Annotated in this window: 51 protein-coding genes, 2 tRNA genes and 1 rRNA gene (1 of these 54 running past the window's edge); 29 read left to right on the forward strand and 25 right to left on the reverse strand. The window is 70.3% G+C overall.

The window, feature by feature from the left end:
- The 7 genes from rrf to HNQ07_RS21735 form a co-directional block, all read left to right on the forward strand.
- Positions 1-88, forward strand: a 5S ribosomal RNA gene (rrf, locus tag HNQ07_RS24570); the annotation flags it as partial.
- Positions 89-99: 11 nt separating this feature from the next.
- Positions 100-175 (forward strand) — tRNA-Gly (locus HNQ07_RS21710).
- A gap of 102 nt (positions 176-277) precedes the next feature.
- The gene (gene tgt, locus HNQ07_RS21715; protein WP_184115745.1) at positions 278-1432 is read left to right on the forward strand and encodes a tRNA guanosine(34) transglycosylase Tgt; all 1155 of its coding nucleotides are present in this window, start codon (positions 278-280) and stop codon (positions 1430-1432) included.
- A 332-nt stretch (positions 1433-1764) separates the two neighbouring features.
- Positions 1765-4947, forward strand: coding sequence for an S-layer homology domain-containing protein (locus HNQ07_RS21720; protein WP_184115747.1), 3183 nt, complete (start codon positions 1765-1767; stop codon positions 4945-4947).
- 111 nt (positions 4948-5058) lie between these two features.
- Entirely contained in the window at positions 5059-5997 is a 939-nt protein-coding gene (locus HNQ07_RS21725) for a manganese-dependent inorganic pyrophosphatase (RefSeq protein WP_184115749.1), read from the forward strand.
- A gap of 59 nt (positions 5998-6056) precedes the next feature.
- Positions 6057-7316, forward strand: a complete 1260-nt coding sequence (locus HNQ07_RS21730) for a bifunctional folylpolyglutamate synthase/dihydrofolate synthase (RefSeq protein ID WP_184115751.1) — start codon at positions 6057-6059, stop codon at positions 7314-7316.
- Between the two features lie 49 nt (positions 7317-7365).
- Positions 7366-8856 carry a carboxypeptidase M32 gene (locus HNQ07_RS21735; RefSeq protein ID WP_184115753.1) on the forward strand — a complete coding sequence of 497 codons (1491 nt, stop codon included), beginning with the start codon at positions 7366-7368 and terminating at the stop codon, positions 8854-8856.
- A gap of 264 nt (positions 8857-9120) precedes the next feature.
- Here HNQ07_RS21735 and HNQ07_RS21740 read toward each other — a convergent pair whose 3' ends face one another.
- Positions 9121-9372 (reverse strand): hypothetical protein, encoded by a 252-nt coding sequence (locus HNQ07_RS21740; protein WP_184115755.1) that lies wholly within the window; start codon positions 9370-9372, stop codon positions 9121-9123.
- Positions 9373-9667: 295 nt separating this feature from the next.
- On the opposite strand from HNQ07_RS21740, the gene relB reads away from it, so the two are divergent.
- Positions 9668-10057: a type II toxin-antitoxin system RelB family anti-toxin gene (gene relB / locus HNQ07_RS21745; RefSeq protein ID WP_184115757.1), complete on the forward strand. Its 390-nt coding sequence runs from the start codon at positions 9668-9670 to the stop codon at positions 10055-10057.
- Positions 10058-10313: 256 nt separating this feature from the next.
- The gene (gene tig / locus HNQ07_RS21750) at positions 10314-11645 is read left to right on the forward strand and encodes a trigger factor (protein ID WP_184115758.1); all 1332 of its coding nucleotides are present in this window, start codon (positions 10314-10316) and stop codon (positions 11643-11645) included.
- A gap of 165 nt (positions 11646-11810) precedes the next feature.
- Here the strand turns inward: tig and HNQ07_RS21755 are convergent, their stop codons facing one another.
- Entirely contained in the window at positions 11811-12191 is a 381-nt protein-coding gene (locus HNQ07_RS21755) for a RidA family protein (RefSeq protein WP_184115759.1), read from the reverse strand.
- Positions 12192-12411: 220 nt separating this feature from the next.
- Here HNQ07_RS21755 and HNQ07_RS21760 point away from each other — a divergent pair, with 220 nt between their 5' ends.
- From HNQ07_RS21760 to HNQ07_RS21800, 9 genes are all read left to right on the forward strand, one after another.
- Positions 12412-13422: a beta-ketoacyl-ACP synthase III gene (locus HNQ07_RS21760; RefSeq protein ID WP_184115760.1), complete on the forward strand. Its 1011-nt coding sequence runs from the start codon at positions 12412-12414 to the stop codon at positions 13420-13422.
- Positions 13423-13473: 51 nt separating this feature from the next.
- Positions 13474-14523, forward strand: a complete 1050-nt coding sequence (locus tag HNQ07_RS21765; RefSeq protein WP_184115761.1) for a beta-ketoacyl-ACP synthase III — start codon at positions 13474-13476, stop codon at positions 14521-14523.
- On the forward strand, positions 14520-15440 hold the full coding sequence (gene fabD / locus HNQ07_RS21770; protein ID WP_184115762.1) for an ACP S-malonyltransferase: 921 nt from the start codon (positions 14520-14522) through the stop codon (positions 15438-15440). The genes HNQ07_RS21765 and fabD overlap by 4 nt, the downstream gene beginning before the upstream one ends.
- On the forward strand, positions 15437-15907 hold the full coding sequence (locus HNQ07_RS21775) for a hypothetical protein (protein ID WP_184115764.1): 471 nt from the start codon (positions 15437-15439) through the stop codon (positions 15905-15907). The genes fabD and HNQ07_RS21775 overlap by 4 nt, the downstream gene beginning before the upstream one ends.
- Entirely contained in the window at positions 15904-16656 is a 753-nt protein-coding gene (gene fabG, locus HNQ07_RS21780; protein WP_184115766.1) for a 3-oxoacyl-[acyl-carrier-protein] reductase, read from the forward strand. Before HNQ07_RS21775 ends, fabG begins: the two co-directional genes overlap by 4 nt.
- 133 nt (positions 16657-16789) lie before the next feature.
- A complete protein-coding gene (gene acpP, locus HNQ07_RS21785) occupies positions 16790-17020 on the forward strand; it encodes an acyl carrier protein (RefSeq protein ID WP_136390806.1) in 231 nt (76 codons plus the stop codon).
- A 100-nt stretch (positions 17021-17120) separates the two neighbouring features.
- Positions 17121-18365, forward strand: coding sequence for a beta-ketoacyl-ACP synthase II (fabF, locus tag HNQ07_RS21790; protein WP_184115768.1), 1245 nt, complete (start codon positions 17121-17123; stop codon positions 18363-18365).
- A gap of 145 nt (positions 18366-18510) precedes the next feature.
- Complete coding sequence (gene ppk1, locus HNQ07_RS21795) at positions 18511-20691, forward strand: polyphosphate kinase 1 (protein ID WP_184115770.1); 2181 nt, start codon at positions 18511-18513, stop codon at positions 20689-20691.
- A 6-nt stretch (positions 20692-20697) separates the two neighbouring features.
- Positions 20698-21426 (forward strand): GNAT family N-acetyltransferase, encoded by a 729-nt coding sequence (locus HNQ07_RS21800; protein ID WP_184115772.1) that lies wholly within the window; start codon positions 20698-20700, stop codon positions 21424-21426.
- 18 nt (positions 21427-21444) lie between these two features.
- On the opposite strand, the gene HNQ07_RS21805 is transcribed toward HNQ07_RS21800, so the two are convergent.
- From HNQ07_RS21805 to HNQ07_RS21815, 3 genes are all read right to left on the reverse strand, one after another.
- A complete protein-coding gene (locus HNQ07_RS21805) occupies positions 21445-22419 on the reverse strand; it encodes an aldo/keto reductase (protein WP_184115774.1) in 975 nt (324 codons plus the stop codon).
- Entirely contained in the window at positions 22419-23276 is an 858-nt protein-coding gene (locus HNQ07_RS21810; protein WP_184115776.1) for an NAD-dependent epimerase/dehydratase family protein, read from the reverse strand. The genes HNQ07_RS21805 and HNQ07_RS21810 overlap by 1 nt, the downstream gene beginning before the upstream one ends.
- A 144-nt stretch (positions 23277-23420) precedes the next feature.
- Entirely contained in the window at positions 23421-25169 is a 1749-nt protein-coding gene (locus HNQ07_RS21815; protein ID WP_184115778.1) for a 30S ribosomal protein S1, read from the reverse strand.
- 272 nt (positions 25170-25441) lie between these two features.
- Here HNQ07_RS21815 and HNQ07_RS21820 point away from each other — a divergent pair.
- Positions 25442-25515 (forward strand) — tRNA-Gln (locus HNQ07_RS21820).
- Between the two features lie 47 nt (positions 25516-25562).
- On the opposite strand, the gene HNQ07_RS21825 is transcribed toward HNQ07_RS21820, so the two are convergent.
- The 8 genes from HNQ07_RS21825 to HNQ07_RS21860 form a co-directional block, all read right to left on the reverse strand.
- Entirely contained in the window at positions 25563-27488 is a 1926-nt protein-coding gene (locus tag HNQ07_RS21825; protein WP_184115780.1) for an acetate--CoA ligase, read from the reverse strand.
- A gap of 46 nt (positions 27489-27534) precedes the next feature.
- Positions 27535-28446, reverse strand: a complete 912-nt coding sequence (locus HNQ07_RS21830) for a VOC family protein (protein ID WP_184115781.1) — start codon at positions 28444-28446, stop codon at positions 27535-27537.
- Positions 28443-29951, reverse strand: a complete 1509-nt coding sequence (locus tag HNQ07_RS21835) for a pyridoxal phosphate-dependent decarboxylase family protein (RefSeq protein ID WP_221275283.1) — start codon at positions 29949-29951, stop codon at positions 28443-28445. The genes HNQ07_RS21830 and HNQ07_RS21835 overlap by 4 nt, the downstream gene beginning before the upstream one ends.
- A 26-nt stretch (positions 29952-29977) precedes the next feature.
- Complete coding sequence (locus HNQ07_RS21840; RefSeq protein ID WP_184115782.1) at positions 29978-30310, reverse strand: cupin domain-containing protein; 333 nt, start codon at positions 30308-30310, stop codon at positions 29978-29980.
- Positions 30300-30668 carry a cupin domain-containing protein gene (locus HNQ07_RS21845; protein ID WP_184115783.1) on the reverse strand — a complete coding sequence of 123 codons (369 nt, stop codon included), beginning with the start codon at positions 30666-30668 and terminating at the stop codon, positions 30300-30302. The genes HNQ07_RS21840 and HNQ07_RS21845 overlap by 11 nt, the downstream gene beginning before the upstream one ends.
- Positions 30669-30804: 136 nt before the next feature.
- Positions 30805-31641, reverse strand: coding sequence for a DUF3291 domain-containing protein (locus tag HNQ07_RS21850; RefSeq protein WP_184115784.1), 837 nt, complete (start codon positions 31639-31641; stop codon positions 30805-30807).
- A 185-nt stretch (positions 31642-31826) separates the two neighbouring features.
- Positions 31827-32114, reverse strand: coding sequence for a cyclase (locus HNQ07_RS21855; protein ID WP_184115785.1), 288 nt, complete (start codon positions 32112-32114; stop codon positions 31827-31829).
- Positions 32115-32416: 302 nt separating this feature from the next.
- On the reverse strand, positions 32417-32893 hold the full coding sequence (locus HNQ07_RS21860; RefSeq protein WP_184115786.1) for a GNAT family N-acetyltransferase: 477 nt from the start codon (positions 32891-32893) through the stop codon (positions 32417-32419).
- 62 nt (positions 32894-32955) lie between these two features.
- Between HNQ07_RS21860 and treS the strand changes: the two genes are divergently transcribed.
- Together treS and mqnB are read left to right on the forward strand one after the other, a co-directional pair.
- A complete protein-coding gene (gene treS, locus HNQ07_RS21865) occupies positions 32956-34614 on the forward strand; it encodes a maltose alpha-D-glucosyltransferase (RefSeq protein WP_184115788.1) in 1659 nt (552 codons plus the stop codon).
- A gap of 1 nt (position 34615) precedes the next feature.
- Positions 34616-35266 carry a futalosine hydrolase gene (gene mqnB, locus HNQ07_RS21870; protein WP_184115790.1) on the forward strand — a complete coding sequence of 217 codons (651 nt, stop codon included), beginning with the start codon at positions 34616-34618 and terminating at the stop codon, positions 35264-35266.
- A 170-nt stretch (positions 35267-35436) separates the two neighbouring features.
- Here the strand turns inward: mqnB and HNQ07_RS21875 are convergent, their stop codons facing one another.
- A complete protein-coding gene (locus HNQ07_RS21875) occupies positions 35437-35862 on the reverse strand; it encodes a uracil-DNA glycosylase (protein ID WP_184115792.1) in 426 nt (141 codons plus the stop codon).
- Between the two features lie 43 nt (positions 35863-35905).
- Positions 35906-36043 (reverse strand): hypothetical protein, encoded by a 138-nt coding sequence (locus tag HNQ07_RS21880; protein ID WP_184115794.1) that lies wholly within the window; start codon positions 36041-36043, stop codon positions 35906-35908.
- A gap of 157 nt (positions 36044-36200) precedes the next feature.
- Between HNQ07_RS21880 and tdh the strand changes: the two genes are divergently transcribed.
- From tdh to HNQ07_RS21895, 3 genes are all read left to right on the forward strand, one after another.
- On the forward strand, positions 36201-37259 hold the full coding sequence (gene tdh / locus HNQ07_RS21885; protein ID WP_184115856.1) for an L-threonine 3-dehydrogenase: 1059 nt from the start codon (positions 36201-36203) through the stop codon (positions 37257-37259).
- A gap of 143 nt (positions 37260-37402) precedes the next feature.
- On the forward strand, positions 37403-38524 hold the full coding sequence (gene dnaJ / locus HNQ07_RS21890) for a molecular chaperone DnaJ (protein ID WP_184115857.1): 1122 nt from the start codon (positions 37403-37405) through the stop codon (positions 38522-38524).
- 261 nt (positions 38525-38785) lie between these two features.
- A complete protein-coding gene (locus HNQ07_RS21895) occupies positions 38786-39781 on the forward strand; it encodes a ribose-phosphate diphosphokinase (protein WP_184115796.1) in 996 nt (331 codons plus the stop codon).
- Here HNQ07_RS21895 and HNQ07_RS21900 read toward each other — a convergent pair.
- Positions 39774-41240: a hypothetical protein gene (locus HNQ07_RS21900; protein WP_184115798.1), complete on the reverse strand. Its 1467-nt coding sequence runs from the start codon at positions 41238-41240 to the stop codon at positions 39774-39776. The genes HNQ07_RS21895 and HNQ07_RS21900 overlap by 8 nt on opposite strands.
- A 153-nt stretch (positions 41241-41393) precedes the next feature.
- On the opposite strand from HNQ07_RS21900, the gene HNQ07_RS21905 reads away from it, so the two are divergent.
- Positions 41394-42257: a VOC family protein gene (locus HNQ07_RS21905; protein ID WP_184115800.1), complete on the forward strand. Its 864-nt coding sequence runs from the start codon at positions 41394-41396 to the stop codon at positions 42255-42257.
- 30 nt (positions 42258-42287) lie between these two features.
- Positions 42288-43133 (forward strand): VCBS repeat-containing protein, encoded by an 846-nt coding sequence (locus HNQ07_RS21910; RefSeq protein ID WP_184115802.1) that lies wholly within the window; start codon positions 42288-42290, stop codon positions 43131-43133.
- Between the two features lie 11 nt (positions 43134-43144).
- Here HNQ07_RS21910 and HNQ07_RS21915 read toward each other — a convergent pair whose 3' ends face one another.
- From HNQ07_RS21915 to HNQ07_RS21925, 3 genes are read right to left on the reverse strand one after another with little or no spacing between them, the layout of a single operon-like run.
- On the reverse strand, positions 43145-43807 hold the full coding sequence (locus tag HNQ07_RS21915; protein WP_229832288.1) for a response regulator: 663 nt from the start codon (positions 43805-43807) through the stop codon (positions 43145-43147).
- The gene (locus tag HNQ07_RS21920; RefSeq protein ID WP_184115803.1) at positions 43800-46331 is read right to left on the reverse strand and encodes a histidine kinase; all 2532 of its coding nucleotides are present in this window, start codon (positions 46329-46331) and stop codon (positions 43800-43802) included. Before HNQ07_RS21920 ends, HNQ07_RS21915 begins: the two co-directional genes overlap by 8 nt.
- A 57-nt stretch (positions 46332-46388) precedes the next feature.
- Positions 46389-47456 (reverse strand): fasciclin domain-containing protein, encoded by a 1068-nt coding sequence (locus HNQ07_RS21925; RefSeq protein WP_184115804.1) that lies wholly within the window; start codon positions 47454-47456, stop codon positions 46389-46391.
- A 169-nt stretch (positions 47457-47625) separates the two neighbouring features.
- Between HNQ07_RS21925 and HNQ07_RS21930 the strand changes: the two genes are divergently transcribed.
- Positions 47626-48009 carry a hypothetical protein gene (locus HNQ07_RS21930; protein ID WP_184115805.1) on the forward strand — a complete coding sequence of 128 codons (384 nt, stop codon included), beginning with the start codon at positions 47626-47628 and terminating at the stop codon, positions 48007-48009.
- A gap of 32 nt (positions 48010-48041) precedes the next feature.
- Positions 48042-48368, forward strand: a complete 327-nt coding sequence (locus HNQ07_RS21935; RefSeq protein WP_184115806.1) for a Rieske (2Fe-2S) protein — start codon at positions 48042-48044, stop codon at positions 48366-48368.
- A gap of 22 nt (positions 48369-48390) precedes the next feature.
- Here HNQ07_RS21935 and HNQ07_RS21940 read toward each other — a convergent pair whose 3' ends face one another.
- Together HNQ07_RS21940 and HNQ07_RS21945 are read right to left on the reverse strand one after the other, a co-directional pair.
- The gene (locus HNQ07_RS21940) at positions 48391-48903 is read right to left on the reverse strand and encodes a hypothetical protein (protein WP_184115807.1); all 513 of its coding nucleotides are present in this window, start codon (positions 48901-48903) and stop codon (positions 48391-48393) included.
- A 77-nt stretch (positions 48904-48980) separates the two neighbouring features.
- Positions 48981-49634: an ankyrin repeat domain-containing protein gene (locus HNQ07_RS21945; protein ID WP_184115808.1), complete on the reverse strand. Its 654-nt coding sequence runs from the start codon at positions 49632-49634 to the stop codon at positions 48981-48983.
- A 79-nt stretch (positions 49635-49713) separates the two neighbouring features.
- Between HNQ07_RS21945 and HNQ07_RS21950 the strand changes: the two genes are divergently transcribed.
- A complete protein-coding gene (locus HNQ07_RS21950) occupies positions 49714-51417 on the forward strand; it encodes an alpha-glucosidase (RefSeq protein ID WP_184115809.1) in 1704 nt (567 codons plus the stop codon).
- A gap of 289 nt (positions 51418-51706) precedes the next feature.
- Here HNQ07_RS21950 and HNQ07_RS21955 read toward each other — a convergent pair whose 3' ends face one another.
- The 4 genes from HNQ07_RS21955 to HNQ07_RS21970 form a co-directional block, all read right to left on the reverse strand.
- On the reverse strand, positions 51707-52879 hold the full coding sequence (locus HNQ07_RS21955; RefSeq protein ID WP_184115811.1) for an acetyl-CoA C-acetyltransferase: 1173 nt from the start codon (positions 52877-52879) through the stop codon (positions 51707-51709).
- 69 nt (positions 52880-52948) lie between these two features.
- Positions 52949-53440, reverse strand: a complete 492-nt coding sequence (locus tag HNQ07_RS21960) for a hypothetical protein (protein WP_184115813.1) — start codon at positions 53438-53440, stop codon at positions 52949-52951.
- 144 nt (positions 53441-53584) lie between these two features.
- Complete coding sequence (locus HNQ07_RS21965; protein WP_184115858.1) at positions 53585-55642, reverse strand: single-stranded-DNA-specific exonuclease RecJ; 2058 nt, start codon at positions 55640-55642, stop codon at positions 53585-53587.
- Positions 55643-55707: 65 nt separating this feature from the next.
- Positions 55708-55880: the end of a lipopolysaccharide assembly protein LapA domain-containing protein gene (locus tag HNQ07_RS21970; protein WP_184115815.1), read on the reverse strand. 214 nt of this gene lie beyond the right edge of the window; the window shows 173 of its 387 coding nt (coding positions 215-387); the start codon falls outside the window, past its right edge; it ends in the stop codon at positions 55708-55710.

Genomic DNA, 55880 nt, shown 5'->3' on the forward strand with positions numbered 1-55880 from the left:
CCATCCCATGCCGAACTGGGTCGTGAAACGAGTCCGCGCCAATGATACTCGGCTGGCAGCAGCCCGGAAAAGTCGGTCAGTGCGGGGGTTTTTTTTATTGCGGGAGTAGCTCAGCTGGTAGAGCACTACCTTGCCAAGGTAGATGTCGCGAGTTCGAATCTCGTCTCCCGCTCCAATTTGTAGGAACCCCCCTCACACGAGGGGGGTTCTTGTTGTTGTGCAAACTCACTCGAGCGGCTCGGCACAGAGATCAGGTGCTATGCGGCAGAATGCCCTGATGTTTGAATTTCAGGTCGAGTCCCGCGACGGTCGGGCCAGGGTCGCGCAGTTTCACACGCCGCGCGGGACCGTCACCACGCCCATGTTCATGCCGGTCGGCACGCAGGGCACTGTCAAGGGTGTGAGCCCGCAGGAACTGCTGGACATCTCCTCGCAGATGATCCTGGCGAACACCTATCACCTGATGCTGCGGCCCGGCGAGGGGCTTGTGAAGGCGCACGGCGGCCTACCGGGCTTTACCGCGTACCCTGGCCCCTTTCTGACGGATTCCGGCGGCTTTCAGGTGATGAGCCTGGGGCACATGCGCAAGATCACGGAGGAGGGCGTGGTGTTCAAGAGCCATGTGGACGGGCGCATGGTGGACCTCTCGCCCGAACGCAGCGTCGAGGTGCAGGAAGCGCTGGGAGCGGACGTGATCATGGCCTTCGACGAGTGTCCTCCCTTCCCGGCCGAGCGGGAGTACATCGGGAGCAGCCTGGAGCGCACCGTCCGCTGGTTGGAGCGCTGCCTGACCGTGAAGTCCCGTCCGGAACAGGCCCTGTTCGCCATCGTGCAGGGCGGCATTCACCTTGACCTGCGCGAGCGCAGCCTGGAGCTGACCCTGCCCTTCCACACGCCGGGCCTCGCCATTGGTGGACTGGCCGTCGGGGAGAGTAAGGAGGAGATGTACCCGGCCGTGGCCTTCACGGCCCAGCGCCTGCCGGACGACCGACCACGGTATCTGATGGGCGTGGGGCACCCGGAGGACCTGGTGGCCGGGATCGCGCTGGGAGTCGACATGTTCGACTGCGTGTACCCGACCCGCACGGGCCGGTTCGGCTATGCCCTGACCCACGACGGCCGGCTGAACATGAACTCCAGCGCGCCGCGCTCCGAGCTGGGACCCATCGATCCGGAGTGCGACTGTTACGCCTGCCGGCACTACAGCCGGGCCTACCTGGCGCACCTGGTACGTGCCGAGGAGATGCTGGGGCCGCGCATGCTGTCCCTGCACAACCTGCGTTATCTGCACCGACTTGTCGAGGAGGCCCGGCAGGCCATCTCAGCTGGAGCGCTGCAGAGTTGGGCGACCACGTGGGCCCGACGGTACTTCAAGGGCTCCATTCCCGATTGGTTCTCGCAGGCCATCGAGACTGGCGCGCGCCCCCTCTGACAGCTTTTTGGGGATATGTCACAGGGTCTGCTGCAGCTTGGCATGTGGGGTCTGCACGCGTCGCTGGCCTTCATCGATTGGTCAGGTAAGCACCATGTGGCGAAAAATGGCGAATTTATGGGCATCTCAGGGTTGACCATCCTGTGCTCATATGAGTATCATCCGTCTGATCTGACTATTTAGGACCCATCAGGGTTTGAGGGTCAGGTTGCGCGAACGGAGCACGAAGTGGCGCGGACAGGACCGGGAGAGGAAACCCGGCAACTCGCCCCACCGTCTTGCCCAGGGTCACCGAACTGTTCCCCGCGCGCGACATCTTTTGGGGGTTCCATATGAAGAAAAGCCTGCTCATCCTCACCGCCGCGCTGTCGTTCGGCATGGCTTCCGCCCAAACGGAAGCTCCTGCCAGCGCGCCCCAGGTACCCAACCTGACCGACGTGCCCGCCGGTCACTGGGCCAAGGACGCGATCGACAAGCTGGTCAGCCGCGGCATCATCCTGGGCTACCCCGACGGCACCTACCGCGGCACCCAGAACCTGACGCGCTACGAAGCGGCCGTCATCATCGCCCGCCTGCTGGACCAGATCCGCACCGGTGAAACCCCGGCCAGCAGCATCGACGCCGACACCCTCGCCGCGCTGCAGAACGCCATCCAGGAACTCGCCGCCGACCTCGCCGCCCTGGGCGTGCGCGTCAGCGACCTGGAAGACAACGCCGTCAGCAAGGACGACTTCACCCGCCTGGAGAACCGCGTCGAAGAGATCGCCTCCAGCCAGGGCGACGCCGAGGCGCTGGCCAACCTGCAGTCCCAGATCGACGAGCTGACCACCCGCGCCGACGACTACGACACCCTGCGTGCCGACGTCGACGACAACGCCAGCTCCATCGCTGCCCTGAACGACCTGACCGTCCTGCTGAACCAGGACATCCTGAACCTGCAGGACCGCGTCAGCGCCGTCGAGGCCGCCCAGGCCGACCTGGTGCAGCGCGCCGACTTCGACGCCCTGTCCGGCCGCGTGAGCACCGTGGAAACCAAGGTCACGAGCCTGGACAACCGCGTCACGCAGCTCGAGAAGTACGCCTTCTCGATCAAGCCCAGCCTGAGCGCCACGTACTACGTGGCCCGCAGCGCGCGCAACATGGACTTCGACCGCCTGCTGCCCGGCACCGTGTTCAGCACGGGTGACGACGGCGACGCCGACACCAGCGATGCGCCCCGCGACTACGCCGACATGACCGGCAGCCGCGTCGCCATCGGCAACGCCGCCGCCAACAACGCGCCGACGGCCCTGAACTTCTACGGGTTCAGCACCACGGTCCAGGTGGACGCCGACGGCAACCCGCTCACCCCGGGCACGGTCGAGAGCGCCACGCCGAGCGCTGTGTCCGTGAACGTCGAGGGCAGCACCTCCATCGACTTCAGCATCGACTTCAGCAACAGCGGCAACAAGTTCAGCTCCTCCAAGAGCGCAGTGACCGGCGCGTACGTGCCCAGCGCCGGCTCCCTGAACGTGAACGCCGTCGATATCAGCTTCGGCATCCGCGCCGGCCTGCCGGACTCCGACTACATCAGCGCGGCCGACTACGCCAACTACCCTGATGTGACCGACACCGACAGCGGCATCACCTACCGCCCGCTGTTCTTCTACTTCAACAACGCCACCGCGTACTTCACGGTCGGCAACGCGCCCATCACCGTGACCTTCGGTCAGGCCCTGAAGTTCCACTTCGCGGACTACATCGGTGACAACGACAAGACCGGCCGTGGCGACGGCTTCAACGTCAACATCGACGGCAGCACCGTGCCGGTGATCGGCGCATTCAAGCCCACGCTGCAGTTCGTGTACGGCAGCCGCGGCGGCGCCAACGGCGACTACCAGTACTACCGTGGCGTGCGTGCCACCATCACGCCTGTCGGCACCCTGAAGGCCGGCGTGCACGTGCTCCAGGAAGGCCTCGACTACTCCGGTGCGGCGCTCGGCGCAGCCGGCCCCTCGGACGTCACTGCTTTCGGCGCGGACCTGCACGGTACTGTGGCCGGCTGGCAGCTCGACAGCGAATACGCCATGAGCCGCGTGACCGACGCGGGCGTCACCAGCCCCGAGAGCGCGTTCTACGCCAAGACCGCCGGCAGCCTCGGCCCGGTCAAGGTGTACACCCTGAACTACCGCTCCATCAGCGCCGGCTACGACAAGGTCGCTGGCATCAGCGAAGCCGATCCGACCGATACCGACAATGGCAGCACCGCTCCCTACGCGGCAGATCAGACCGGCTTCGGCGTCAAGGTCGCTGGCACGCTGGGCCCGATCTCGATCGGCGGGTACTGGGACAACCAGGTCGCCTTCGGTAGCAGCCCCTTTGACACCGCCACGGACCCCACGGCCATTGTTGACCGTGGCGCGTACGCCAAGGTCAGCCTGTTCAACCTCGTGACCCTGCGCGGTGGCTACAACGAGTATCTGGCTGGCCCCACCGCTGGCCTGGGCGCTCCGTACGACGGCGAGAACGGCGTGCGTTACAACGTGCGCGTGGACGTGACCCCGGGCCTGGGTATCGGCATCGGCGCGTACTACCGCAACCTGACTATCAACGGCACCAAGGCCCAGAACGACGGTGGCCTGTTCGCGAACGGCAAGTACAACAGCTACTTCCCGCTGACGGGTAACGACTTCACCGACCAGAGCGGCTGTGGCGATCAGCACCCCGGCATCAAGAGCACCGATGTCGACGGTGTGGGCCGCGCGCTGACCTTCACCCAGAACAGCTTTGCGGACTCCTACTGCTACAGCGAGTTCGGTGCGGACCTGACCCACAACGGCAAGGACGCCAACGCCCTGGTCAAGGATCTGTCCTTCCGCATCGGTTACGCCAGCCGCTACCGCAATGCCACGGCCGCCTACTCCAACAGCTACATCTTCGGCGACGTGCTGTACGGCAAGAAGCTGGGGCCGGTGCAGGTGGACGTCAAGGGTGCCGTCGGGGTGGATCGCTACGCCGACCAGGCGACCGACAACACCGCTGCGAACAGCACTGCCTTCGCGGTGGGCGTCAAGGCCATGACCGATCCGCTGGACATCATCTTCAAGCCCAGCTTCGAGGGTCAGTTCGGCTACTACAGCCGCGCCTACGACTACGACGCCAGCAGCACCAGCACGGATTACACCGCGACTGGTCTGAAGTACCTGGCGGGCGTGAAGTTCAATGACTTCCTGCTCCCGAACACCAAGCTGGCCGTGTACTACGCCGGCTACCGCGGCCAGAACCGTGTGTACCAGCCCTACGCCTACACGACCAACGTCGTGAACGGCGGCAGCGACCTGGCCGGCCGCTTCGCGGACAGCAACACCGGCGCCACCGTCCAGCAGAACCTGCTGTACGTGGAAGGCAACTACTACGACCTGTCGGTCGGCTACGGCTACGGCACGCTGTCCCTCACGGACAACGCCAGCGGCGCCGCCGTCCAGCCCACCGCCTCGGGCTCGGTCTTCAAGATCAACTACAAGGTCAGCTTCTAAACCTGACCCGGCAAGAGCCCCCGCTTCGGCGGGGGTTTTTGCTTGTCGGTGCTCCGGCTGTGCCTATGCGGGTGGCGGCCTGCGTGGACAGGCGCGTTCTACACTTGGCGCATGCTTCCTGTCTTCGGTCACCTGAATCCCGACACCGACGCCATCGCGTCTGCGCTGGTGTACGCCCGGCTGCTCACCCGCCAGGGCACGCCGGCGCGCGCGTACCGCCTGGGCGACCTGAACTTCGAGACCCCCTTCGTCCTCCGTGAGGCGGGGATCGAGGTGCCCGAGGTCCTTCCCCAGCTGGAGGCGGGCTCGCCGGTGGCCCTCGTGGATCACAACGAGAGCGCCCAGTCGGTGTCCAACTTGGCGGACCTGACGGTCACGCATGTGGTGGACCACCACAAGCTGGGCGACCTGACCACGGTCGCGCCCGCATACCTGCGCTTCGAGGCGGTCGGCTGCACCGGCACGCTGCTGTGGAAGCTGCACCGCGAGGCGAACGTGAGCGTCGAGCCGGTGGACGCGCGGCTGATGCTGAGTGCCATCCTGAGTGACACCCTGCACTTCCGCAGCCCGACGACCACCCAGGAGGACCGTGACGCTGTGGCGTTCCTCGCACCTGTCGCGGGAATCGGTGACGTGGAGACGTATGCCCTGGCGATGTTCGCAGCGAAGAGCGATCTGGGAGACACGCCCGCCGAGCAGCTCCTGAAGATGGACTACAAGGTCTTTCCCTTTGGTGACCCGGCACAGCGCTGGGGTCTAGGCGTGATCGAGACGACCAACCCCGCGTACGTATTTGGACGGCAGGGGGAGCTGCTGGCCGCCATGCAGGCTGCGAAGTCGCAGGACGGCCTGGACGGCGTGCTGCTGAGCGTGGTGGACATTCTGAACGAGACCAACCGCACCCTGGTCCCCGGTGATGTTGAGGCGGCCGTGGTGCAGGCCGCGTTTGGCGTGGACACGCGGGACAGCGTGGCGGATCTGGGCGAGCGCATCAGCCGCAAGAAGCAGATCGTGCCCACCCTGGAGAAGCACTTCGCGCCGCAGCACTGAGCTGTTCTGCACGGGGCCGGGCCAGAGCGGGTCCGGCCCCGTCGTCTATGCTGGCGGGCATGACTTTCGGCGATGACCTGTCCTGGCTGTTCGCCCGGCAACGCTTCGGCGTGCGGCCGGGCCTGGAGCGTGTGCGGGCGCTGCTCGCGCGGCTGGGCGAGCCTCAGGGCACGTTCCGGGTGGTGTTGGTCGGCGGCACGAACGGTAAGGGCAGCACCGCCGCGAGTCTGGCCGCGATGCTGCGCGCGGACGGTCAGCGGGTGGGCCTGTTCACCAGCCCCCACCTGACCCACTTCACCGAGCGCTTAATGGTGGACGGTGCGGAACTGCCGGAGACCGTGGTGGCGGCAGCGCTGGCCCGGGTGCGTCCGCTGGCAGAGGACGTCGGTGCGACATTCTTTGAGATCGTGACGGCCCTGGGTGCCCTGCTGTTCGCCGAGGCCGGGGTGACGGTGGCCGTGATGGAGGTCGGCCTGGGTGGCCGCCTGGATTCCACGAACGCTCTTGACCCGGACCTCAGTGTGATCACGAATGTGGACCTCGACCACACCGAGATTTTGGGGAGCACGCGCGAGGCCATCGCCAGCGAGAAGGCTGGCATCCTGCGCGCCGGGCGGCCAGCCGTGACGGGCGTGGACATGGGGCTGCTGCCCGTCCTGCTGGAGCGGGGCGCGGACGTGTGGGCGCTGGGCTGGCACATCGGCGTGCAGGTGCAGGCCCTGGGCTGGGAGGGCTCGGACGTGACGGTCAGCGTGCCCCGGCAGACCGTGGCGCTGCGCACGCCGCTGCTGGGCGAGCACGGCGCGCGCAACGCGGCACTGGCCGCGGCCGCTGCCATCCGGCTGGGCGTGAGTCCGGACGCGATTGCCCGCGGCGCGGCGGCCACCGTCTGGCCGGGCCGGCTGGAGGCCCTGCCGTGGCGCGGCGGGCGCGTGCTGCTGGACGGCGCGCACAATCCGGCCGGCGCGCACGCCCTCGCGGGAGCGCTGCGGGCGCTGGGCGTGGAGCGCCTTCCCATCGTGTTCGGCGCGGCGGGCGACAAGGACGTTGTGGGCGTGGCCGCGGCCCTGGCGCCGCTGGCGTCGCAGGTGATCCTGACGCGCGCTGCGCTGAGTCCGCGGGCTGCCGAGCCGGCCAGCCTGGCGCCACTGTTTCCGGACTGTCCCATCACCGTGACGGACTCGCCGGAACAGGCGCTGGACGCGCTGGCGGGCCTGGACGCCCCGCTGGCGCTGGTGTGCGGCAGCCTGTACCTGCTCGGCGAGGTGCGGCCGCTGCTGCTGGGCGTGGCGGGCGAGGACCGGGAACGCTGGCAGTAGGGATACGCCGAATGGCGGAGGACCGCGCCGGAGCGTTAGGCTCGGCACCATGACCACTTCATCCATGGAAGGCCTGCGCCGCCGCCTGGCACAGGTGAACGACCTCCGTGCGGCCGCCAGCCTGCTCTCCTGGGAACAGGAGACGATGATGCCCCCCGAGGCGGCCCGCGTGCGCGGCCTGCAACTCTCGACCCTGGCGGGCCTCGCGCACGAGCTGTTCACGGACGCGCGCACCGGCGAGTTGCTCGCGGAGGCCCGTCCGACCGGCCAGGACGAGGAGGCCATTGTGCGCGTCGCCCGGCGCGACCACGGCAAGGCCACGAAGCTGCCTACCGCGTTCGTGGAGGAGAAGACCCGCGCGCAGAACGAGGCGCACCACGCATGGCTGGAGGCGCGGCAGCACAGCGACTTCCAGACCTTCGCTCCGCACCTGCGCACGATGGTGGACCTCGTGCGGCGCGAGGCGGACCTGCTGGGCTTCGACGACCATCCGTACGACGCGCTGCTGGACGCTTACGAGCCGGGGATGCGGGCCACGCAGGTGCGAGCCGTGTTCTCGGACCTGCGCGACCGGACGCTGCCCCTGGTGCGGCGCATCACGGCCGCCGGGGACGCCGCCGACTACTCGGTGCTCACGCGGCCCTTCCCGCATGAGGCCCAGAAGGCCTTCGCGTGGGACATCGCCGGGCGGGCGTTCGGCCTGCGGAGCGACTTCGCGCGGCAGGACGAGAGCGCGCACCCGTTCCAGTCGAACTTCAGCCGCAGCGACCTGCGGATCACGACCCGCGTGCAGGACTACTGGCCCACCTGTCTGTTCGGCACGTGGCACGAGACCGGGCACGCCATGTACGAGCGCGGCGTCTCGGAGCGCTGGGAGCGCACGCCCGTGTCGCGCGGCGCGAGCCTGGGCGTGCACGAGAGCCAGTCGCGCATGTTCGAGAACCTGCTGGGCCGCAGCCTGCCCTTCTGGGAGCGCTACTTCCCGGCCCTCCAGCAGGCCGCGCCGGAGGTCACCGCCGGCCTGGACGCGCGTACGCTCTACCTCGCCGTGAACCGCGTGCAGCCCAGCGCCATCCGCGTGGAGGCCGACGAGGTCACGTACAACTTTCACACGCTGCTGCGCTTCGAGCTGGAACTCGCGCTGCTGGAGGGCACCCTGGACGTGGCGGACCTGCCCGAGGCGTGGAACGCCAAGATGCAGGACTACCTGGGCGTGACGCCGCCGGACGACGCGCAGGGCGTGCTGCAGGACATCCACTGGTCTGCCGGCCTGATCGGGTACTTCCCTACCTACACGCTGGGCAACCTGCTGAGCGTGCAGCTGCTGGAGGCCGCGCAGCGTGATCCTGCCGTCGCAGAAGGCGTCGCGCAGGCGGAGTATGGCCCGCTGCTGGCGTGGCTGACCGAGCATGTCCACCAGTACGGCCGCAGCCTCACGCCCGGCGAACTCACCGAGCGCGCCACGGGCCGTCCGCTGAGCGCCGACCCCTATGTCGCCTACCTGCACGCGAAATACGAGGACATCTACGGGCTGAAGTGAAGCGAAGCGCAGAGGACCGAGCGCCGGATCGTTCAAGCGCTCGGTCCTCTGCGCTGTGTCTATGGCAGCCGGATCGCCGGTTCGCGGACCGGGGTGGGCGGGCGGCACTGTCCGGGACCGGCGGGGCGCGGCGTGGGCAGCGTGGGGGGACGGGCCGGGGGCGTGGGGGTGGCGGGGTTCATCGGGCCCTCCGTCGGTGGCCGAGACGGGCGCAGGACGTCCGTGGGCGGGACGTCCTGCGGGCGTGACGACGGTGATCTCGGCTTACACGGCCTGCTTGCGTTCCGCCTGGGTGATCAGGTACGCGCGGGTGGAGTTCAGCCACTGCTGCGCGGTGTCCGAGTTGGGGTGCTGGCGGTCGCGCAGCGCGGTCGCTCCCAGCGACAGGTGACGCTCGATGCGGCGCACGGCGCCCAGGCCGCCCTCGTTTTCGACCTCGATCAGGGTGTTCAGAACTTTGGTGGGGTGCACGTAACCGATCCGGATGCTCTCGGCGATGGTGTCCAGGGCGCGCATGGTGAGACTCCTTCCAGCCGCGTGCGGCTGCGAGGGGACAGAGGGTCAGTTGGGAGGTAAATTCCTTTGCTGATTACGATTCTAGCAGAGCGGGGGGGAACATGCAAGAATTCTCACCCCCTTATTCTGTCTTGACCGTACTGGCGGGCGGTGTTACACTCCGACCAAGGCTGCCCGATTCTGCCCACAGGCAAACGCCGACAGAAGCGGCAGCCCAGGCGGCACGCCACCCGCGATCCGCGCCCAGCGCGGCAAACCGGGCGGTGAGGCCACGCCGCAGCCAAGGAGGTGACATATGAAACTGCACGAACGACTCCGCGAACTCCGTAGTGAACGCGGGCTGCGGCTCAAAGACGTCGCCGAGACCGCCGGGATCAGCGTCCCGTACCTCAGCGACCTCGAACGTGGCCGCACCAACCCCAGCCTGGAGACCCTCCAGACCCTCGCCGGGGCGTACACCATCACGGTGCACGACCTGCTCGAAGGCGTCGAGTTCTACGGCGCCAGCACCGAGGGCGCGCTGCCCAAGGGGCTGGCCGACCTGGTGGCCGACGCCACCCTGGGGCCGCAGATCACGCCCGACTGGGTCCGCACCCTGTCGCGCATCGAACTGCGCGGCAAGCGTCCCCGCGACAAGCAGGACTGGTACGAGATCTACCTGCACCTCAAGCGCATCCTGAACTGAGCGCCCCTGCCCCTGTCCCCCCGCCGCCGTGGTGGGGGGATTTCGCATGGCCGTCCGCGGCTGGTGGGGACGTGCGCGCGGCGCGAAAACGCACTATGATGCTGGGCGGCATGTCGCGCGCCCACTTCCTGCGTGGAGTGACCGCGCCCGGCACGGCACAGGGCACTGAGAACGTGCACAAGCAAGCGCGTCCCCCGCACCGGCCCACTTCCAGGTGGAACACGGGCGGACACCGGGGCGCAGACGGGAGAAGAACGTGGCAGAGCTGATGAGCAGGGATGGCAACAAAGTGGAATTCAAGGTCTCGGTGCCCGCCGCCGAAGTGAACCGCGCCTACGATCAGGTGTGGGCGGGACTGTCGCGTGACGTGCGCGTCCCCGGCTTCCGCCCGGGCAAGGCGCCCCGCAAGGTCATCGAGAGCCGTGTCGGGAAGGGCTACGTCGAGCAGGAAGTCCGCGACCGTCTGCTCCAGACCCACTACACCCAGGCAGCCCGTGAACTCAAGCTCAGCCTGGTGGACGCCACCATCGATCCGCAGCCGCTCGCGAGCGGTCAGGCCTTCGAGTTCCGGGTGACCGGCGAGACCTACCCCGAAGTGAAGCTCGGCGACTGGAAGGGCGCGCAGCTCACCAGCGCGGCCCCCGAGATCACCGACGAGGTGCTCGAGCGCACCCTCAGCGACCTCCAGGAGCGCAACGCCACCTTTGACAGCGTCGACCGGCCCATCGAGGCGTCCGACCAGGTCACCATCGAGGAGCAGGGCGAGGACGGCGGCACGTACCCCGTGTACCTCGACGTGGCCGAACCGCACGTGCGCGAGGCGCTGCTGGGCAAGACCAAGGGCGACACCGTGGAGATCACCGTGCCGGCCCATCAGCACGGCGACCACGAGCACCCGGCGCACACCGTGACCGTGAAGGTCGTGGACGTCAAGACCAAGCAGCTGCAGGACCTCGGTGACGAGTTCGCCGGCAGCCTGAACTTCGAGTCCATGGAGCGCCTGCGCACCGACCTGCGCGCCGAACTCCAGCGCCGCGCCGCGCAGGAGGGCGACAGCGCCCGCCGCGAGGAGTTCATCACCCACCTCGTGGACGGCATGCAGGTGGCCATCCCGCAGGCCCTGCTCGATCGCCGCCGCGAGGCGATGCTCGAGGAGATCAAGGACGACCTGGGCCGCCAGGGCGTGAAGTGGGGCGAGTACGAGGCCTTCATGAAGGAGCAGGACAAGCTGGGCGACTTCATGGCCGACCTCGCCAAGAACGCCGAGTCCCGCGTGCGGCGCGATCTGGCCCTGGAGCAGCTCGCCGAGGACCTGAAGGTGCAGGTCAGCGACGCCGAATTCAACCAGACCATGACCATGCTGGCCCAGTCGAACAACCTGACGCCGCAGGCCCTGCAAAAGCAGCTCGGGCCCAACGGCATCAACTCGTACTACACCAGCCTGGTGCGCGAGAAGGGGCTTCAGCAGGCGCTGTCGCAGCTCGGCCAGGGCGGCGAGTACGCGGCCCCGGCGCAGGCTGAGGACGCCCAGTCTGACGCCGCTCAGGGCGAAGAAGCCAAGACCGACGACACCAAGCCCGAAGAGTAACCGCGAGAGCGGAACATGGGGGCGCGTCCTGCGGGGCGGCGCCCCCGCTCGGTTGTTCGCCGTCAGCGGGGCGGGTTCGCCCAGGGTGCCGGGGTGACTGTGCAGGCGGCGGCAATGCCGGCCCCGGCCTCTCCTGGTTCAACCGGGCACGGCCCGCGAGCAGGGTCAGGCTTCAGCGATGGCGGCGATGGAGACCCTCAGGCCCGGAACGCGCGCCGGCAGCTTGGCCCCCTGACGGGCCGGCGGATTCGATGGAAACCACCTCAGCCATTCCTCGTTCATCCCGGCGAAGTCGTCTTCGTCTGCCAGCACGACCGTCACACTGACGATCTTGTCCAGGGAACTGCCCGCGGCTTCCAAGATGGTCTGGATATTGGTCAGACACTGTCGCGTCTGTTCCTGGATGGTGGTGCCCTTGAACGCACCTGTCGCAGGATCCGTGGGTGCTGTGCCCGAAACGAACACCAGGCCGGCCGCTCTCACCGCCTGGCTGTAGGTCGGTGGTGGCAGCGCAGCTCTGGAGGTGAAGACGATGTCGCGGGCCATGGTGCCTCCTCGGCGCTGGGGACAGGAAGGGCGGCTGCAAGAAGTCTCTCCGTCACGCATCTTAAAGCAGGTTCCTGGACAACACGCCCAGACCAGGGGAGTTCCAGCCAGTCCACGTCACCCATGCGGATTCCGGCAAGCCTGCTGTCCACTGCTCGGGCCGGCTTCTCGTGAGTCGAATTCATTGAACGCCCGTTCAAAGAATGTTAGGGTGCGGACTATGACCGGCTCCCGCCCCCTCCGCTCCGGCATCGGCATCACGGCGCTGGGCGCATATGTGCCCGAACGCGTCGTGCCCAACGCGTATTTCGAGGCTCATCTGGACACCACCGCCGAGTGGATCGAGTCGCGCAGCGGGATCCGCGAACGCCGCTACGCCGCCCCGGAGCAGACGACCAGCACGCTCGGCATCCTGGCCGTGCGCGACCTGCTGGCCCACCGACCGGACGGCCTGACAGACGTGGACGCGGTCATCTGCGCGACCAGCAGTCCCGACGCCATGTTTCCCAGCACCGCCGCCCTGATTGCGAGAGAGGTGGGTCTGGCAGGCGCGGCCGCGCTGGACGTCAGCGTGGCGTGCTCGGGCTTCGTGTACGCCCTGAGCGTCGCGTATGGACTGGTCGCGGGCGGCGTGGCCCAGCGCGTGCTGGTGGTCGGCGCGGAGGTGATGAGCCGCGTGGTCGATCCGCAGGACCGCTCGACCGCGATCCTGTTCGGGGACGGCGCGGGCGCGGTGGTCGTCGGACCGGTGCCGGACGGGTACGGCTTCCAGGCCTTCGAACTCGGCGCGGACGCGGCGGGCGGGCCGAGCCTGTACCTGCGCGGCGTGGCCGGCGAACTGCCGGGCGGCACGGCGATGGGCGCGTTCCTCACGCAGAACGGGCGCGAGGTCTTCAAGTTCGCGGTGCGGATGCTGGGCGACTGCGCCGACGCCGCCATGCACCGGGCCGGACTGCCGGACAGCGCCATCGACTGGCTGATTCCGCACCAGGCGAACGTGCGGATCATCGAGGCGGCGGTGCAGCGCCTGGGCCTGCCTCTATCGCGCACGGTGGTGAACCTCGACCGCTACGGCAACACCAGTTCCGCCAGCGTGCCCCTGGCGCTGTGCGAGGGCGTGCGCGACGGCCGGGTGCGGGACGGCCAGCAGCTCGTGCTGGCGGGCTTCGGCGGCGGCCTGAGCTGGGGTGCGGCCGCCATGAAGTGGTGGGGCGGCGCGGCCGGAGCATGAAGCGTCCGGCGATTCGTTGAACGGCTGTTCAGGCAATGTTACGGTGGGGGCATGGACGCACCCACCACACGCGCGGGGGGCCGGCCCAGCCTGGGCATCACCGCGCTGGGCAGTTACGCGCCGCCCACCGTCGTCACAAACGCCGACTTCGAGGCCAGGCTGGACACCACCGCCGAGTGGATCGAGTCACGCACCGGGATCCGAGAGCGCCACTATTCGGCGCCGGACGAGTTCACGTCGCACATGGGGATCGGCGCGGTGCGCGACCTGCTGTCCCGCGATCCGGACGCCCTGCGGGGCGTGGACGTGGTGATCTGCGCGACCGCCAGCCCGGACGCCCTGTTCCCCAGCACCGCCGCGCTGATCGCCGGACAGGTGGGGCTGGCGGGCTGTGGGGCCTTTGACCTCTCGACCGCGTGCTCGGGCTTCGTGTACGGCCTGAGCATGGCGCAGGGCCTGATCCTGGCGGGCACCGCCCGGCGCGTCCTGGTCGTGGGCGGCGAGGTACTCACGAAGATCGTGGACCAGGACGACCGCAACACCGCGATCCTGTTTGGGGACGGCGCGGGCGCAGCCGTGGTCGGCCCGGTGCCCGAGGGCTACGGCTTTCAGGAGTTCATCCTGGGTGCCGACAGCGCGGGCGGCCCGGCGCTCTTCAAGGGCTGTATCGCCGACCGCCTGCCCGACGGCACCCGCATGGGCCCCAAGGCCGACATGAACGGCCGTGAGGTCTTCAAGTTCGCGGTGCGCGTGCTGGGCAACAGCGGCACCGAGGTGCTGAAGAAGACCGGACTGGGTAGCGCCGACGTGGACTGGGTCATTCCGCACCAGGCGAACATCCGGATCATCGAGGCGGCCATGGACCGCTTCGGGATTCCCATGGAGAAGACGGTGGTCAACCTCGACCGGTACGGCAACACCAGTTCCGCCACGATTCCCCTCGTCCTGCGCGAGGCCGTGGACGACGGCCGTGTCCGCGACGGCCAGCAGCTCCTGCTCGTCGCCTTCGGCGGCGGCCTGAGCTGGGCGGCGGGCACCATGCGCTGGTGGGGCGGCGCCCCGTCGCTGCACGCCCGCGCGCACGCGGAGGCGGTCGCGTGACCGCTCCGCTCCGCATCGCCGCGCTGTTCCCCGGCCAGGGTTCGCACGCCGTCGGCATGGGCGTGGACATCGCCGCCGCCTTCCCGGACGCGGGGGAGACCTACGCCACCGCCGAGGCCACCCTGCCGGGCCTGCGCGCCCTGATCGAGTCCGGCCCGCTGGACGACCTGACGCTGACCGCCAACCAGCAGCCCGCGCTGGTCGCCGCCAGCGTGGCCGCGTACCGCGCGTGGGCCGCGCACACCGGGCTGACCCCCGCCTTCGCCGCCGGGCACTCGCTGGGTGAATACTCCGCGCTGGTCGCGGCCGGCGCGCTGGACCTCGCGGACGCCCTGCGCCTGACCCGCCGGCGCGGAGAACTGATGCAGGCGGCGGTGCCGGTCGGCGTGGGGGCCATGAGCGCCATCATGGGCGACCCGGCGGCGGTGCAGGAGGTCTGCTCGGCGCAGGTGGGGGTCGTGCAGCCCGCCAACTTCAACGCGCCCATCCAGACGGTCATCTCCGGCGAGAAGGCCGCCGTCGAGGCCGCCGGGGCCGAGCTGAAGGGGCGCGGCCTGAAGGCCATTCCCCTGAAGGTCAGCGCGCCCTTCCACTGCGCCCTGATGCAGCCCGCGCAGGACGGCCTGACGCCGGCGCTGGACGCCGCCACCTTCCACGTCCCCGCGTTCCCCGTCTACGCGAATGTGACCGCCCAGCCGAGCATGGACGCCGCCGCGCTGCCGGGCCTGCTCGCGCGGCAGATCACGGGCGCCGTGCGCTGGGTCGAGATCATCCGGGCGCTGCACGACGCCGGCGCCGACGTGTTCGTCGAGTTCGGCCCCGGCACGGTGCTCACCGGCCTTGTCAAGCGCATCCTGCCGGACGCCCGCACCGTGAACGTCGGCACGGCCGCGCAGGTGCAGGACTTCGCGCTGTGAAGGCCGTGCTGGCCGCCGTGACCGCACTCGCCGTGCTGACCGCGTGCCAGTGGACACCCGCTCCGCCGGACACCCGCGAGACGGTCAACTTTGCGTCCGATCCCAGGATTCTGCGGGGCGTCTGGACGGGCCAGGTGCCCGTGGACGCGGCTGCGCCGTCGATGTTGACCCTGAACCTGACGGCGACGTACCAGAGCGACAGCTCCTACACCGTGACCGGAACGGCCACCTTGGATGGCCGGACATCCGACGTCGAGGGTGGGGTAAATGGCTTTGGCCAGTACCGTTACCTCAGGCCACAGACGTCGCCGGTTCCGTCCGGTCTGTCCTTACGCTTCACAGGCATCGGCGGCACCTTCCTCTCCTGCCCGGTGGTTCAGCAGACTGCCGATGGCGTGAAGTGGTCCTGTGAGTACCACGGGACCACTGGCTCCACTGTCTTCACCCTGATCAAAGGAATTCCATGACCGACACTTCTCAACGCAAAGTCGCCCTGGTGACCGGCAGCAGCCGGGGCCTGGGCCGCGCCATGGCCCTCTCGCTCGCCCAGGCGGGCTTCGACGTCGCCGTTCACTACGGCCGCAATGCCGACGAGGCCGCGAAAGTGGCCGACGAGATCCGGTCGCATGGCGTAGACGCCGGGGTGTTCGGCGCCGACCTGACCACGCCCGCCAACGCCGGCACCCTGGTCGAGGACGTCATCAAGGGCATGGGCCGGCTGGACGTGCTGGTGAACAACGCCGGCATCACCCGCGATGGCCTGGCGATCCGTATGAAGGACGAGGACTGGGACGCGGTGCTCCAGACCAACCTGTCGAGCGCCTTCGTGGCGTGCCGCGCGGCCATCAAGCACATGATGCGGGCGCGCTCCGGGCGGATCATCAACATCGCGTCGGTGGTGGGCCTGAGCGGCAATCCCGGGCAGGCGAACTACGTGGCGAGCAAGGCGGGCCTGATCGGGCTGACCAAGGCCCTGGCCAAGGAGTACGGCGGGCGCGGCATCACGGTCAACGCCGTGGCCCCCGGCTTCATTCAGTCGGACATGACGGCCGACCTGCCCGAGGACGTGCAGGCGGCGTACCGCAAGGACATCCCGCTCGGCCGCTTCGGGCAGCCGGAGGAGGTGGCGGCGCTGGTCACCTTCCTCGCGTCGGACGCCGCCGGGTACATCACTGGCCAGACCATCGGCGTGGACGGCGGGTCGCACCCGCACTGAGGAGGAAGCAGGCCGTGGTCCGCCCTCTCTGCGCCCCAGTGCCCGTCGTCCTTTGCACCACGTCCAGAACCGGTGACTGTGGCGCGGAACACGTGTAGACTGGCGCAGACTTCAAGGACAGGAGGTAGACAGCGTGGCGACATTTGATGATGTGAAGGACGTGATCGTCGAGAAGCTCGGCGTGGACGCAGACAAGGTGGTGCCCGAGGCCCGTTTCGTGGAGGACCTGGGGGCCGACAGCCTGGAGACGGTCGAGCTGATCATGGGTCTGGAAGACAAGTTCGGCGTGACCATCAGCGATGAGGATGCCGAGAGCATCCGCACCGTGCAGGCCGCCGTCGATTACATCGAGAACAAGCAGTAAACGCGCGCCCCGGTTTCCCCGCGTGGGAGGCCGGGCAGGACAGTCGGGGCGGAGGCGCGGTGCATGCCGCACTCCGCCCTGACGCGCGGGGAGGGATGCCTTGAGCGTGACGGGACTAAAACGGGTGGTCATCACGGGCCTGGGCCCGGTGACGCCCATCGGGATCGGGGCCGAGGCCTTCGCGCAGGCGCAGCGGGCCGGCAAGAGCGGCGTGGTGCGGATCACGCGCTTCGACGCCTCGGACACGGCCAGCAAGATCGCCGGCGAGGTGCAGGGCAGCCTGGACGAGTGGCTCGATCCGCGCGAGGCCCGCAAACTCGACCGCTACGTGCAGCTCGCCCTGGTCGGCGCGGCGCTGGCAGTCAAGGACAGCGGCCTGACCGAGGAGCAGCTGCGCGGCGAGCGCACCGGCACCGTGATCGGCAGCGGGATCGGCGGCATGAAGACCTTCGAGGACCAGGCGCGCGTGAACGTGGAGCGCGGCCCCGGGCGTATCAGCCCGATGTTCATTCCGATGCAGATCGCGAACATGGGCGCCGGGCACGTCGCCATGCGCTACGGCGCGACCGGCCCGAGCAGCACGGTGGTCACCGCGTGCGCGACGGGCACCGGGGCCATCGGGGACGCCGCCCGCTGGATCCAGCTGGGGCTGGCGGACGTCATGATCGCGGGCGGGGCCGAGGCGAGCATCACGCAGATGGCGGTGGGCGGCTTCTCGAACATGAAGGCCCTCTCGACCCGCAACGACGACCCGGAGCACGCCAGCCGGCCCTTCAGCGCCACCCGCGACGGCTTCGTGCTGGGCGAGGGCGCGGGCGTGCTGATCCTCGAGGAGTACGAGCACGCGGTCAAGCGCGGCGCGAAGATCTACGCCGAGATCGTGGGCTACGGCACCTCGGCCGACGCGCACCACATCACCATGCCCGCCCCCGAGGGCCGCGGCGCGCAGGTGGCGATGCGCATGGCCCTGGCGACCGGCGGCACGAACCCCGAGCAGGTGGGGTACATCAACGCGCACGGCACCAGCACGTACTACAACGACCTGCACGAGACGCAGGGGATCAAGCACGTGTTCGGTGACCACGCCGGGAAGCTGGCGATCAGCTCGACCAAGTCCATGACCGGGCACCTCCTCGGCGCGGCGGGGGCCATCGAGGCGATCGCGTCCGCGCAGGCGCTGGCCGACGGAGTGCTGCCGCCGACCATCAACCTGACCGATTCCGACCCGGAACTGGGGCTGGACTACATCCCGGAGGGCGCGCGCGAGCGGCAGGTGGAGTACGTGTTGTCGAACTCCTTCGCGTTCGGCGGCCAGAACGCCGCGCTGCTGTTCAAGAAGGTGTGACCCCCTCCGGGCGGCGGGGCCAGGACGGGAGACCGCGTCCGGCCCCGCCGCTCTCATTTCAGCCCTGGTTTAATGGAAGTCAGAATGCTGGATGTGCATTCACTGACCGTCCCCTGATGACCGACTGCTCTCTTATGAAGGAGTTATGACTGTGTCCCGCCAGACCACCGCTGTCCTCCCCGCGACCACCGACCAGCCTGCCGCCGAGGCCCCCCGCCGGCCCAAGGAGCGGGGACGCCGGGGCGGGAACGGCGCGCGGGCGCGGGACGCCCAGGACACGGTGGGCAGCACCCACAGCACCGTCGCCAACGAGGACAGCCGCTACCTGAACCGCGAACTGTCGTGGCTGGCCTTCAACGAGCGGGTGCTGGCCGAGGCGCGCGATGCCCGGAACCCGCCCATGGAGCGCCTGAAGTACGCGGCGATCTGCGGCAGCAACCTCGACGAGTTCTTCATGGTGCGCGTGGCGGGCGTCCACCGCCAGATCGCTGCAGGGGTCAGCACGCCCGGCCCAGACGGTCTGAGCCCGCGCGAGACGCTGAACCTGGTGCGCCGGCGCACGCACGACATGCTGCGTGAGATCGAGAAGGCCGCCCGCAAGACCCTCAAGGAACTCGGCGCGGACGGCGTGAAGCTCGTGCGCGTGCAGGACCTGGGTAAACGCGCCCGCGCGGCGCTGCGCGAGCAGTACCTGTCGCAGATCCAGCCGGTGCTCACCCCGCTGATCGTGGACCCCAGCCACCCCTTTCCGTACCTGAGTAACCTCAGCCTGAACCTCGCGGTGCTGCTCGACGCCGGCGAGGGCGAGGAACCGGACTTCGCGCGAGTGAAGGTGCCGGTGGGGGTGCTGCCGCGCATCGTGACGGTGGGCGACGCGCTGCTGCTGCTGGAGGACGTGATCGCCGCGCATATCGGGGACCTGTTCAAGGGCCGCCGGGTGCTGGCCGCGCACGTGTTCCGCGTGACCCGCAACACCGACTACGAGTTCGAGGAAGAGGAAGCCGAGGACCTGCTCGCCACCATCGAGGACGGCCTGCGGCGTCGGCGCTTCGGGGCGGCGGTGCGGCTGGAGGTCGTGCAGGGCACGCCGCCGGGCATCGTGACCTTCCTGCAGGAGCGGCTGCACCTCGCGCCGGACGACATCTTCCTGCTGGACGGCCCGCTGGGCACCGCGGACCTGATGGGCCTGCCGGTGCAGCGCCCGGACCTGGCATATGCGCCCTACGTGCCGGCCGTACCGGACCTCGACCAGGACGAGGAGGGCGGGATCTTCACCACGCTCAGGCGCGGCGACGTGCTGCTGCACCATCCCTACGACGGCTTCACGAACGTCCTGAACTTCCTGGAGGAAGCGGCGCGCGATCCGCAGGTGCTGGCGATCAAGCAGACGCTGTACCGCACCGGCGACGACCCCAGGCTGTTGGGCGCGCTGCGCGAGGCGGCCGAGAACGGCAAGCAGGTCGTCGCCATGATCGAGCTCAAGGCGCGTTTCGACGAGCAGCGCAACATCTCGTGGGCCAGGAAGCTGGAGCACGCGGGCGCACACGTGGTGTACGGCATGGCCGGCCTCAAGACGCACGCCAAGGTCGCGCTGGTCGTGCGGCGCGAGGAGGGCGGCCTGCGGCGGTACATGCACATCGGCAGCGGGAACTACAACCCGAAGACCGCGCGGCTGTACACGGACTTCAGCCTGCTCTCGGCGGACCCGGAACTGGGCGCGGACATCGCGGAGCTGTTCAACCACCTGACCGGCTACGCCGAGGCCGAGTACTCGCACCTGCTGGTCGCGCCCGACACCGCCCGCCTGGGCTTCGAGGCGCTGATGGAGCGCGAGGCCCGCCACGCCGCGGACGGCCAGGACGCGTGGGTGCGCGTGAAGGTGAACCAGCTGACGGACCCCGGCATGATCGAGGCGCTGTACCGCGCGTCGGCCGCCGGGGTGCGCGTGGAGCTGATCATCCGCGGCGTGTGCTGCCTGCGCCCGGGCCTCAAGGGCCTCTCGGAGACGGTGCGGGTGCGCTCGCTGCTGGGCCGCTATCTGGAGCACGCGCGGCTGTACGCCTTCGGGAACGCCGGGCAGCCGGAGGTGTACTTCGGCAGTGCCGACTGGATGAGCCGCAACCTCGACCGCCGCGTGGAGGTGATCGCGCCCGTGCTGGACGACACGCACCGCGAGGCGCTGCTGCGCGTGATGGACACCGAGTGGGCGGACCAGCGCGGGTCGTGGGAACTGTGCACCGGCGGGGAGTACGAGAAGCTGGCCGGCGAGTTCAGCGCCCAGGGCGCCTTCGCGCGTGCCCGGCACCCGGACCTCACCGAGGGCTGACGCGCCGTGCCCGACGCCAGCACAGAGCCGATCACGCTGCGGCAGATCACGGACCCGAGTGATCCCGCCATCGCGGCCTTCGGGGAGTTGCAGGACCGCACGTACTTCGAACCGGACATGCTCATTCCCGCCGCGTACCTCGTGCGCCTGCTGGAGTGGCAGAGCCCTGAGCGGCGCAACCTGCTGCTGGTCGCGGAGCAGGCCGGCCGGGTGGTGGGCGGCACCGTGTTCCACGCCTTCCCGCAGGTCGGCACGGGCTTCTCCAGCTACATGGCGACCGCCCAGCAGGTCCGGGGCCAGGGTGTGGCGCGGCTGCTGCACGACCGGCGCATGGCCCTGCTGGACGAAGCGGTGGGCGGACACGTGGCGGGCGTGTTCATCGACGTGGTGGCCCCGCAGCGCCTGACGCCGCGGGAACTGGCGGAGGAGCGCGCCGTGGGCTCCGATCCGGTGCGCCGCCGGGCCGTGTTCGCGCACCTGGGCTTCCGGCAGGTGGACGTGACGTACCAGCAGCCTGCGGGCGGCGAGAACGGCGGCCCGGTCACGAACATGGACCTGCTGTACTGCCCGCGCGTTCCGGCCGATCGCGTGCCGGCGGCGCTGGTGCTCGGCACCATGGGCGCGTACTGGCACGCGTGGCTGGGCGAGGCCCGCCGCGATCACGCGCTCGCGGCCCTGGCCGCCCAGGCCGCCCCGGACGGCACCTTCGGCCTGATCGACCCGACCGGCGCGTAGCGGGGGAGAGGGCGCGCCTCAGCTCAGCGTGCTGGGCCGCGTGACATAGGGGGCCTCCAGGCTCCGCGCCTCGTCGTCCGTGAGGGTCAGGTCCACGGCGGCCACGGCCTGCTCCAGATGGTGGGCTTTGGTCGCGCCGATGATCGGTGCGGTCACGCCCGGCTGGCGCAGCACCCACGCCAGGGCGACCTGCGAGGCAGTTACGCCCTTCTCGTGGGCCAGGGCGTCCACCCGGCGCACGATCTCCTGATCGGCGTCACTGCCGAAGAGGTGGCGGCTCATCACGTCGCTGCCGCCGCGCGTCGTCTGCCCCTCGTCGCCCCTGCGGTTCCCGGCGAGGAAGCCGCGCGCCAGCGGGCTCCACGGCAGGAAGCCGATACCTTCCTCGCGGCACAGCGGCAGCATCTCGCGCTCCTCCTCGCGGTACAGCAGGCTGTACTGGTCCTGCACGCTGACAAAGCGCGACCAGCCGCGCAGGTCCGCGAGGTACTGCGCGCGGGCCACCTGGTACGCGTAGTGGTTCGACACGCCGATGTACCGCACCATGCCCAGCCGCACGAGGTCGTGCAGGGCGCCCAGCGTCTCGTCCATGGACGTGTCGGGGTCGCGCCCGTGGATCTGGTACAGGTCGATGTAGTCGGTGCCCAGACGCCTGAGGCTGGCGTGCACGCCGTCCAGGATGTGCTTGCGCGACAGCCCACGCTGGTTCACGCCGTCGCCCATCGGGGCGTGCACCTTGGTCGCCAGGACGATCTCGTCCCGCCGCGCCAGGTCGCGCAGCGCCTTGCCGGTGATCTCCTCGCTGCGGCCCAGCGAGTACATGTCGGCGGTGTCGAAGAAATTGATGCCCAGCTCCAGCGCCCGCTCGAAGAAGGGCCGGGCGTGCTCCTCGGGCAGCACCCAGTCGCGCCACGCGGGATCGCCGTAGGACATGCAGCCCAGCGCGATCCGCGAGACCTTCACACCGCTGCGGCCCAGCTTGACGTACTGCATCAGCCCTCCCTCCAGCTGTGTGTGGGCTTGAACCCCAGCATGGATTTCGCCTTGCTGATGTCGTAGAAGGACTGGGTGCCCGGCACGTCCTGCGTGTACGGCACGCCGGGGAAGACCTCCTCCAGCAGCTCGCGGCTGGGGCGGCGCATCACGCTGTCCTCGTTGGCGATGATGAAGGCCTCCATGCCGGTCAATTCGGTCTCCACGCCCAGCCGCACGGCCTGCGCGGCGTCCCGCACGTCGATATACGTCCACAGGTTCCACTTGCGTACCTGCGGGTCGGATTGCCACGCCTCCAGCCCGTCGTAGTCGCCGGCGTCGGGGTCGAGGACATTCGAGAAGCGCAGGCAGACCAGCTTCATCGCCGGGTGCTCGCGGCCGTACTGCTCGGCCAGCACCTCGCCCAGCAGCTTCGAGTGCGCGTACGACACGCGGCTCTCGCGCACGCTCTCGGTGATGGGCACGCTCGCGGGCGGCCCGTCGAAGGGGTAGCCCAGCAGCGTCTCGCTGGACGCCCACACCACGTTGTCGATGCCCAGACGCACGCACGACTCGAAGACGTTGTACGTGCTGACGATGTTCTCCGCGAAGGTCACGTGATCCGGCCGCTGCGTCGGCCCCGGAATCGCCGCGAGATGAACCACTGCGTCGATGGTGCCCCGGGAGTACTGCTGGTCGATGCCAGACAGCGCGCCCATCACCTCGCCGAAGTCGGTTAGGTCCACGCGGGTGAACGGGCCCTGCGCGGCCTTCGGCGGCGCGGCGTCCAGATTCAGCACCCAGTGCCCGTGGGCCTGCAACTCGCGGATGGTGGCGCGGCCGAGTTTGCCGCTGCCGCCCGTGACGATGATGTTCATGGAAGTCCTCCTGACAGGGGTGCTGGACAGACTGGAACGATACAGACGTCCCGATGCTAGCGCTCTGCCGCGCGGCCCCCACCGGACATCAAGAAACGCCCCGGACGCACGTGGCGTCCGGGGCGCGGCATGGGGAGACCGGGCTTACGCCTGGGTGTCCTCGGTCTTGTCGCTGGCCGTGTCGGTGCCCGACTCGGTGCTGGTGTCGGCCTTCTTGTCGCCGCCCAGGCCGAACTGCGCGAACAGATCGGCGTACACGTCGCCCAGCTTGGTGCTGATCTTGCCGCCCTGCTGCGCGTCCTTGGCGTTGTAGGCGTAGTCCGCGTCGCGGCCACGGCCACCGCGGCCACCGCCACCGGTGCGGGCGCCGCCGCTGCTGTAGCGGTCGCTGCGCGCGCCGCCGCCCTGCGACACGTAGTCGCGGGCGCCGCCGCCACCCTCGCGGGTGGGCGCGGGGCCACCGCCCAGGAAGCGGCGACGGCTGAGGCTGGCGCGCTGCTCCACGGGGTCGATGTTCAGGATCATCGCCTCGATCTCGTCACCCTTCTTGAACAGGTCGGCGGGGTTGTTCACGCGGTTCAGGTCGAGTTCGCTGATGTGGATCAGGCCCTCGATGCCTTCCTCGATCTCCATGAACACGCCGAAGTCCGTCATGCCGGTGATCTTGCCCTTGACGGGCGTGCCGGGCGGGTAGCGGTCGGGCAGCGCGCTCCACGGATCGTCGGTGGTCTGACGGATGCCGAGCGAGATGCGGCGCTCCTTGGGGTCGATCCGCAGGATCACGGCCTCGACCTCGTCGCCTTCCTTCATGACTTCGTTGGGGTGACGCACGCGCTTGGTCCAGCTCATCTCGCTGACGTGCACCAGCCCTTCCAGGCCGGGCTCGAGTTCCACGAACGCGCCGAAGTTGGTGAGGTTCGTGACCTTGCCCTTGACCTTCTGGCCGATGTGGTAGCGCTCGGTCGCGCCTTCCCAGGGGTCCTGGGTCAGGGCCTTCATGCTCAGGTTGATGCGCTCGCGGCCCTCGTCCACGTCGATGACCTGGACATTGACCTTGTCGCCCACCTTGACCACGTCGCGCGGGTGGTTGAAGCGGCCGTAGGTGAGTTCGCTGCGGTGCACCAGACCGTCGATGCCGCCCAGGTTCACGAACACGCCGAAGTCCGTGATCTCCACGACTTCACCCTCGAACTGCGCGCCGGGGGTCAGCTGGTGCACGGTCGCTTCGCGGGCCTTGGCCTTCTCGGCCTCCATGATCGCGCGGTGCGAGATGATCACGCGGTTGCGCTTGCGGTTGAGCTCGATCAGCTTGACCTGCAGCGGCTTGCCCACGTAGGGGTCGAGGTCGTTCACGCGGCGGGTGTCCACCTGCGACGCCGGCAGGAACGCGCGGATGCCCTCGACCTGGGCCACCAGACCGCCGCGCACCTTCTCGAGCACCTCGACCTCGAAGGCCTCGTCGGCCTCCTGCATCTTTTCCAGGACGCGCCAGCCCTTGTCCTGATCGGCGCGCTTTTTGCTCAGCACGATCTGGCTGTTGGGCAGGTCGACGCGGACGACGTAGGCCTCGATCTGCTCGCCCTGCTTGTACATCTCCTGGGCCTGTTCGAGGGTCACGGGCTCGTCGCCGAGCTGGTTGAGGGGAATGATGCCCTCGACCTTCGCGCCGATGTCCACGGCGATGCCTTCCTGGCCGATGAACACGATGGTGCCGTCCACGATGTCCCCGCGCGTGACACTCTGGGGTTCCTGCGCCTCGCTGGCGAGGATGTCCTCCATGGTCATGGCCGGGTATTCACGCTCCTCCACGGGGGTGGGAGCGCTGGTGGGGGCGGTGCCCGTCGCGGGCAGAGTCCCGCCGTTTTCGGCGGGGGTCTGGGTGTTGTCTTCCATGAACTCTTGTCCTCCTGGGTGCGGGGCCAGCTGGCCGCGTACCCTGCCTGATACCTGCCCGCGCGAGCCTTGGGACTCGACAACGGCGCGGCAACACCTCAGTGTAACAGACCGCAAGTCCCGTCACAAGCACGATCTAAACGCAGTGCAGCGAATTCTGATGCGTTTCTTTCGCGCCCCGCGCCCGCACGCGGCCCCCACGCGGTCTTGACGGCCCGCGGCCCGCCCGATATACTCCCTGTCGCTCCGGTCACAAGCGGGAGCACGCGTAGTGGGGCATCGTCCAATGGCAGGACACCAGTCTCTGACACTGTCGATCTAGGTTCGAGTCCTAGTGCCCCAGCCAACTGCAAGGAGGCCACTGATGTGGCCTCCTTCGCTTTGTGTGCCGGTTCAGACCCGGCCCAGCTCCCGCTGCACCTGCTCCAGCGCGTCCGGGTTGTCCAGCGACGTCAGGTCGCCCGTGACCGTCCCCTGCGCCACGAGGTCGCGCAGCAGCCGGCGCATGATCTTGCCCGAGCGCGTGCGCGGTAGCGTGGGCGTGATGACCACCCGCTGCGGCCGGGCGTACGCGCCCACCCCAGCCTCGATCTGCGCGGCGAGGTTGCCCTCCAGCTCTGCACTCGGCGTGTGCCCGGCCCGCAGGATCACGAACGCGAGTGGCACGGCCCCCCTGACCTCGTCCGGCACGCCGATCACGGCCGCTTCCGACACGGCCGGGTGGGTGATCAGGGCGGACTCGAGTTCCATCGTGCCAATCCGGTGCCCGGAGACGTTGATCACGTCGTCCACGCGGCTGGTGACCCACACCTGACTGTCGGGATCGATGGCGGCGGCGTCCGCGGTGAAGTAGCGGCCGGGGAAGCGGCGGAAGTACGTGTCCAGGTAGCGCTCGTGATCGCCCCAGATGGTGCGCGCCAGGCACGGGAACGGCTGCGTGAGCGTCAGGTAGCCGAGCGTTCCGGCGGGAACGGGCGCGCCGTCCTCGTCCACCACCTCCGGCACGTAGCCGGGGAGGGCGTGGCCGCACGAGCCGGCCTTGGTGGGCGTGACGCCGACCATGCACGACGCCCACGCGCTGCCGGTCTCGGTCTGGCCGTAGGTGTTGTTCACGAAGGCGTGGCCGCCGCCCAGCACGTCCCGTGTCCAGTGGAAGGTGTCCGGGTCGAGCGGCTCGCCCACCAGAGAAACCAGTTCCAGCCGCTCCGTGTGCGCGATCACGTCGTCGCCGGCGCGGCGCAGCATGCGCAGCAGCGTGGGCGCGGTGAAGAGCTTGTTCACGCCGTAGCGGCCCAGCACGTCGTAGAAGTGCGCGGGCGACGGGTAGTCCGGCGCGCCCTCGTACACCACCAGCGTGGCCGCCTGCGCCAGTCCGCCCACCGCGCCGAAGATCGGCATGACCAGCCACCCGATGTCCGCCGTGCACCAGTACACGTCGTCGGGGCGGATGTTCAGCGCCCACTTGGTGTTCGCGTACGCGCCCACCAGGAACCCGATGCCCGAATGCACCAGCCCCTTGGGCCTGGACGTCGTGCCGGACGTGTAGATGATGAAGCCCGGCGCGTTCGCCTCCAGCGGCGTCGGCGGGAACTCGGCCGGCATGCCGGCGGTGAAGTCCGCGTAGAGCACGTCCCGGCCCGGCGTCATGGGGACGTCCAGCCCCAGGCGCGGGATGACCACCACGCGCTCGACCGAGTCCACGCCCTCCAGCGCCTCGTCCAGCGTGGCCTTCAGGGGCACCACCTTGCCGCGCCGCACGCTGCCGTCCGTGACGAACACCACGCGCGGCCGGCTGTCCAGCAGACGGTCACGCACCGCTGCGGCCGAGAAGCCCGCGAAGCTCACGGAGTACACCAGCCCCAGGCGGTAGCACGCCTGCACCGCCGCGAAGGCCTCGGGCACGTTTGAGGAGTACAGCGTCACGCGGTCGCCCGGCACCACGCCCAGACCGTGCAGCGCGGCGGCCACGCGGTTCATCTCGGCGTATAGCTGCCGGTAGGTCCACGTGTCCCGCGCGCCGTCCTCGCGCTCGTAGTGCAGCGCTGCGCGGTCGCCGTGCGCGTCCAGATGGCGATCCACGCAGTTCACGGACACGTTGGTCGTCCCGCCCGGAAAGTACCGGAAGTCTCCGAACCCGCCCTCCAGCACACTCTCCCAGCGCATGAACCACGTCAGCTCGTCCGCCACGCCCTCCCAGTACGCGCGCGGATCGGCGGCGCGCAACTGCCCGGCCACCTCGGGCGTGACCGGGGCCACGCGCCGCAGGGCCTCGGTCGGTTCGACCAGCGGATGTCCGTCGAAGATCGCGCGTTCGTCCATGACTCCTCCAGGGTGGGATGTGGTGCCCGGAGGATACGCCCGCGGGTCAGGCGTGCAGGGCGGCCAGCACGTCCGGCACCTGCGCCGCGCCGGGCACGACCACCACGCGGTTCCCGGACGGATCGCGCGCCTGCACGCCGCGCCCCAGCGGCGTGACGTCGTGGCCCGCCGCCCGTAGGCGCTCCGTGACGCGGTCCAGGTCCGCCGCGTCCGGCACCTGAAGCGTCCAGTGGTGCAGGCCGCGTGAGCCGGGCTGTGGCGTGGGGCCGCCCCGGCTGCGCCACGCGTTGTTCCCGACGTGGTGGTGGTAGTCGCCCGCCGCCGCGAATACCATGTCCGGCGACTGCGCCGTGATGTTCAGGCCCAGCCCGCGCGCCATGAAGTCGTGCGTGGCCCCGGCGTCGGCCATCTTCAGGTGCACATGCCCCATGCGCGTGCCGTCGGGCGCTCCGGTCCAGACCTGATCCGTGTCCTGCGTGTTCAGCAGCTCCCGGATTCGGATGTCCTCGCGCCGCGCGGCCCCTTCCGTCATGCGGCGGGTGTCGCGGTCAAAGGGCCACTGCTCCTGCGGCCAGTCGTGGTAGACCTCGATACCGTTGCCCTCCGGGTCGTGCAGGTAGAAGGCCTCGTGCGTGTAGTGATCCGACTGGCCCAGCCGGATGCCCAGCGGAAAGGCGTGCGTAAACCAGCGCGCCAGATCCGGCCGGGTGGGCAGCACGACCGCCAGGTGGTACAGGCCCGTGGCGTTCGCGGCGGGCACGGGCGCGTCCGGCCGGCCGAGCAGGGCCAGCAGCGGCGTGCCCTCGGGCGTGCCCAGCACCGCGGCGCCGTCCTCGTGCACGAGTTCATTCAGGCCCAGCACCCGGCGGTAGAAGGCGGTCATGCCCTCCAGGTCGTGCACCGTCAGGGCGACCGGGCCGGGCGTGGTGTCGGGGTGGAGTTCGGGGATGGTCGTCATGCGGTCTCCTCTGCGGGTGCGCTGGCTGGCGTCCGGGCGGCCAGCTCCTGTCCGATCCGCACCACCTCGCGCGCCAGCACGTCGAAGTCGTCCTGCACGCTGCGGTGGTTGGCGATGGCGATGCGCAGGCAGTAACGCCTGTGCAGCGTGGTATACGACGGCACCGCGATGCCCTGCTCGTGCAGCTCCATCAGGATCTCCCTGTTCAGGGCGTCCAGCGCGCTGCCGTCCACGCCACCGGGATGGAAGCGGAAGCACACGATGTCCAGCCCGACCGGGGCCATGCGCTCCAGCAGTGGATCGGCGTCCACCAGGCTCGCGAAGTAGTGCGCCTGCTCAACGTTGCGGGTCATCATGCGGCCGAAGCGCTTCAGACCATGCTCCTTGATGGACATCCAGACCTTCAGTGCCCGGAACTGCCGGGAGAGCTGCAGGCCGTAGTCGGAGAACCACACCGCGCCGGCCGCCAGTCCCCGCTTCTCGTGCACCAGGTACTCCGGCGTCAGGGTGAAGGTGCCCCGGTGCGCGGGTTCGGACCGCACGACCACGCAGCCGGCCTCGAAGGGCATGTGCAGCCACTTGTGCAGGTCGAGCGCCACCGAGTCGGCCCGCTCGATGCCGCGCAGCAGCGGGCGCACCGCGTCCGACAGCACCGCCACCGCGCCGATGGCGCCGTCCACGTGGAACCACAGGTTCTCGCGCGCGCAGAGGTCGGCCAGCGCGTTCAGGTCGTCGATGGCCCCGGTGTTGATGGTGCCGGCGTTCCCGACCACCGCGATGGGCCGCCGCCCGGCGGCGCGGTCGTCCCGGATCGCCCGCTCCAGCGCGGCCACGTCCAGCGTGTAGTCCTCGCTGACCGCGACCTTGTGCAGCCCCACGCGGCCCAGGCCGAGCGCCTCGGCGGCCTTCTGCATGCAGCTGTGGACTTCTGTGGAGGCGTAGACCACCAGCGGCTGCGGGGCGGCGGCCATGCCCAGCTCGCGCACATCGAAGCCCGCGTTCACGTTGCGGGCGACCGCCAGCGCCACGAAGTTGGCCATCGACGCGCCGCTGACCAGCAGCCCGCTCGCGTCAGTCGGGAAGTCCAGCAGCTCCTTGATCCAGTCGATTACCTGCGATTCGACCAGGCTTGCCACGTGGTTGCCGCCGCCCACGTTCGGGTTCATGGTCGCCGCCAGGAATTCCGCCAGCGCGCCCAGCACCGTGCCGTTGCCCATGTACCAGCCCCAGAAGCGCGGGTGGACATTGCCCATCGGGTAGGGCTGCACGTCGCTCAGGTAGTCCGCGTAGGCGGCCTGGGCCCCCTGCGGCTCCCACGGGGCCGGCACGCGCAGGCGGGCCTCGACCTCCGGCGGCACCGGCTGCCACGCCGGGCGCTCGCGCAGCGTCGCCACGCTGTCCAGCGCGTCGTCCACCATGCGGTGGGCCAGGGCGCGCATGGCCGCCCAGTCCTGCGGGTCGAGGGTCTCGGGGGGTGGGGCCTGTGTGTCGCCGCTGATGTCCACGTCGTCCTCCCGGGCGCGCTGCGCGTCTACGCCGTCTTGAACTCTGTCAGGATCACGTGGATGTCCTGCGTGCCCACGTTCCTCAGCGAGTGCGGGGGCAGCGGCGCGGCCGCGCCCGCCGTGCCCGGCGCAGGCGACACGCCGTCCCGCACCGAGTCCATCATCACGGCGCCGTGCTCGTCGTAGCGCACGCACGGACTCCAGCCGATCACGTACAGCACGCCGCTCCACACGTGGGTGTGCACGGCCGTCTGCTCGCCGGGCCGGATGATCGTCTCCAGGACGCGCACCCGGTCGTCCTCGAACAGCACGGTGTGGTGCTCGGGCGCGGCGGCCACGGCATCCAGGTCATCCAGCATCCGTGGCCTCCACGCGGGCGAGGGTCCAGTCCTCGCGCGGCGGGGCGAACACGTCAAGCACCCGCGCGCCCTCCAGCACCGTCACCCGGTGCGGCAACCCCCCCGGGATGACCACCGTGTCGCCTGCGGCGGCCTCCATGATGTCCGGCGCGTCCGGCGAGCCGAACTCGAAGCGCAGCCGGCCCGACACGATCACGCTGATCTGCTCGTGCGGATGTTCGTGCCACAGCACGACGCTCCCGCCGCCGAGTTCAAACTGCGCGACCATCGCCTGCTCGCCGTGGACGTACTTCCGCGTGACACCCGGCGCGGGTTCCTCGGCCGGGACGTCCTTCCAGTTCCGCACAACTGCCTTCATGTGGCCTCCTATCGAGCCTCCATGATGCGCTGGTCAGTCGGCAGCAGTCTGGGTGGTCAGCAGGACGGCTGTTGTGGCACGACCGGAATGTTTCTCCGTGCGTGGCATCTCTGCCAGGTGGTCCAGTGACAGCTGCTTAGAAGAAGCCCACAATTGTCTTGATCTGCCCCGCTGCATTCACCTGCGCGTAGTCCATGCCGCGCAGCTCCACGCCGGGCCGCAGGGTCAGATGCCAGAAGAACCGCACATGACTGTGGTGAAGGTCGAAGTCCCCCTCCTGCGAGAAGACCGCGCCGGGATTGGCCGCGTGGAACGCACCGATGATGGCGTCCAGACCCGCGAGGTCCGTAGCATGCGAGCCGGGATCGGTGTAGTGTCCGTCCGGCGCCCAGACCCGGTCTAGCAGGAGCCGGCGAGTCGCGGCGTCCGGCTCGTTCCATGCGCCCAGGTAGCCGGTCAGCACGCCCTGCATCTTGTTGCGCCGCATGAGGACCTTGGCCGCCTCACGGTCGAGCTGGTACGGCTGACCGTCCGGGCCGAAGGCGTGCTTGAAATCGAAGGCGTCCGGGCTCGGCCCGTCGTGACACAGGCGGTCGAAGTGGGCATGGACGTCCGGCCAGGTGGGCTCGTGGTCGTCGGGCACCCACCACGCGGCGTAGCCGGGCCACTCGCTGTGGGCGAACCAGTCTTGGCGCTTGCCCATGGCCTCGGCATGCAGGCCCGCGTATGCGAACGCGAAGGCGGATTCCAGATCCTGCCACACCGTCAGCGTGTTCGCCGTCCGGCCCGCCTGGTCCGGGGTGCGGTACACCAGCGGTGTGCTGTCACCCGGCGGCCAGCGGAGGCCAAGAAAGCCCTGGCAGGACGCTGCCCCGCCGAAGACTCCGGCGATCCGATCCTCGAATTCCCGTACTTGTGGGTGGCCCCACGGTTCGTGCAGCAGTCCGGTCGTCATGAACACGATCTTGGCCATACGGGTCTCCTTCTCCAGGATCAACGACGGAGGCTCATACGGCTTCCGCGTGTGTGCTGGCCCTTGGCAGATCGCGGCCCATACCCTCTCGCACTGGTTCGGCGGCCTCCAACTCCCTCGCCGCGCAGGTCGAATTCTGAAACTGCGCTGCCGACCGATGCTCCCGGATATCAGCCGTGATGAATTCAGTTCGCGGTCTGCTCGATGTCCTCGGTGAGCCAGAAGTCCGGCGGGCCGCTCACGCCGGCGCGGCCCATGGCGGCCCTCAATTCCTCAGAGCCCTCGAAGTCGCGGGCCTGCGCCAGGGTGCCGAACGTCAGCGTGACCACGACCATGTTCGGGTTGCTGCTGTCGCGGTGAACGCTGGCCCCAACGGTTCCCGACCGCTGGCGCAGGTCGAGGGTGGAATCGTAGACGGGTTTCCACGTGGCGTAATCGTCGACGGCATGCCGGATAAACAGGGTGGCGGACATGGCGGCTCCTCTGGGGCAATGTGGCGAGGCGGGACAGGGCGAGCGGGCGGCCGGAAGCTCCGAGCAGGGCAGGGTGCAGCGTGTCCGGCGGCGCAGGGCTCGCCCGCCACGGACCCTGGGACCACTTGGACGAGGAAGGCGAGCGGACGGACGCGGCCGACGCGGAACAGCTACTGACGACCAGGTCATCATAATGTGAACACCTCCGCAACAGCCAACCGGGAGTGATGCCGGACGTGTCACCACCAGCGAGCCCAGCTCGGAAGACGGCGTCCGGCTGTGCCCACGCGGCTGGTCACTCTTCAGCTCCCCGATCTCTCCAGCCGCGCCACCATGTCCACCCGGTCCAGGCCCGGGCCGTAGCCGTCGGGCACGCGCCGGACCTCCCGGAAGCCGAAACGGGCGTAGTACGGCGCCGTGTGCTGGCTGGTGTCCAGGGCGACCTCGGCCACGCCCAGCGCCCGCAGCCGCTCCAGCCGGGCCTGCACCAGCAGCGTGCCGTATCCCCGGCGCTGGAGGCCACGCTCGACCATGCCCCACGCGAAGCCTGACGCGTGCTCCGTCCACCAGATCCCGCCGCAGGCGACGATTCGGCCGCCGTCCTGGGCGACCGTGTACTCGGCGCGCTCGTCTGCGGCCGGCGTGTCCAGTCCGTCCAGCCACTCGACGAACTCCGCGTGTTCGTGCGGCAGGAAGGAATGTGGCATGTTGCTGGCGAACAGCGCGAGGCACGCGGCCCGGTCGTCCGGGCGGTAGGGGCGCAGTGTGGGGTCGGGCATGCCCCAGGTTCGCATGGCGCGGGAGTTCCGGCCGCCCCGACGCCTCCGGTACACTTGAGGTCATGACCCAGGTTTCCACGCCGGAGTGGTACAAAAGCGCCGTCTTCTACGAACTCTCGGTCCGCACCTTCGCGGACGGCAACGGCGATGGCAAGGGCGACTTTCCCGGCCTGACCGGCAAGCTCGACTACCTCAAGTCGCTGGGCGTGGACGTGATCTGGATCCTGCCGTGCTACCCCAGCCCCCTGCGCGACGACGGCTACGACGTGGCCGACTATGTCAACATTCACCCGGACCTCGGCACCCTCGAGGACTTCAAAGTGTTCCTGCGAGAAGCGCACTCGCGCGGCCTGAAGGTCGTCACGGACTTCGTGACCAACCACACCAGCAGCGAGCACCCGTGGTTCCAGGCGGCCCGGCGCGGCCCGGTGCTGCCGGACGGCTCCCCGAACGAGTACCACGACTACTACGTGTGGAGCGAGGCCGGCAGCGAATACCCCGGTGCCCGCATCATCTTCACCGACACCGAGGTCAGCAACTGGACGCGCGACGAGATGTGCGGCAAGTACTACTGGCACCGCTTCTTCGGCCACCAGCCGGACCTGAACTACGACAACCCGAAGGTGCTTGAGGAGATCCTGAACGCCGCGCGGTTCTGGCTCGACCTGGGCGTGGACGGCTACCGCGTGGACGCCGTGCCGTACCTGATCGAGCGCGAGGGCACGAACTGCGAGAACCTCCCGGAAACGCACGACATCCTCAAGTCGATCCGGCGCATGGTGGACGAGGAGTACCCCGGCCGTCTGCTGCTGGCCGAGGCCAACCAGTGGCCGGAGGACGTGGTCGAGTACTTCGGCACCGACCATGACCCCGAGTTCCACATGTGCTTCAACTTCCCGGTCATGCCCCGGCTGTACATGAGCCTGAAAAAGGAGGACACCACCTCCATCCGCGAGATCATGGGCCGCCTGCCGGCCATTCCCGCGTTCGGGCAGTGGGTAACGTTCCTGCGCAACCACGACGAGCTGACGCTGGAGATGGTCACGGACGAGGAGCGCGCGTTCATGTACGCTGCGTACGCGCCGGACACCCGCATGAAGATCAACGTCGGGATCCGCCGGCGGCTGGCGCCGCTGCTGGACAACGACCGCCGCCGCATCGAGCTGCTGACCACCGTGCTGCTGGCGCTGCCCGGCAGCCCGATCCTGTACTACGGCGACGAGATCGGCATGGGCGACGACCTGTCGCTGGCCGACCGCAACGGCGTACGTACGCCCATGCAGTGGAACGCCGGCATGAGTGGCGGCTTTTCCACCGCCACGCCGGATCAGTGCTTCTTCCCGCCCATCGGCGACCCGGTATACGGCTACTCGCGCGTGAACGTGCAGAGCCAGGAGCAGGACCCCAGCAGCCTGCTGAAGTGGACGGCCCGGCAGCTGGAACTGCGCCGCCGCCACCCGGCCTTCGCGGTCGGGGAACTGGAATTCATCGACACCGACAACCCCGCCATCCTGGCCTTCACGCGCACCACGGAGGGCGAGACGCTGCTGATCGTGAGCAACTTCGCCGGGAACGCGCAGGCGGTGCACCTGGGCCTGGGCGCGCACGTGGGCCGCGTGCCCGTCACGCTGGCCGGCGCGAGCCACTTCCCGGCGGTGGGCGAGGCCCCCTACCCGATGATCCTCGGCAAGTACGACTACTACTGGCTGCGCCTGAACTGACGTGACAGCCCACCGTAACCGCGTCCTGATCGTCGTCGCCACGGCGGGGGAGGCCGCGCGGTTGGCGGACCTGGGCGCGCGGGTGGTCGTGAGCGGGGTCGGCCCGGTCGCGGCGGCCCTCGCCACGCAGGCGGCGGTGCAGCCCGGGGTGACCGCTCTGGTCGTCAGCGCCGGGATCGGCGGCGCGTACCCCGGCAGCGGGCTCGGCCCCGGCGACCTCGCCGTGTCGAGCGAGATCGTGCACGCCGACCTGGGCGCGTGGGACGGCGGCGCGTGGCTGGACCTGGATGCCCTGGGCCTGTCCGTGTGGCCTGACGCCGTCCAGGGCACGCGTTTCCCGGTATGGGCCGGAGCGGCGGAGGCCGCCCGCCGAGCCGGCGCCGCGTTCGGCCCCCTGCTCACCCTCAGCAGCGTGACGGGTTCGGCGGCGGGAGCGCTGGCCGTGGTGGCCCGGCACCCCGGCGCGCTCACCGAGGGCATGGAGGGCGCCGGCATCGCGCACGCCGCCCTGCTCGCGGGCGTGCCGGTGGTCGAGGTGCGGGGCGTGAGCAACCCTGTCGGCCCGCGGGACCGCGGCGCGTGGCGGATCGGGGACGCGCTGGAGGCCACCCGCCGCGGCGTGGAGGCGGTCCTCGACGTCGTCGGACGCTGACGGCGGGCCGTCCCCTTATCTGGCCATCGGCGCACTCGCTCGTCAGACGTTGTGGGACCAGCCGGCCTGAGTGCTGGAGGCGGTTCAGGGACGGCGGCCTCCCGGACTCCCGGGCCCAGACATGAACGACGCGCCCCGCTGCAATCAGCGGGGCGCGTTCGGCGTGGCCGTTACGGATTCAGCAGGGTACGCGCCTGGTTCACGGCGCCGGGGAAATCCACCTTGACGTGCACGGTCGTGCCGGCCGGCGTCTGCGGATCGACGTTGATCCAGTGGCTGGCGAGCACCGGCGGGTTCGGCTGCGGGTCGATGGCGCGCACCAGCACGCGGCCCTGCGCGGGCACGAACACGCACCAGCCTTCCGGCACGGTGGGCAGCGCCCGCACCGGCAGCAGGCTCTGGAGCGTCATGTCGTCCGGGGTGACCCAGTACTCGATCAGCAGGCTGGCCTGGGCGCGCTTCAGGTCGTTCTCGCCCACGTCGAGCTGGATCTCGATGGTGTCGGGCTTGCCGGGCACCAGGTTGGTCCAGCCGGGGATCACGTAACGGTTGCTGCCCGCGCTGCGGAACTGCTCGGGTTGGGACGGGGTGGTCATGCCCACAGCCTACCGTCCCCGCCCCCGCTGGGGTGTAACGGACTCAGCGCGACTGGGCCGTGCGGATCAGGGCGCGCACGGCCACGAAGCCCACCAGGAAGAACAGGAAGGGAATCACGTTCACGCTGATCTCGGCGTCCTTCTCGGGTTCCAGGGCGTTCTGGCGGCGGTACTTGATCATGTGTCCAGCGTACCCCGGTGGGCAGGACCCGGGCGCAGCCGGGCTTATGGGAGTGCCCACGTTCCGCTCCGTCCCGCTCCCCGGAGCGCCCCCGTTGCGGCCACGCGCGCCCCGCAGTAGAACGCGCGGTGTGACTGCCACCGATCCGCCCCGCACCATGCGCGCCCTGAGCAAACTCCATCCGGAGGAGGGCATCTGGATGGTGGACGCGCCGGTGCCCACGCCCGGCCCGAACGACCTGCTGATCCGGGTGCGCAAGAGTTCGATCTGCGGCACGGACGTCCACATCTACAAGTGGGACGAGTGGGCACGCAAGACCATTCCCGTGCCGATGGTCGTGGGGCACGAGTACGTGGGCGTGGTCGCCGGGATGGGGAGCGAGGTGCGCGGCTTCGAGATCGGTGACCGCGTGAGCGGCGAGGGCCACGTCACGTGCGGGCACTGCCGCAACTGCCGCGCGGGCCGCCGGCACCTGTGCCGCAACACCCTGGGCGTGGGCGTCAACCGCCCCGGTTCCTTCGCGGAGTACCTGGTGCTGCCGGCCTTCAACGCCTTCAAGCTGCCGGACGACATCCCGGACGACGTGGCCGCGATCTTCGATCCCTTCGGGAACGCCGTGCACACGGCCCTGCAATTCGATCTGGTGGGCGAGGACGTCCTGATCACCGGCGCCGGGCCCATCGGCGTGATGGCCGCCGCCGTGGCGAAGCACGTGGGCGCGCGCAACGTGGTCATCACCGACGTGAACGACTATCGCCTCGACCTCGCGCGCCGGGTGGGCGTGACGCGGGCCGTGAACGTGGCGCGCGAGAACCTGTGGGACGTCGCGCGGGGCGAACTGGACATGCACGAGGGCTTCGACGTCGGCATGGAGATGAGCGGGAACGGCGCGGCCTTCGCGCAGATGGTGGACGTGATGAACAACGGCGGTAAGATCGCGCTGCTGGGCATTCCCGCCGGCCGGGTGGACATCGACTGGAACGCCGTGATCTTCAAGATGCTGACCATCCGGGGCATCTATGGCCGCGAGATGTTCGAGACGTGGTACAAGATGGCCGCGCTGATCCAGTCGGGCCTCGACCTCACGCCCATCATCACGCACCACTACGCCGTGTCGGACTTCCAGCGGGGCTTCGACGACATGCTCGGCGGGCACAGCGGCAAGGTGATCCTCGACTGGGAGGACGGAGCCGGGGCGTCGTCAGCGTCCTCCTGAGCGCGGGAGCGTGGCGCGGCAACCCACGGCCCCAGCCCCCGACCCCCACCACCCGCGCCTACTTTTCCTGAGTGTGGTCGTGTTAACCTGTGCGGCGGAGGCCCGGCTCCCATGAACCAGGGGTGCCCGGCGACGAACACCACATGGACTACTACGAACTGCTGGGCGTGGCGAACAGCGCGAGCGCCGACGAGATCAAGAGTGCCTACCGCAAACTCGCCCTGAAGTACCACCCGGACCGCAACAAGGAAGCCGGCGCGTCCGAGAAGTTCACGCAGATCAACGAGGCCTACGCGGTGCTCAGTGACGCCGAGAAGCGCGCGCACTACGACCGCTACGGCAGCGCGCCGAGTGCAGGCATGCCCGGCGGCGACCCCTTCGGCGGCATGGGCGGCGCGGGCTTCGATCCCATGGACATCTTCGAGCAGCTGTTCGGCGGCGCCATGGGCGGCCGCGGGCGGCGCGGCCCGGCACGCGGCGACGACCTGGAAACCGAGGCCTTCGTGACGCTCGCGCAGGCCCGCGCGGGCGAGGAGGTCGAGGTGATGGTCGACCGCCTGACCACCTGCGAGCACTGCCACGGCAGCCGCACCGAACCCGGCGGCCAGCCGCCCAAGACCTGCACGACGTGCGGCGGCGCCGGCGCGGTGCGCGCCCAGGCCCGCACGATCTTCGGCGTGGTCGAGACGCAGCAACCGTGCCCCACGTGCCGCGGCGAGGGCCAGATCATCCAGGACCCCTGCACGGTCTGCAAGGGCCGGGGCCGCACGCTGAAGGCCGAACCCGTGAAGGTCAAGCTGCCGCGCGGCATCGACGAGGGCTACCGCATCCGCGTGGCGGGCAAGGGCAACGAGGGTCCGGGCGGCAACGGTGACCTGTACGTGCACATCGAGATGGAAAAGCACCCGCAGCTGCGCCGCGAGGCCGAGCACCTGATCTACCCGGCGAAGATCGGCTTCGCGAAGGCCGCGCTGGGCGGCCGGATCGAGGTGCCCACCCTGGACGGCCCGGTCAGCGTGGAGGTCAAGCCCGGCACGCAGCACGGCGAACTCCACCGCCTGCACGAGAAGGGCATGCCCCGCCTCCAGGGCCGCGGGAACGGCGATCTGGTTGTCGAGTACGACGTGATGGTGCCCAAGCCCGCCCAGCTGAGCCCCGAGGCCCGCGACGCGCTCCTCGCCTACGCCCGCGCGGTGGGTGACGAGGTGAACGACAAGCCCGAGGGGTTCCTCGGCAAGGTCGGGAAGATCTTCCGGGGCGAGTAGGTTCCGGCGGGGCCTCCAGCACCGGGTTGATCCCAGGAACGCCGCCGGCAGTCACGTGACTGCCGGCGGCGTTCCGTTTGGCTGGGACGGGTGTCCGTCGTCTGGTGGCCCAGGCGGCTGTCCCGGTTCGCCGGTCAGTGGAGCTGTTCCCCGGCGGGGCACGGCTGGGCGCCGCGACAGGCCCCCGCGCCGGCAGGTATGCTGCTCACGACTTTCGGTTCCTGTCCCGCTTCGCCCACTCCCGCCTGGAGGCCCCCGCCTGTGTCCGTTTCCCACCGCGCTTCGTCCCCTGTCCTCGAGAGCCGCCGCTCCCCGCTGCTGGTGTTCGCCGGGCAGAGCAACCGTCCGCTCGCCCAGGCCATCTGCGACAACCTGGGGATTCCGCTGGGCAAGAGCAAGACCGAGAAGTTCACGAACGACAACCTGATCGTCCACTACGAGGAGTCGCTGCGCGAGGGCGACATCTTCATCGTGCAGACCTTCAGCAACCCGGTCAGCGACTCGATCATGGAACTGCTGCTGATGATCGACGCCGCCAAGAGCGCGAGCGCCGGGCGCGTCACGGCCGTGATTCCGTACTACTCGTACGCGCGCAGCGATAAAAAAGACTCCCCGCGCATCTCCATCGCGGGGCGCCTGGTCGCGGACCTCCTGCAGGAGGCCGGCGCCGACCGCTTCCTGACCATGACGCTGCACTCGCCGCAGGTGCACGGCTTCTTCAAGATTCCCGGCGACCACCTCTCGGCCGACATGGTGCTCAGCCAGCACTTCAAGTCCATCGTGCCCGACGCGCACAACGGCGTGGTTCTTGCCCCGGATGCCGGCAGCATCAAGCGGGCCAGCCAGATCGCCCGGCGCCTGGACTCGGGCCTCGCCATGATCGACAAGGAGAGGCTGTCGGACACCGAGGTGCGGCCCCGCGCGCTGATCGGGGACGTCGAGGGCCGCACGGTGTTCATCGTGGACGACGAGATCAGCACCGCCGGGTCGCTGGTGGAGACGGTGAACATCGCCCGCAGTCTGGGCGCCAAGGACGTGTACGTGGCCGTCACGCACGGCGTGTACTCGGGACCGGCCATCCAGCGCATCGCCAGCCTGGACGTCACCCAGGTGGCGAGCTGCAACACGGTGCTGGTGCCGGAGGAGAAGATCGCCGCCTCGAACGGCAAGCTGGCCGTGCTGGACGTCGCGCCGCTGTTCGCCAACGCCATCTCCAACATCCACACCGGCGCGAGCGTGTCCACGCTGTTCACCTGAGCGCGGGCCACTGGCGAGCCAGCACAGGCGGCCGGAACAGCAGCAGGAGCAGTGCGCCCAGCAGCGTCAGCAGCAGGCCAGCGTGTCCGTCGCTCAGGAAGACCAGCGGCGTCAGGCCGGCCAGCGCGAGCGGCCCCACGTAGGCCCGCCCCAGCCGGGACGTCGCCAGCGCCACGCCCGCCAGCGTGCCCACGATCTGAGCGACAACGACGGGCAGGTACGCCGTCAGGACGCCCGCCAGCGTGAAGCCCAGCGCCAGCCCGGCCACAGCGGCGGCCAGGGCCAGCGGCGGCAGCGCCATCCGGCGTGACCAGGCCCACGCGGAGCACAGCAGGGCGGCCAGCAGCAGCGCGGGCAGCTGGAACACCGCGATCTTGGTGAGGGTCTCGCGGACGCTGCCCTGCGCGAACACCAGCGCGATGTCCTGCGCGGTGATGATGTCCTGATAGCTCCACTCCAGATGCGTGACCGCGCCCAGCGCCGAGCGGCCCTGCCGGGTGGGGAACAGCGTGTAGCGCTGGAACTTGGCGGTCCGGTTGGTGGTCACGCGCAGGCTGAACGCCCGGATCGCCTCGCGCCGCTGCGCCAGGTCGTAGCGCCAGCTGCGCGCGCCCTGGTTGCGGTATGTCACGTTCACCTTCACCACCCCGCCGGCCGGCACGGTGCCCTCCCACGTGGGGTCGCGGTCGGGGGCGGCGCGGCGCACCTCGCCGTTCACGGTCATGCGGAAGGCATTCAGGGTGCCGCTGCCCGACGGCAGGGGAAACACGAAGCGCAGCGTGGCCGGCGTGCGGCGCGGGTTGGTGAAGGTGTAGTCGGCGGTGAAGGCCGCGTTGTAGTACTGGCCGCGCCCCCCGGCCGGCTCGACGAAGGTCAGGGCCGTCACGATGCCCGACGAATCGAGGTTGACGGGTTCCTCGGTCGGCTGGGTCACGGCGCGGGTGTACTCCACCCGGTCGCCGCGCCGCGTGAAGTCCTCGCGCAGGGTCTGCAACGACCCGCCGTCTGGCTGGCCCAGGTACGGCAGCAGGGCCTCCCACCCGCCCTGGGCGCGCACGCGGGCGTAGAGGTCGGGCGGCAGGGTCAGCGTGCGGGTGTAGGTGCGCGTGTCCAGCACGCTCACACGCGGGGCCGGCTGGACGGTCTGGCCGCCGTCCGGGTCGGCAGCGGTGGCGTAGCGGGCCGACTGCTGCGCGCCCAGCCGGGCGTCTACCGCGTGCCGGCTGATCCGCAGCAGCACGGTGCCGGCGCCCACAGCCGCGAGCACCAGCGCCCAGCGGCCCACATCCGAGATTCGGCGGCCCAGCCAGCGGCGCCGGACGCGGCTGCGCGCCGGATCGAGCACGCCCAGGAGCAGCCCGGCGACGAGCAGGATCAGCAGGAGCACGCCCGCCGGCCGCGCCAGCCCGGACAGCGCGTGGAGGGCCTGCTGGAGAATGTCTAGGGCCGTCTGAACCATACGGAACCTCCACGATCTTGAGTGGTGTACTCATATGAGTACATATCTCGGCCGGGTTCCGGTCGTCCGTCTTAAGGTGCATGCCGACCCCGAGACTGACCAGAAGAAAACAAATCGATTGACAAAACAAAGCATTGAGAGCACACTGGACGCATGACCACCACGCCCGTGCTGCCTGCCACCACCCACGTCGGCCCGGTCACGCTGCTCGCGCGTGATCTCGCCGGCCTCAGCGCGTTCTACCAGCGTCTGCTGGGCCTCAAGGCGACCGCACAGACGGCCGCAGGTGTCACGCTCGCCGCGCACGGCACGCCGCTGCTGCACCTCCAGGCCGCGCCGGAACTGCCCGCCGCGTCCGTCAGCCGGCCGGGGCTGTACCACACCGCGTTCCTGCTTCCCACCCGCGCCGACCTGGGACGATGGCTCGCGCACGCCGCCCGGCTGGGCCTGCGGATCGGCAGCGGCGACCACCTCGTCAGCGAGGCCTTCTACCTGACCGACCCCGAGGGCAACGGCATCGAGGTCTACGCGGACCGGCCGCGCGACACCTGGACGTGGCGGGGTGGGCAGGTGCAGATGGACACCTTGGCCGTGGACGGCGCTGCCGTGCTCCACGCGGCCGGTATCGACCCGCAGCGCCTGGACGCCGCGGCCGCGTATGCCGGGGCGCCGGCTGGCACCTCCGTTGGGCACGTCCACCTGAAGGTCGGCAACGCCGCGCAGGCCGCCCGCTTCTACACGGACGCCCTGGGGCTGGACGTGGTCGCGGACATGGGCAGCGCGGCCTTCCTGTCGTGGGGCGGGTACCACCACCACCTCGGCGTGAACGAGTGGCACACCGCCGGGCATGGCCGCCCGGCCGCGCCCGCCGCCGGGCTGGGCGGCGTGGACTTCGTCACGGAGGATCTGGGTGCCCTGCGCGCCCATCTGGCGGGCCGCGACGGCGTGACGGACACGCCGGACGGCGTGACCTTCCACGATCCGTGGGGCAACCGCGTGACGGTGCGGCAGGCGTAACGCCCCAACCCGGGCGTCGTACGCTGGGTCATGGTCCCAGCTGTCCTGCGCGGTGCCGTGCTGCTGCTGCTCGGCGCGCTGCCGTCCACCCAGGCGGCCGTTCCCGTGAACGCCGTGCTGGTGCGGGCACCGGGTGAACAGGCCCCGTACCTGCTGGGCGCGTGGCACGCCGGACGCTGGCGGCCCGGGGATGCCGCGCTGGCCCGTGAAGTGGGGGCGGGCCGCTACGTGCGCCACACCCCGACCGGCCCGGTCCGCCAGGTGGAGGTCGCCGCCCCCGCCTCCCTCGGCCCGCCGTGCGAGGAGACGTACCTCGCCCAGCTGCGGCCCGGCACGGCGGCCCGCACCTTCGAGGTCTACACCAGCGCCGCCACGCCGTCGCGCCCGGTCACGGCCCTGCCGCTCACGAACAGCATGTACCGGGGCGTGGTGCGAGAGTATCTGATCCGGCGCGGCGTCCGCGCGCCCGACGTGCACCTGACCGCCCTGCTGCGCGCCGACCTGGACGGCGACGGCACGCAGGAGGTGATCGTCGAGGCCAGCCGGTTCCGGGAACGCAGCAGGGCGTTTCCCCCGCCCACCGGGCAGCCCGGCGACTACAGCGTGCTGCTGCTGCGCCACGTGTCCGGTGGGCGGGCGGTGACCACCGTGCTGGGCGCGTACGTCGCGCCGCCCACGCCCTGGACGCCGGACAGCGCTGGACCGATGCCGCTGGCCAGCATCTACCGCCTCGCGGGGCTGGTCGACGTGAATGGCGACGGCCGCCTGGAGCTGATCACGTTCGGCGCGTACCACGAGGGCGACGCCTTCGCCGCGCAGGAGTGGACACCGGCGGGCGGCCTGAAGGTGCGCCTGGAGACCGGCTGCGGCGTGTGACCACAGGCTGCCTATCCCAGGCCGGCGCCTCTGGCCCGGACGATCGCTTCGGCCCGGTCGGCGAAGTGCAGCTTCGAGAAGATGTTGCTGATGTGGTTGCGCACCGTCTTGGGCGACAGATCGAGGGCCCGCGCGATCGCTGCGTTGTTCTCCCCACGAGCGATTGCCGAGAGCACCTCCCGCTCGCGGGGCGTGAGTTCCGGAAACACGTTCGGCGTGCGCGGCTCGTCGAAGTACGTGATGAGCCGGCGGGCGATGCCCGGTCCGAAATACGCCTCGCCGCGCGCTGCGGCCTGCACGGCCCGCAGCAGTTCCAGCGGATCGGCGCCCTTCAGGACGTAGCCGCGCGCGCCGGCCCGCAGGGCCTGGAAGACCATGTCGTCGTCCTCGAACATGGTCACGATCACCACGCCCAGGTGCGGGCTGGCCCGCGTGATCTCGCGCGTGGCGTGCAGGCCGCCGCCGGGCATCCCAATGTCCATCAGGATCACGTCCGGAACATGCTCGAGGGCCAGGCGGATGATGCCGGGCGCGTCGCCGGCCTCACCGACCACCTCCATGCCCTGGCCGCGCAGCAGGGCCGCGACGCCCTCGCGGAACAGGCGGTGGTCGTCGGCAATCAGCACCCGCAGGCCGGGTAGCCCCGACGGTACCGGCAGGTCGACGTCACCCACGCGCAGGCCCCAGCGGCAGCACGGCAGTCACGCACGTTCCGTCCGGCCCGCTCTGCACGGTCACGTGACCGCCGAGTTCCCCGGCCCGCTCGCGCATGCTGGCCAGGCCCACGCCCGGCACCACGGCGGCGGGCAAGCCGCGCCCGTCGTCCTGCACGCGCAGTGTCAGCAGCGCCGGGGTGGCGTCCACACTGAACTGCACCGCCGACGCGTGGGCATGGCGGGCCGCGTTGGTCAGGGCTTCCTCCGCGATCCGCAGGGCGGCGACCTCCACCGCCGCCGGCAGCGCCGGGAGGCTGTGGGGAAGCTGCGCGCTGACGTGCAGATCGGGACGGGTGGCGCTCAGGCGGGACAGCACCCGCTCGCGCAGCACGCCGCCGAGGCCCAGGTCGTCGAGCGCGGGCGGCCGCAGTTCGTCCACCAGCCGGCGCACGTCTGTGACCATGGTCTGCGTCTCGTGCTCCAGCCGCTCCAGCAGGCCCGCTGCCGCGGCCGGATCGCTGGCGAGTTGCGAGCGGGCCGCGCTCAGGCCCCACGTCACGCCCGCCAGCGCCGGGCCCAGGCCATCGTGCAGGTCGCGGCGCAGCCGTCGGCGCTCCTCCTCGCGCGCGTACACCAGCGCCTCGCGGGCCCGCTGCACGTCCAGATCCAGGCGGGCCGAATGCACCGCCAGGCCCGCCTGTCGCGACAGCGCCCCAAGCAGTTCGGTCTCGGACACGGTGAAGCCCTCCGGGCCGCGCGGCCACACCCGCAGCTCGCCCGCCACGGCCGCTTCCCCGGAGGCTTGATCCGGCGCCTCCAGGCGGTACACCTGCGCCTGTCCCAGTGGAGCGTCCTCACCACTGGCGGCGACGTGCCCGGCGCCGTCGTGTACCTCCACGCGCGGTAGGCGCAGCGCGCCGGCCACCGTGAGGGCGATGGTGGGCAGCAGCTGGGCGGGCTGCACGGTGCTCTGGAGCTGCCGGCCCAGGGTGGACAGCACCCGCGCCGGGTCGTCGCGCTCGCCGAACAGCACGCGGGTCACGCCGCGGCGCGCAGCCGCCCGTACCGGCTCGAAGGTCACCGCGACCAGCAGGGCCCCCAGGACGGCGGTCGGCGCGCCCGCGGAATGGCCGGTGACCTGCTGGCCGACCACCAGCACAGCCAGCGCGTAGCAGCCCGCGACCAGTGCAGCCAGCGCCGCGAACACCAGCGCGCGGTTCAGGAACAGCCGCAGGTCGAAGAGCCGGGTGTGCAGCACCGCCAGGGTCAGGCCTCCCACGAACAGTTCACTGTGCGGCAGGGCGCCGTCCAGGCCGCTCAGGACGTCGCTGTGCAGCACCTGCCCCGTGATGAACGCGGCCGTGCTGAAACTGTCCGGCAGGATCGCCAGGGCCAGCCACAGCACCTGTAGGCGGCCCTGCGCGCGCCCCTGCCACGCCGCCACGCCCAGACACGCGACGCTCAGCAGGGGGTAGCCGACCAGCACGGATAGGATCTGCGGCGGGCTGGTGACCGTGAAGGCCGCCCACGCCGCGTAGCCGTACGCCAGCGCCACCAGCGCCCGCGCCCGGCTGGGCACCCGCAGGAAACTCCAGCACAGGTGCAGCGACAGCGGCGCGAGCAGCCAGATGTGGATGGTATGGCTGAACGCGCTCCCCACATGCAGGCGCGCGTCACTGAGCAGGTCGCCCAGCGTCAGCGGCCCCACCATCCAACTGGGCAGCGTGACCAGCACGGCCCACACCGACAGCGCCAGCAGCTGCGCGCCGGGGTGGTTCGGCCGCTGCGCGAACAGCCACGCGGTCACGGCCATCACGCCCAGGAATTCCAGCAGCTGCCACGGAATGTCCCGCCCCATGAAATTCTTGTTGAAGAACCCGGGCATCACCTGTCCGAACGCGCGCAGCAGCGTGGGCGTCTCGGTGGCGTGGAGGGTCACCGGCACCGTCACCGTCTGCCCGCCCGTGGTCTGGAAGGTCTGGCCCAGGCCCACGATGTTCCTCTGCACCGTGAATGTGACCGCCTGTCCGTCGTGCAGTGGCCCCACCGCCGCGCGCCACGCCGACAGGCGGTCGACATCCAGCCAGCTGTCGGGCGTCACCGGGATGGCGTGCCCATTCACCCCGACCAGGAGGTCACCGGGGCGCAGGGCGGCTGGCTGCGCCGTGTCCAGGGCGTCGGCGAACACCGGGCGGTCGTCCCCGATGAAGGCGACTGTCGAGCGCCAGCCGGCGTCCGGCGCGGCCAGCCGCCACGCCTTCTGAACGCACGACGCGCTCAGCAGCGCGCCCAGCAGCAGCGCCGCGCGGGCCGCGCCCCAGCCCCATGCCTGGCCGGCCGTGACCACGGGGCGGCCCTGCCATTGCCGCGCTGCCGGCCAGCTCCCCACACCCAGGGCCCCCGCTGCCAGGAGCGCCAGCGGCCAGCGCGGCAACCCGCCCAACACGAGCGCGGCGGCCAGCACCAGCGTGGCGGCCAGCGGACTCACGGCCACGGCGGGCCAGCGGACGGCGCGGACGGGGTGCGGCAGGGCGCTCAGCATGAAGCCTCCGGACGGTCACGGCGAACAGCAGAACCATTCCACTATAGGAGGCCCGCGCTACTTCACGCGCAGCACGCCGCCCACCGGCCACACCACGCCGTTGCTGACGGTGATCGGCGTAAACACCACGCTGACGTCGTCGAAGAACGGAGCCGGAAAGCCGCTGGTGTCGCCCGGCACGTCCCGGAACACGAGGCGCAGGGTCTGGCCGCTCAGCGTGGGCGTGTCTGCTCCGCCCGCGAAGGCCTTCTCGAAGTCGGGAAAGCTCGCCAGCAGGTGGACCCGCGCCGCCTTCGCCAGGGCCGCCGGCTGTCCGCGCGTCCCCGCCGCCTGCACCCCGCCGTCGGTGGGGGGCAAGACGATGACAGGCCCCTTGCCCTTCAGCGTGGCCTCCAGCCCGGCGTCCGTGAGCGCCTGGCGAAAGCGGGCGAAACTCAGTTCCGGCGCTCCTCCCGAGCCCTGCCTGGCCAGGAAGTCCCAGGCTGACAGCGGACTGACGGTGCTGAAGGTCACGCCCTCTCCGGGACCGTGACCTCCCGGCCCCAGCAGCGCGACAATCCCGGTTGCGCCCGGCGCTCCGACGACCAGGGTCGAATTGAGTGTTCGGGTTCCCTGACGGAACGCGTACGCCTGGGTATCGGGCGTCATGTCCTCCTGCCGCACGGCGATCACGGCGCCGGGCTGCAGGCCGCGCGCCAGCACGTCCTTGCCCCGCACGACGTCCACCGGCGCCGTCCAGGCATTCAGGATCAGGGCCTTGCCGTATCTGCCGTCGCTGACCTTCGCGTCCTCGAAGGCCTGCGTCTCGTCCACCAGCGTGGTCCCCGCGCCGCCTGCCGAGTGGAGCAGGTACGCGTGCCCGTCTCGCACGGTGGTCTTGAGGGTGGACAGCGTGCGCCCACCGGCCCGCACCTCCAGCGTGTGCGGCCCGGCCGGCAGCGGCGCGTACGCTCCGGCGTCGGTTCCCTCGGTGGTCAGCAGCGCGTGTCCGTCCACCCGCACCTCCAGCGGGGCAACCGGTGCTGGCGTTGCGGACACCGCCGTGTTCAGCGCGTGCAGCAGGCCCGCCGCGCCCGCATGAGAGAGGCCCAGGGCGAAGGTGACGGTCAGCAGGTGTCGGTTCATCGTTCCCTCCGCCACGAGCGTGCGCTCCCGGCCGTCCCGGGCACCAGGGAGCACGCTCCCACGGGCCCGGGACACGGCCCACTGGCCGCCGGGGCGGTCATGGCCCGATCACGGCCCGCGTGGATGCTGTCGGTGGAGGGACCGGTCCCGGTTCCCTTCAGGGAGGGTCATGATGCGTTCCGTCCGCCTGCGCCCGCTCGTCATCCGCTCCGTCCTGACCGTGGCCGCGCTGGGGCTGGCCACCGCCACCCCGGCGCAGGCCGCCGCGCTGTACTTTCTGCGGCTGGAGGTCAAGTCGTCCTCCGAGGCCGTGTGCTACCGCTTTGCGCAGGACACCGCCCGCAGCCTGGGCTACGCGAACGTCCGGCGCGGCCCACTGGAGGTCGCGGGTGAGAAGAGCGGCGTGTACGTGTCCACCACCTGTGTCGGCCGCGGCTCCGCGCGGGTCATGGCGGTCGTGATGGCGACCAGCGACTCGTTCCCGGCCGCCCGGCAGATCGCCACCGAGTTCGCGAACCGCCTGGGCGGCATGATCTGTATCGACACCTGCTGACCGGGCGGGCGCGTGCTCTACACTCCGGGACGATGAGCGAGCCGGTCGGAGTGGAGCGCGTGGCTGTGGGCCGCGCCGAGGACATACCCGAGGGCTGGCAGGGCACCGTGACGGTGGCCGGGGTGGGCGTGCTGGTCGTGAACCACGAGGGCACGTACTACGCCCTGCGTAACAACTGCACGCACAAGGACTACCCGCTGCTGGGCGGCGACGTCAGCATGGGCCGCATCACCTGCGAGAAGCACGGCGCGAAGTTCGAACTCGCGACCGGCAAGGCCAAGACCCTGCCCGCCGTCAAGCCGGTGAAGATCTACGCCACGGAAACAGAGGACGGCGTGGTGTACGTCCGTCCCCTGTAGGCGCCGCGCCCGAGCCGCCCGGTCAGCGCCGGCCCGAACCGCCGTCGACCTCGTTCTGGAGTTCCGCCGTCTCGCCCTGTGGCAGATCGCCGGCCGGTTCGACCACGTGGGACGGCACCTGGCTGCTGGGCGGGGTGTAGCCCGGATTCGGGTCGATGTCGCGCTGGCGCTCCAGCACCGCCGCGCCCACCGCCGCCGGGATGCCCACCCCGGCCGACGGCGCGACCTCGTCCAGCACGTCGCCGCCCAGGCCCTCGACCGTCTCGGCCCCCGCGAAGTCCGGGGTCTGCGCCGCGTGCTCCATGGCGCCCACGTCGCGCGTGGCGAGGTGGTCGAAGGTGCCGGTGACGGTCTTCGCGCTGGGCAGTTCGACCGGCGTGTACTTCTCGCTGTCGGACGATCCCACGCGGTCGTCGCCCGGCGTGGTCGTGTACGCGACCTGGTGGTGGTCCTTGACGTCCGTGGCCTCGAAGCCGGTCTGCGCGCCGTCGCCGGTCAGGGGCGGATTGCTGCGTTCATCGTCGCTGCGGGTCATGCCCACCAGTGTCCGTCAAACGTGCTCCCGGCGCATTTCCGTTCCCTTGAGACCTTCTGCGGGCCTCCTCATGCAGGTCACAGCAGCGCCAGGACGTCCACATGGTTCTCCTCGCGGGCCAGATCGGCGGCCGAGCGGCCGTCGTCGGTCGTCGCGTCCGCCTGCGCGCCGCATGCCAGGAGGAAGGCCACCAGCGCGGCGTTGCCGTTCTGCGCCGCGCCCATCAGGGGCGTGAAGCCGTCCGCCTGCTCGGCATTCACGTCCGCGCCGGCCGCCACCAGCACGCGGGCCAGCGCCTCGTGGTTGCCGGCCACCGCCGAGTGCAGCGGCTGCACCTGCATGGGGTTGCGGCTGACCGCGTGCACGTCGGCGCCGGCCTCCAGCAGCACCTGTGCGGCCTCCGCGCGGCCGAAGAACGACGCCAGGCCCAGCGGCGTGAAGCCGTCGGGGCTCACCGCGTTCACCAGCGCCGGGTCCCCGGTGATCAGGGCGCGGACGCGCGCCGCGTCGCCCACGGCCGCCGCCTCGAACACGTCCAGCGGCGCACCGTGCTCGATCAGCACGCGGGCCATGTCGTGCCGGCCGTAGTACGTGGCGAACAGCACGGGCGACACGCCCATGGGGCTCACGGCCCGCAGCAGCGCCGGGTCGCCGTGCACGAGCGCCCGCACGTGCACGGCGTCGTTCGCCTGGATCGCCAGGAACAGGTCCCGTTCGGTCTCGGTGGTCATGCCGCATGGTACGGGTCAGACGGGCCGGCCCTGCCGGCAGTGGGGTCAGGTTAGGATCGCACTACGCACAGGAGGCCCTATGACGTGGTGGCAACGCAGCGTGGTGTACCAGATCTACCCGCGCTCCTTTCTCGACTCGGACGGCGACGGCGTGGGCGACCTGCCGGGCATCACCTCGAAACTCGACTACCTGCACACGCTGGGCGTGGACGTGATCTGGCTGTGCCCGGTCTACCCGCACGGCGGCGTGGACGGCGGCTACGACATCACCGACTACCGCAACATCGCCCCCGAGTTCGGATCACTGCCCGACTGGAAGGACCTGCTGGCGGGACTGCACGCGCGCGGCATGAAACTGGTGATGGACCTGGTGGTCAACCACACCAGCGACCAGCACCCGTGGTTCCTGGAAGCCCGCAGGTCCACGGACAACCCCTACCGCGACTACTACCTGTGGCGGCCGGGCGAAGGCGGCGGGCCGCCCAGCAACTGGGGCTCGCACTTCGGGGGCAGCGCGTGGCAGCTCGACCCCGCCACGGACGAGTACTACCTGCACCTGTTCGCCACCGAGCAGCCGGACCTGAACTGGGAAAATCCCCGCGTGCGCCGTGAGGTCTACGACCTGATGACGTTCTGGCTGGACCTCGGCATCGACGGCTTCCGCATGGACACCATCAACATGCTGTCCAAGGTGCCGGGCTTTCCGGACACCGCGCCCGGAGCCGACTACGCGTATCCGCTGGCCGAGGAGCACTTCCTGAACGGTCCGGAACTCCTGACGTACCTGCGCGAGATGAGAGCGGAGGTGCTGTCGAAGTACGACGTGATGACGGTGGGGGAGACGCCCGGCGTGAGCCCCGACGCCGCGGCCGTGCTGACAGACCCGCAGACCGGGCCGCTGAACATGATCTTCCAGTTCGACCACATGGCCCTCGACAAGGACCCGGCCAGCGCCCGCCCGCGCTGGACGACCGTGCCGTACAGCGTGCCGGAACTCAAGACGGTGCTGGGCCGCTGGCAGACCGAGTTGCATGGCCGCGGGTGGAACAGCCTGTACCTCAGCAACCACGACGTCCCCCGGCTGGTGTCCCGCTACGGCGACGACGGCGCGTCCCGTGTGCCCTCGGCCAAACTGCTCGCCACGCTGCTGTTCACGCTCCAGGGCACGCCCTACGTGTACCAGGGCGACGAACTCGGCATTCCCAACGCGAAGTTCACCAGTATCGACGACTACCGCGACGTCGATACCCTGAACCTCTACCGCGAGGACGTGATCGAGGGCGGCCGCGACCCGGCCGGCGTGCTGGAGATGATCCACAACAAGGGCCGCGACAACGCCCGCACGCCTATGCCGTGGACCGGTGGCGAGAACGCGGGCTTCACGACCGGCACGCCCTGGATCCCGCTGAACCCCACGTTCCGCGACATCAACGCCGAGACGGTCCTGGCCGACCCGGACTCGGTGTACTGGTACTACCGCGACCTGATCCGCCTGCGCCGCGAGCATCCCTCTATCGTCGAGGGCCGCTACGACGACCTGCGCCCGGAGCATCCCACGCTGTACGCCTACTTGCGCACGCACGCGCAGGAGCAGTTGCTGGTGCTCCTGAACTTCGGGGGGCAGGCCCTCGACCTGGACGGGGTGCTGGACATCCCGGCGAACGCGGCACTGCTGCTCGGCAACTACGCTGCGCCAGGCGAGGTGCCGGCGGGCGTTCTCCAGCCGTGGGAAGCTCGGGTGTACGTCACTCGCAGTGCCGAGGAGATGGGCGCGCTGGACTGAGGTTTGGCTGGGCTGGAAGGTGGGCGCCTGCGGCGGGCTTCCCCACCCCCCAGCCCCCATCCCCAGAGGGGACGGGGGAGCAGCGCTGCGCTCGGCATGTGGTCGCCATCTTGCTCGAGCTGGCCTCTGACGGAGTCTCGTTGGCGAGGGGCTGCGTTCTTGCCTCGTCCGTTGGCGCCGTCACCGCCCGCGCGCTGCGCGCACGATGGCTTTCGGTCAGGGGCAGGGTGGATGCTTCAGTTTTTCCGGGTGCCAGTCCATATCGGCGGTGGCCCTCAGCTCTCTGTGCCTATCCCCTCGCGCGCACGACCATCGCGATGCCCATGCCGCCGCCGATGCACAGGCTGGCGACGCCGGTTTCCTTGCCGGTGCGCCGCAACTGGTGGATCAGCGTGACCAGCACGCGTGCGCCCGACGCGCCGATGGGGTGCCCCAGCGCGACCGCCCCGCCCGTGACGTTCACGCGGGCGGGGTCGGCCTTCAGGTCGCGCACCGCGGCGAGGGACTGCGCGGCGAAGGCCTCGTTTAGCTCGAACAGGTCCACGTCGGCCACGCCCAGGCCGGCCCGCTCCAGCGCGATGGGGACGGCCTTCGCGGGGCCGATGCCCATGATCGCCGGGTCCACGCCGATGGCGGCGTAACTCGCGATCTCGGCCAGCACCGGCAGGCCGTGCGCCCGCGCGTACTCGGACGTGGCGACCAGCAGCATGGCCGCGCCGTCGTTCAGGCCGCTCGCGTTCCCGGCGGTGACGGTTCCGTCCTTTTTGAAGGCGGGTTTCAGTTTCGCCAGGGCCTCCAGCGAGGTGGCGCGCGGGTACTCGTCCGCACTGAACACGGTCGGGCCCTTCCTGCTCGGCACCTCCACACTGACCAGCTCGTCGCTGAAGAACCCGCCCTCCAGCGCTGCGGCGGCGCGCGTCTGGCTCTCCAGCGAGAAGGCGTCCTGCTCCTGGCGCGTGATGCCCCACTGCGCGGCGATGTGCTCGGCCGTGATGCCCATGTGGTAGTCGCCGAACACGTCCGTCAGGCCCTCGGACAGGATGGAGTCCACCACCTGACCATGCCCCAGGCGGTAGCCCTCGCGGGCGCGGGGCAACAGGTACGGCGCGCGGCTCATGCTTTCCGTGCCGCCCGCCACGTACAGCTGCCCGTCTCCAGCTCTCAGGCCCTGCACGGCGCTGATCACGGCCTGCAGACCGCTGCCGCACACGCGGTTCACCGTCAGGCCCGGCACGTCCTGCGCCAGCCCCGCCCCGATGCCCACCTGGCGCCCCACGTTCATGCCCTGGCCGGCCTGGAGCACGTTGCCCACGATCACGTCGGCGACGTCTGCACCGTCCATACCGTCCAGCACTGCCCGCGCGGCGGTCACGCCCAGCTGCGCGGCCGACACGTCCTTCAGGCTGCCGAGAAAACTGCCGATCGGCGTGCGCCGGGCCGCCACGATCACTGCGTTGTTCATACGCGGAGTGTAGCGGCGGGGCGTTACAGGAACCGAGACGGGGCGAACGCTCCGGCGCCGTCCGGCCGCTCAGTACAGGTTCCCGCCGCTCGCCGTCTTCGTCACGGTCTTCACAGACCCGAGCGCGTCGTAGGACTTCACGGTCAGGGTGTAGGTCCGGCCCAGCACCGGCGGGTTCCAGAAGGCTGGGGAGGTGTACTGCGCGAACCAGTCGCCTCCGTTCGTGCCGGCGGGATTCTTGTAGTACATGCAGTCGACGCCCGGGGCCGAGCACTCCGCCGCGCCCGTGCTGCCCACCAGGGTGCCGTTCACGTACACCTGAAGTCTGTTCACCGTCGACGTGCTGAACCTGGAGGACGTCGTGCCGAACACCACCCACCGGCCGCCCGGCACCGGCGTGATGCCCTCGACCGTCAGGTTCGGGCTCAGGTTCAGCGTCGGGCTGGGGATGGTCTGTGGCTGGAGGTTGCCGGCAGCCGGGCCGGAGGTCTGGCCGCAGGCCGCGAGGCCCACGAACAGGGTGCAGAGGAGGAGGGAGGAGCCGGGCAGTCGCGTGGGCATGGGTGCTCTCCTGGGACGCCATGAGTGGACGGCGCGTCTGTCGGTGCGGACGTGTCGTGGCTCGTCCCGTGATCCGGGGGTCGTCCCGGTCATGTCAACATCCGGGGCGTGAGCAGCCCATGACCACCGGTGTGTGCGCCGTGATCAGTCGCCGGTGACGGCCACCAGTTCTGGCTCGGCCCGCGTCTCGGGGACGGTCAGGCCCAGCATGGCGTACACGCTGGCGCTCCACCCGGCGTCGTCGAGTACGGCGTGGTGGTGCGCCCACTGCCAGCGGCGGTACGCGTCGGCGGCGCGCCGCATGTGCAGGTCGTCGGTGGTGGCGTCCGCCAGGGGGTTGGGCGGCGGGGTCTGGAGGTGATAGCGCGTCAGGGCGCCCTCGAGCTCCGCGAGGGTCTTCGGGCCCAGCGCGAACGCCACGCGGCCGTCCGAAAGCCAGCGGCGCAGGTCGTCCTCGTCCGGCAGGGCGTACAGGATCAGTTCGCCGCCGGGGTGCGGGTCGCCGGGCAGCACCAGAACCACGCCGGGCACGTTGTCGCGCAGGTATGCGGCGACGCCGCCTGTGGCGTGCGCGCGGGCGCCAGCGCGCAGGTGCCGCATGGCGTCTCTGGGGTTCAGGCGGGGCAGCGGCGGTACGGGGGCGGGCGCGTCCAGCGTGATGGAACCGGGGGGACGCAGCGCCTGGGCGTGCAGTTCCAGCCGCGTCTGTCCGCGCCACTCGGAGGTCACGAGGTGGGTGGCGAGGTCGCGCTCGCCGGGGGTCGCGGCGCGCTCGCCGTACTTCAGGCCGCGCAGCGGGCCGACCTTGAACTGCAGTGTGTCGCCGCGCTTGCCAACCAGCCGCGGCTCGCTGAGCTGGTCGCGCACGTGCCACAGCGGCAGCGCATGGCCCTCGCCAAAGGGCTCGAAGGCGGCGGTCTCGGTCACGAGGTCCAGTGTGGCGCCCATGACCGGCAGCGCGGCGTCCAGGCGCACGCGCGGCGCGGGCGTAGGGAACTGCCGGGCGTACGCGTGGATGCGGTCGCGGAAGGCGCTCACGTTCGCGTCGTCGATGGCGAAGCCCGCCGCGCCGTGGTGCCCGCCGAAGCGGCGCAGCAGATCCTGGCTGAACTCCAAGCCGCCGTGCGCGCTGATGCCCGGCGTGCTGCGCACGCTGCCCTTGCCCTGCGCGATGATGAATACCGGCTTGTGGTACGTCTCGAGCAGCTTGCTCGCCACGATGCCCATCACGCCCGCGTGCCAGTCCGGATGCGTGACCACCAGGGCGGGTTCGCCCGGATCGGCGATCTGGAGCGCCTGCGTGAACATGTCGTCCTGGAGTTTGCGGCGCTCCTGGTTGCGGATCTCCAGGTACTGCGCGAGCCGCCCGGCCTCGTGCGCGCTGGACGTGGTGAGCAGCGTCAGGGCGATGTCCGCCTCGCCCAGGCGCCCCGCGGCGTTGATGCGCGGCGCGAGGATGAACGCCACGTCGCGCGCGCTGGGCCTCGACACGCGGCCGTTGCCCATCAGGGCCTGCAGGCCCGGCAGCTCCGTGTCGACCAGGGCGTCCAGGCCGGCGCGCACCAGGGCGCGGTTCTCACCGATCAGCGGCGCGACGTCCGCGACGGTGCCCAGGGTCGCCAGCGCGGTCAGCGCGCGCGGTTCGGGCAGGCCGAGTTCCTCGTGCACCGCCCACAGCAGGTGGTACGCCACGCCCGCGCCGGTCAGGTTGTGCAGGTCCGGGTCGTAGGCGTCGGTGAGGTGGGGGTGCACGACCAGCGCGGCCGGGAAGTCGTGGCCGGGCCGGTGGTGGTCCGTGACGATCACCTCCACGCCGCGCGCGACCAGGGCGGCGACCTCGTCCACGTTCGTCACGCCGCAGTCCACCGTCACGAACACGTCGCTCGCGGCGGCGTGCTCGTCGACCTTGTCGGGGTGAACGCCGTAGCCCTCGTGCAGGCGGTTGGGAATGAAGCCGTGCACGTCTGCGTCCAGCGCCCGCAGCCCCAGCACCAGCACGGCGGTGGCCGACACACCGTCTGCGTCGTAGTCCCCGTGGATGCGGATGCGTTTGCCGGCCCGGATGGCCGTCACGAGTTGCCGGGCCGCCTCGCGCAGCGCCGGGTTCGGTGTGAGCGCCCGCGGCGGGTCGAGCAGCGCCGGGGTCAGGTGCCGGCCCGACAGCACCTGCGCCACCGGCGGCGACACGCGCCACACGCGCATGGTGCGCAGCAGCTCCTCGCGCGTGGCGGGCGGCGCGAGCTGCCACACGGGTTCCGGCTGGGCGCTCACGGCGCTCCCGGCAGCGAACGCGGCATCTCGGGTTCGGGGAGCGCTGCCGGGGCGGGTGGCGGGGCAGCCGGTGCCGGGGCGGGCAGTGCGCCCAGCCGGGCCTGCAGCGTGGCGGTCAGCCGCTCCTCGACGCGCTGGCGTTCGCGGCCCTCGCGGCGGCGGCGCAGGC

Source organism: Deinococcus metalli (assembly GCF_014201805.1).
Taxonomy (GTDB): Bacteria; Deinococcota; Deinococci; order Deinococcales; family Deinococcaceae; genus Deinococcus; species Deinococcus metalli.

What these genes read in the sequence shown, in the direction of transcription:
- relB (WP_184115757.1), top strand. Translation starts at nt 9,668, where the DNA reads ATGAAACTGCACGAACGACTCCGCGAACTCCGTAGTGAACGCGGGCTG.
- HNQ07_RS21905 (WP_184115800.1), top strand. Translation starts at nt 41,394, where the DNA reads ATGACCACCACGCCCGTGCTGCCTGCCACCACCCACGTCGGCCCGGTC.
- HNQ07_RS21755 (WP_184115759.1), bottom strand. Translation starts at nt 12,191, where the DNA reads ATGGCCCGCGACATCGTCTTCACCTCCAGAGCTGCGCTGCCACCACCG.
- HNQ07_RS21830 (WP_184115781.1), bottom strand. Translation starts at nt 28,446, where the DNA reads ATGACGACCATCCCCGAACTCCACCCCGACACCACGCCCGGCCCGGTC.
- HNQ07_RS21900 (WP_184115798.1), bottom strand. Translation starts at nt 41,240, where the DNA reads ATGGTTCAGACGGCCCTAGACATTCTCCAGCAGGCCCTCCACGCGCTG.
- tgt (WP_184115745.1), top strand. Translation starts at nt 278, where the DNA reads ATGTTTGAATTTCAGGTCGAGTCCCGCGACGGTCGGGCCAGGGTCGCG.
- HNQ07_RS21950 (WP_184115809.1), top strand. Translation starts at nt 49,714, where the DNA reads ATGACGTGGTGGCAACGCAGCGTGGTGTACCAGATCTACCCGCGCTCC.
- HNQ07_RS21840 (WP_184115782.1), bottom strand. Translation starts at nt 30,310, where the DNA reads ATGCTGGATGACCTGGATGCCGTGGCCGCCGCGCCCGAGCACCACACC.
- HNQ07_RS21930 (WP_184115805.1), top strand. Translation starts at nt 47,626, where the DNA reads ATGATGCGTTCCGTCCGCCTGCGCCCGCTCGTCATCCGCTCCGTCCTG.
- HNQ07_RS21875 (WP_184115792.1), bottom strand. Translation starts at nt 35,862, where the DNA reads ATGACCACCCCGTCCCAACCCGAGCAGTTCCGCAGCGCGGGCAGCAAC.
- HNQ07_RS21910 (WP_184115802.1), top strand. Translation starts at nt 42,288, where the DNA reads ATGGTCCCAGCTGTCCTGCGCGGTGCCGTGCTGCTGCTGCTCGGCGCG.
- HNQ07_RS21805 (WP_184115774.1), bottom strand. Translation starts at nt 22,419, where the DNA reads ATGCAGTACGTCAAGCTGGGCCGCAGCGGTGTGAAGGTCTCGCGGATC.
- dnaJ (WP_184115857.1), top strand. Translation starts at nt 37,403, where the DNA reads ATGGACTACTACGAACTGCTGGGCGTGGCGAACAGCGCGAGCGCCGAC.
- HNQ07_RS21765 (WP_184115761.1), top strand. Translation starts at nt 13,474, where the DNA reads ATGGACGCACCCACCACACGCGCGGGGGGCCGGCCCAGCCTGGGCATC.
- HNQ07_RS21860 (WP_184115786.1), bottom strand. Translation starts at nt 32,893, where the DNA reads ATGCCCGACCCCACACTGCGCCCCTACCGCCCGGACGACCGGGCCGCG.
- HNQ07_RS21720 (WP_184115747.1), top strand. Translation starts at nt 1,765, where the DNA reads ATGAAGAAAAGCCTGCTCATCCTCACCGCCGCGCTGTCGTTCGGCATG.
- HNQ07_RS21845 (WP_184115783.1), bottom strand. Translation starts at nt 30,668, where the DNA reads ATGAAGGCAGTTGTGCGGAACTGGAAGGACGTCCCGGCCGAGGAACCC.
- HNQ07_RS21760 (WP_184115760.1), top strand. Translation starts at nt 12,412, where the DNA reads ATGACCGGCTCCCGCCCCCTCCGCTCCGGCATCGGCATCACGGCGCTG.
- HNQ07_RS21880 (WP_184115794.1), bottom strand. Translation starts at nt 36,043, where the DNA reads ATGATCAAGTACCGCCGCCAGAACGCCCTGGAACCCGAGAAGGACGCC.
- HNQ07_RS21940 (WP_184115807.1), bottom strand. Translation starts at nt 48,903, where the DNA reads ATGACCCGCAGCGACGATGAACGCAGCAATCCGCCCCTGACCGGCGAC.
- HNQ07_RS21965 (WP_184115858.1), bottom strand. Translation starts at nt 55,642, where the DNA reads ATGCGCGTGTGGCGCGTGTCGCCGCCGGTGGCGCAGGTGCTGTCGGGC.
- HNQ07_RS21955 (WP_184115811.1), bottom strand. Translation starts at nt 52,879, where the DNA reads ATGAACAACGCAGTGATCGTGGCGGCCCGGCGCACGCCGATCGGCAGT.
- ppk1 (WP_184115770.1), top strand. Translation starts at nt 18,511, where the DNA reads ATGACTGTGTCCCGCCAGACCACCGCTGTCCTCCCCGCGACCACCGAC.
- HNQ07_RS21855 (WP_184115785.1), bottom strand. Translation starts at nt 32,114, where the DNA reads ATGTCCGCCACCCTGTTTATCCGGCATGCCGTCGACGATTACGCCACG.
- treS (WP_184115788.1), top strand. Translation starts at nt 32,956, where the DNA reads ATGACCCAGGTTTCCACGCCGGAGTGGTACAAAAGCGCCGTCTTCTAC.
- HNQ07_RS21725 (WP_184115749.1), top strand. Translation starts at nt 5,059, where the DNA reads ATGCTTCCTGTCTTCGGTCACCTGAATCCCGACACCGACGCCATCGCG.
- HNQ07_RS21850 (WP_184115784.1), bottom strand. Translation starts at nt 31,641, where the DNA reads ATGGCCAAGATCGTGTTCATGACGACCGGACTGCTGCACGAACCGTGG.
- HNQ07_RS21740 (WP_184115755.1), bottom strand. Translation starts at nt 9,372, where the DNA reads ATGCGCGCCCTGGACACCATCGCCGAGAGCATCCGGATCGGTTACGTG.
- HNQ07_RS21925 (WP_184115804.1), bottom strand. Translation starts at nt 47,456, where the DNA reads ATGAACCGACACCTGCTGACCGTCACCTTCGCCCTGGGCCTCTCTCAT.
- HNQ07_RS21920 (WP_184115803.1), bottom strand. Translation starts at nt 46,331, where the DNA reads ATGCTGAGCGCCCTGCCGCACCCCGTCCGCGCCGTCCGCTGGCCCGCC.
- HNQ07_RS21825 (WP_184115780.1), bottom strand. Translation starts at nt 27,488, where the DNA reads ATGGACGAACGCGCGATCTTCGACGGACATCCGCTGGTCGAACCGACC.
- HNQ07_RS21815 (WP_184115778.1), bottom strand. Translation starts at nt 25,169, where the DNA reads ATGGAAGACAACACCCAGACCCCCGCCGAAAACGGCGGGACTCTGCCC.
- HNQ07_RS21730 (WP_184115751.1), top strand. Translation starts at nt 6,057, where the DNA reads ATGACTTTCGGCGATGACCTGTCCTGGCTGTTCGCCCGGCAACGCTTC.
- HNQ07_RS21945 (WP_184115808.1), bottom strand. Translation starts at nt 49,634, where the DNA reads ATGACCACCGAGACCGAACGGGACCTGTTCCTGGCGATCCAGGCGAAC.
- HNQ07_RS21960 (WP_184115813.1), bottom strand. Translation starts at nt 53,440, where the DNA reads ATGCCCACGCGACTGCCCGGCTCCTCCCTCCTCCTCTGCACCCTGTTC.
- HNQ07_RS21735 (WP_184115753.1), top strand. Translation starts at nt 7,366, where the DNA reads ATGACCACTTCATCCATGGAAGGCCTGCGCCGCCGCCTGGCACAGGTG.
- tdh (WP_184115856.1), top strand. Translation starts at nt 36,201, where the DNA reads ATGCGCGCCCTGAGCAAACTCCATCCGGAGGAGGGCATCTGGATGGTG.
- HNQ07_RS21810 (WP_184115776.1), bottom strand. Translation starts at nt 23,276, where the DNA reads ATGAACATCATCGTCACGGGCGGCAGCGGCAAACTCGGCCGCGCCACC.
- fabG (WP_184115766.1), top strand. Translation starts at nt 15,904, where the DNA reads ATGACCGACACTTCTCAACGCAAAGTCGCCCTGGTGACCGGCAGCAGC.
- HNQ07_RS21935 (WP_184115806.1), top strand. Translation starts at nt 48,042, where the DNA reads ATGAGCGAGCCGGTCGGAGTGGAGCGCGTGGCTGTGGGCCGCGCCGAG.